Raw genomic sequence first — 57,671 nt, forward strand, 5'->3', positions numbered from 1 at the left:
CCTAGCAATCTTAGAAGTGAGCCAACTCCTCTATTATTACGTGATACAATGAAAGAATGATAAATTAAACAAATAAAATGTTTATAACAATGATATAAATATTAACTCGACTGCAACAAATAATAAAAGGAAGTACTCAAAATGCCCTTAGATGGTCTCTTTACGCACGCGATTGTGCATGAACTAAATGATTTAATTACAGGTGGCCGTATCACCAAGGTGCACCAACCTTATCCAAATGAAATTGTACTCGTAGTTCGTAATAATGGGCAGAATTATCCGCTCCTACTGAGTGCTCACCCCAGCTACGCACGTGCCCAAATCACACGTATTCCCTACGAAAACCCGCAAACTGCACCAAACTTCGTAATGTTTTTACGACGCTATTTAGAGGGGGCTAAATTACAAAAAATTGAGCAAGTTGAAAACGATCGTATTATTAATTTTTACGTTAATGCCCGTAATGAATTAGGGGACATACAAGAAATCCGTTTAACTTTAGAGATGATGGGACGCCACTCAAATCTATTTTTAGTTCGTGAAAGTGGTGCCCACATATTAGAACTAATTAAACATGTTCCTGCTGACCAAAACCGCGTCCGTTCTTTGATTCCTGGTGCGACTTATGTTCTACCCCCCGCTCAGAATTTAAAAAATCCCTTTACTACAGGTCTAGATGGCTTAGCACAAATGATTCTAGATATCCCTTTCGAAGAATGGCCGAAATATATTCAAAAAACATACCAGGGATTTGGAAGAGAATCCGCAGAAGCATTGGCTCGCGCAATTAATCAGACAGGTGATCAATTAGCACATGCTCGTGAATGGTTGGCTCATTTTGACCATCTCGCGCCCACACTTTTCACTTCAAAAGATGGTTCTCTTAGCTATGCTGCCTTTGACTGGTTGCAAGACAGCGTGTCACAGGAATCGTTCCCTACGTTAGGGGAAATGCTCGATGCCTATTACATCGGAAAAGCAGAAAGAGAACGTGTCAACCAACAAGCTGGTACCCTCGTTCGAGTCGTTAAAAACGAATTGAAAAAAAATACAGCTAAGCGAAAAAAATTATTAAAAACACTTGAAGATGCTGAAAATGCTAACGATCTAAAAGTCAAAGGTGATTTGTTAATTACTTATCCGCACCTTGTTCAAAAAGGAATGACAAGTGTATCTATTGAAAATTATTATGATAATAATAATTTACTAGAAATTCCCTTAGATCCAAAACTAAACGGTCTTAAAAATGCTGAAAAATATTTCAACAAATACCGCAAATTACGTACAGCCGTAGATTTTGTTAATGAACAAATTGCATTGACCGATGCAGAAATCGATTACTTTAATAATATTGTCGCACAGTTAGATGTTGCTTCTCCAAAGGACGTAGAAGATATCCGCCTCGAATTAACCGCTGAGGGATATATTCGCGCCAATAAGAAAAATAAACAGAAACCAAAAGTTTCAAAACCTGATAAATTCGAAAGTTCCGATGGCACGTTGATTGAAGTTGGAAAAAACAACTTGCAAAATGAAAGACTTTCATTAAAACAAGCTGATCGTCGAGATATTTGGTTACACGTCCAAAAAATACCTGGATCACACGTTATTATTCATGATTCTAATCCTTCAGATACAACACTTATTGAGGCAGCAAAACTCGCAGCTTATTTCAGCAAGGCACGTGAGTCTGCCAATGTTCCAGTTGATTATTTACCTGCCGGAAAACTGCGCAAACCAAATGGTTCAAAACCGGGGTTTGTCATTTTTGAAGGACAGCAAACCCTATATGTTACACCCGATGCTAATTTAGTTTCAAAACTGAAAGTTAAAAAATAACAGCCTTACGGCTGTTATTTTAATTAGGAATAAACATATTTCCCAAAGTAGCTGCCATGACAGCTTTAATTGTATGAAGCCGGTTTTCTGCTTGCTCAAATTGATGCGCATAAGAAGCATGAAAAACCTCATCAGTAATTTCCATCTCTTTAATACCAAATTTGTCATAAATATCTTGAGCCATTTTAGTATTCAAATCATGAAATGCTGGTAAATCATGTAAAACAATCACCTGATTATTGTTCGTTTTTTTAACTAATGTTGCATTAATTTGATAAGGTGATAATAACTTGATTCTTTCTTCAAACGTATCTTCTTCGCCCATCGAAGCCCACACATCTGTATATAAGACGTCAACACCAGCAACACCAGCATTAATGTCATCTGTAACAAATAATTTTGCCCCTGATTCAGCAGCCTTCTGGTTAGCTATTTTTAGAATGTCTTCACTTGGTTGCAAACTTTTTGGCGCTACAATATGTATATTAACCCCTAATATGGCCCCTGTTACCAACAGAGAATTGGCAACGTTATTTCGACCATCACCCATATAGGCTAAGGTAACACCCGCTATATGACCTAACTGTTCTTTAATTGTAAGAAAATCAGCTAGCATTTGTGTTGGATGCCAATCGTCTGTCAGCCCATTCCATACTGGTACACCGCTATAAGTGGCTAATCCTTCCACTGTAGCTTGTGAAAATCCGCGATATTCGATTGCATCGTACATACGTCCAAAAACTTTTGCCGTATCTTCCAAAGATTCTTTTTTGCCAAATTGAATATCATTTTTACCTAAAAACTCGGGATGAGCGCCTAAGTCATTTGCGGCAACAGTAAATGAAGAACGCGTACGTGTTGAAGTTTTTTCAAACAACAAGGCAATATTTTTCCCCTCAAGGTATTTGTGCGGTATATTATTTTGCTTTAAATATTTAAAGTGAGCCGCCAAATCAATAAGCGTCTCTAGCTCTTTTTTTGTAAAATCAATTTCTTTAAGAAAAGATTTCCCCTGAAAATGTGAATACATTACCTTGCCTCCAAAATGTTCTTATTACGTACAATTTCTTTTTTAACATTTTCCACAGCTGTACCGCCTAACGAAGTACGTCGGTTAACTGCTGTTTCAGATTGTAATTTCTCGTAAATATCTTCATCTATTTGTGGGGCGACAGCTTGCAAATCAGATAGAGACATTTTTTGTAGTGGTGTTTTTAATTGAATGCCTGTCAAAACTAATTGTCCCACAATTGCATGGGCTTCACGGAATGGTACACCTTTAGTGGCCAAGTAATCTGCTAGTTCAGTCGCATTTGAAAAATCATCTTGTGTTGTGGCTAGCATTCGTTCCTTATGAACAGTCAAACCACTTAGCATGCCTGTAAACACCTTAACAGAAGCTAGAACCGTATCCATCATATCAAATACTTGCTCTTTATCCTCTTGCATATCTTTATTGTAAGCTAAGGGTAATGATTTCATTGTTGTCAAGAGACCCATTAATGCACCGTAGCTTCTTCCTGTTTTTCCACGAACTAGTTCAGCAAAATCAGCATTCTTTTTTTGTGGCATAATTGATGAGCCAGTTGAAAAATCATCTGATAGTTCAATATAATTAAATTCGTAAGTTGACCACAAAATTAATTCTTCTGCCATTCTAGACAGATGCATCATTAGTATAGCAGCGTTTGACAAGAATTCTAAAGCAAAATCACGATCTGACACGGCATCTAATGAATTGTGATAGATACTGTCAAAACCCAGTTCTTTAGCAACAAATTCACGATCAATCGGGAAAGTTGTTCCAGCTAAAGCTGCTGCTCCTAGCGGTAAAATATCAGTGTGCTTTTGGTTAAATTCGAAACGTTCATAATCACGTTGAAACATTTCAAAATACGCAAGAAGATAGTGACCATAAGTTATTGGCTGCGCATGTTGCAAATGTGTATATCCAGACATGATAGTGCCTGCATGATCTGTCGCCAAAGTTAATAATTCCTCTTGCAATTCAGTTAGCGATTCTAGCACGTGGGGCAACCGATGCTTGACCCATAAATGAAAATCTGTGGCTACTTGATCATTACGGGAACGAGCCGTATGCAATTTTCCAGCTACAGGGCCTATTTTTTCGGTCAATAATGATTCAATATTCATATGGATATCTTCGTTTTTAACGTCAAACTCAATTTTTCCAGCAATGAGTTCTTTATTAATAATTTTCAAACCAGCAACAATTTGTTCTGATTCTTCCGTACTGATAATGCCTTGTTTGCCAAGCATTTTCGCATGTGCTATCGAACCTTCAATATCTTCAGCCGCCATTTTTTGATCGAAGTGAATTGAAGCACCAAATTCATCTACCCATTCTGCAGCTTTAGCGGTAAAACGACCACCCCATAATTTATCACTCATATTATTCATTACTCCCTTTATTACTATCTATGTACACGAGCTAAGCTCGTTTTGCTTATTTCACTGTGTTCTTTTTCTCTTGTGAGTGGACATGGTTAACTTGTTCATAAACCGTGTTACTTAGTGTCCACAATTTGATAAATCCTACGGCAGATGCCTGATCAAATGATGATGATGAAGTATATGTTGCCAAATCTTCATCATATAGTGAGTTGTGTTCCGATTGACGTGCTACTGCAGTGGCATTCCCCTTAAACAACTTCATCTTAACCACACCATTAACGTTTTGTTGCGTGCTATCGATAAAGGCCATTAAGCTATCAAATAATGGTGATACCCACTTTGCTTCATAAACTAGGTTAGCTAGCTGTTGTTCTACAATTGGCTTGAAATGAGCAACATCGCGTTCTAATGTCAAATCTTCCAAATCCTTATGTGCTGTCATCAAAACAGCTGCAGCTGGTGCTTCATAAATCTCACGTGATTTAATACCAACCAAACGATTTTCAATATGATCGATACGACCAATGCCATGCTTTCCAGCGATTTCATTAACCGTCACAATGAGCTTTTCTAATGACAATACTTCACCATTAAGCGCAACTGGCACACCACCTTCGAAAGTAACATCGATAAATTCTGGTGTATCTGGTGTTTCTTCAATGGCGGTTGTCAAGGCAAATGCATCTTCTGGCGCTTGGTTCCATGGGTTTTCTAATATACCAGCTTCATTGGCACGTCCCCATAAGTTTTCATCGATTGAGTATGGCGAATCCAAATCAATAGGTACCGGAACATCATGTTCTTGTGCGTATTGAATTTCTTCTTCACGTGACCATTGAAAATCACGAATTGGTGCTTCAATCTTCATATCAGGATCCAATGCATGAATCGCAGCTTCGAAACGTACTTGATCATTACCGTGACCCGTTGATCCATGTGCAATCGCAACCGCGTCATTTTCATGTGCGATGTCAACTAATTTTTTGATGATTAATGGACGAGACAAGGCTGATACCATTGGATATTCGCCTTCATACATCATGTTAGCTTTAATAACTGGTGCAACATATTTATCCGCAAATTCAGCTTTTGCATCAATAACGATTGATTGTTTGGCTCCAACTTTTAGTGCCTTTGCTTGAATTTCATTTAAATTCTTACCATGTTGCCCTACATCCAAAACAACTGCGATAATATCGTACCCTTTTTCCTTTAACCAAGGAATGGCTACTGAAGTATCTAAACCACCGGAGTATGCTAATACTAATGTGTCTGTCATAATTTTTCCCTCATCATTTTTTCTTTAGTTATTCGATGATTATATATTAGTCCTCTTTGCGTAAATATGCAACTTTTTTTCGTTTATATACAGTCAAGAAGTGAATATATGCTATTTTATTGTATATTTAGCAAAAAAAGCAGATAAAACGAATTCATTCATCTTATCTGCTTTTTTTAATTGTAATGTTTATTCCCCAAACTGGGTGCAATAAATGTGTCTGTTCCGGCTTAGGGCCAACGGCGAAACTTAATAAATCGACTTCTAATAATTCAGAAATTCTATTCAAATAGTTTTGTGCATTAATTGGTAACTCATCAAACTTCTTGACATCAGTAATATCTTCATCCCAACCAGGCAATGTCTCAAAATTAACATCTAACCCTTGGAACCAAGTATCTGATGCTGGGAAATGATGAATTTCTTCACCTTTATAAGTATATGATGTTGCGATTTTAACTTCTTTTAACCCAGATAAAACATCTAATGAATTAATAGCTAGCTTGGTTAAGCCAGATACTTGCACTGCATGACGCAATGCAACAGCATCTAACCAACCAATTCGACGTGGGCGCTTTGTCACAACACCATATTCATGACCAATTTCACGAATATGATCCGCTGTATCATTAAACAATTCTGTAGGGAATGGTCCTGAACCAACACGTGATGTATAAGCTTTAATAACACCAACAACATCTTGAATTTGCTTTGGTCCTACACCCGCACCATTCATAACGCCACCAGCAGTCGGATTTGAACTAGTCACAAATGGATATGTGCCGTGGTCCACATCTAACATGACCCCTTGGGCTCCTTCGAAAACCACACGTTTGTTTTCTTTCATTTGTTGACCTAGTAAATAAGATGTATCAGTGACATACGGCGCCAATTGGCGGCCATATTCGACATACTTTTCATATATTTCATTATAGTCAAGCGCTTCTTCACCGTATAACTTGGTTAATTGCGCATTCTTGAATGGTAAGTACTCTTTTAATAACTTACCAAAAATTTCAGGATCAATTAAATCAGCGACACGAATACCAACACGTGAAATTTTATCTGTATAAGCTGGGCCGATACCCTTTTTAGTTGTACCAATACGATTATTTGATGCTGTTTCAGATGCTTTGTCTAATGCGATATGATAAGGCATAATCACATGCGCACGATTTGAAATAATCAAATTTTCAACTGTAACACCTTGAGATTCAACTTCTTTTATTTCTGCTAACAGTGCCTCTGGATTAATAACCACACCGTTACCCAAAATAGCAAGTTGCCCTTTTGTGACAATTCCTGATGGCAATGCTGATAACTCAAATTTTGTATCACCATGCCAAATTGTGTGCCCTGCGTTATTACCACCTTGATAACGCACTACTGCGTCCGCATGTTCCGCGAAAAAGTCAACAATCTTTCCTTTTCCTTCATCACCCCATTGCGAACCAACAACAATTACACCAGACATATATTTTTTCTCCTATAACACTAATAGCTGCTTTCAGACGGGATAGGCTTGTCGGAGAAAACTAACTATTACAAAAAATAGTTAATCTGTTTGCACCTATCCGTGAGTGTCCCTCTATTAATGTTGTTTTTTTAGTAAAAAACGAACATTAAATGCGTTAATCGCTTTTTACTTATCCATTTTACCATACTTATAATTTATATTTTGAGAATATTACTAATTATTTCTAACATTTATAGTGTATGGCTTTGTTTATTGCTTTTTTAGTAAAATATAAAAGACAATTATTGTCCCTTTTAAAAAACATGATATAAAAAAATACATCCATAGATGTATTTTCTTAACTAATCAGCAGTTGTGTAAACCGCCAAAACGTCTTCATTGTCTTCTAATTCATCGACTAACTTATCCAACTTCTCACGTTCTTCTTCTGAAATATCCATTGGATTTTGAGCAATCATTGTTACCTCTGCCTCTTCAAAAATATATCCAGATTCTATCAAAGCTGATTCAACAATTTGGAAATCGGCTGGTTCTGTGTAGATTTCAAAAACATCATCAGAAGTTTGTACATCCTCAGCACCTGCTTCCAACGCATCCTCTAGGACTGTGTCTTCGTCTAGAGTGGGAAACGCATTACGATCAATAGCCAAATAACCCTTACGATCAAACTGGAATGCTACTGAGCCCGAAGTTCCTAATGCACCGCCTGCGTGCTTGAATGAGTTACGAACGCTCGATACTGTGCGGTTAATATTATCTGTAGACGCTTCAACAAGAACAGCTACACCAGCTGTACCATAGCCTTCGTAAGTGACTTCTTCAAACTTAGCACCATTTGCGCCAGAGGCCTTATCTAATGCACGTTGTATGTTTTCCTTAGGCATGTTAGCAGCCTTAGCTTTTTCAACAACTAATCGCAATGATGCGTTCATATCTGGATCTGCACCGCCGGCTTTTGCAGCAACATATAAGTCGTGCGCTATCTTTTGAAAAATTTTACCACGCTTAGCATCTTGGGCGTTTTTACGACCTTGAATGTTATGCCATTTACTATGTCCTGACATTGTGTCATCTCCTTGAAATTAATGAATAACGCTTCTATTTTAACAAAAAACAACTGCAATTTCCAGTAAGCTTAGTTCAAATCATTAATATTGATTACCACCCAAAAGCTCCAAATATGACATTGCTGAACTAGCAATCAAAGCTGCCAAAATATCGTCCAAGTAAACATTAATACTATCAGTCTTATCGTTAATTTCTCCAATCAACCCTGGTTTTAAGTCATCTAACAAACCATAATGCACTGTTGCTGCTGCAGAAAATTGTTGCGTAATTGCAATGGCCAAAATTTCATCGACATTATGACCGTTGGCATCGCGCTGCAAACGTGCTTTTAAGGGTTGGTCATCGGACATAACTTCTGCTTGCTCATCAAGATATACTGCAGTCAAAATAATGTCAGCTACTTCATCTTTGTAAAGAACATGTGCAATAGATTTGGCTAATACTTCTTCATTAATGGCATCTTTGTATTTGTCACTCAAAAATGTACGTGTGCCTTCAGCGATATCATTGGTAGTCACACCTCGACGTGCAAGCGTTGTGATTGCTGATTCTTGTAATTCTTTAGTCATTTTGATTTTTCCTTTTTTTATATTCTTGGGTTAACGTAACGGCGAGTTAAGATAACATGTGGAATTTCATCCAGTGCTGTTTTCACCAACTCTTGTTGTTCATCAGTAAAGTCATTAATTGCCACCATAGTGTAAGCATAATTTCCAACAGCACGATTACTTAGCTGTTCAATGTTAATATTATGGTCGCCAAAGAACTTTGAAATTTGTCCCAACATATTCGGTACATTTTCGTGAATAATGCCGACACGATAATTGGTCGTGAAAGGTTCATTAATATCTGGATAATTAACTGAATTGACAATATTTCCTGTTGTTAAATACTCATCCAGTTGATGTGCAGCCATCAAGGCGCTGGTGTCTTCTGCTTCAATAGTTGATCCACCAATGTGTGGGGTAATAATAACCTTAGGATTATCAAACAGAACGCTGTCAGCAAAATCAGTGATATAAACGCGTAACTGATCATTATCTAACGCTGTTTTTGCAGCTTCATCATCAACAATACCGCCTCTTGACAAGTTGAGTAATGCAGCCGTTGGCTTCATTAGATGTAATTTATCCGCATCAATAAAATGACGATTTTTTTCTTCTAGTGGAATATGAATGGTTACATAATCAGCTTGTTCTAATACCTCTTCAACACTTCTAGCATGGACAATATGACGATCAACACGCCAAGCCGTATTAGCATTCAACCCTGGATCATAACCAATAACATCCATATCAAGAGCTAAAGCTGTATTAGCAACTTTTGAGCCAACGTTTCCTAAACCAATAACACCCAGTTTCTTTCCGGATAGCTCTGTGCCACGGTAACCACCTTTATTTGACTCGGTGCGTAAAGACACATCCCCGCCCCGTGTATCATTAGCAAATTGTATAGCACCAACTACTGGTCGTGCTGCTAAAACTAGTGATGCAATTGTTAATTCTTTCACGGCATTTGCGTTCCCACCAGGGGTATTAAAAATAGCAATACCACGTTTTGATAATTCCTCAACAGGAATATTATTAAAACCGGCACCAGCACGAACAATGGCACGAACATTATCATCTATTGGTTCATCATGTAAATTTTGTGAGCGTAATAAGATGCCTTTCGGTGCATCATTACCGTTAATATCGTAATGATGATCTTTTAAATAGTCTAGTCCTTTAGGACTAATAGCATTATAAGTTTTAATATTTGTCATTTGTAATTATTTTCTGCTTTCTTCAAAAATGTAATTAGGGCATCAACAGCTTCAATAGGTTGTGCATTGTATAATGAAGCACGGAAACCACCGACCGACCGATGACCATTTAAATTAAATAAGCCTTCTTTAGTTGCATCTTTGGCTATTGCTTGATCTCGTTCTAAGTCTGCTGTAGTAAAGACAACATTTGTCAGTGAACGTGCTGATTCATCGACTGAGGCATGATAAAATGTTGAGTTATCTAGATAATCATACAATTTTGCAGACTTCTCAATATTTTGCGCGTACATGCTGTCAACGCCTCCCTGCTCTTGTACCCACTCCAGTACTAAGTTGAGCGCATAAATTGAAAATACTGGCGGTGTATTATACATTGAATGCTTGTCTAAATAGTTTTGATAACGCAACATCGAACCAACATTTTCAATATTTTGTTCTTTTAACCAATCTTTTTTAACAATAGCAACCGTAACACCAGCGGGTCCAAGATTCTTTTGCGCCCCCGCAAAAATGGCATCAAAATCACTGACATCATATGGTTCCGCCAAAATATTTGAACTCATATCCGCTGTCAGTCTACCGCTAGTTTTAGGCACAAATGACCGGTGGTAAGTGGCGCCCTCAATTGTATTATTGGTCGTTAGATGTAGGTAATCATACTGATCAGCGTTAAAATCGCTAGATAGCATAGGTAAATGATGATAGTGATCTGCCTTAGAGCTGTCCAAAATTGTTGCTTGTTTGCCTATTGCAATCGCTGCCTGTGCTGCTTTTGAGGCAAAATTACCTGAATCTAACACAGCAATGCTATTCTTATTATTGGCAAAGTTAAGTGGCAACATTTCAAATTGTGTGGATCCCCCACCTTGAATAAATGCAACACCATAATCATCTGATATATTCATCAAATCACGCAAACGTTCTTCAGCGCTGTTAATAATTTCTTCAAATTGGGTAGAGCGATGCGAAATTTCTATGATGGACATATGTGTAAATTCATTTTTGATGAATTCATTTTTAATCTTGGTGAGAACTGGCGTTGGTAGCACACCTGGACCAGCAGAAAAATTATAGTTTGTCATTAAAAATACCTTTCAATATACAAAAAGACAACACAAGTATACACACCCATGTTGTCCGTCATTTCTACGTTATCTGCACGCAAAGAATCCCGATCACATGAGTGGTCGAGTGGAGGATGATGTTTGGTTAAAGAATAATTTGTTCATGGTACATCCCTGTTTCTTTGAGTAATTTAATAGTACTATATTAGAAAAATTTGTCAACCCTTACTTTTTAAGGTATAATAAAAAAGTTGAATTGCGGATATGGCGGAACTGGCAGACGCGTACCGTTCAGGTCGGTATGGTGGCAACACCGTGCAGGTTCGATTCCTGTTATCCGCATAAAAAAACCTAACTTTTAGTTAGGTTTTTTCTATATGTTTACAATGCTTGCGCAGCGGTAATAATAGCTACTTTATAGACATCCTCTTCATTAGCTCCTCGCGATAAATCAGAAACTGGTTTAGCCAACCCTTGTAAGATTGGCCCAATCGCTTCGAATCCGCCCAAACGTTGCGCAATCTTATAGCCAATGTTTCCAGCTTCTAGACTTGGAAAAATAAATGTGTTTGCTTTACCTGCAACTTTTGAATTGGGTGCTTTAGAGGCAGCCACAGACTCAACAAACGCCGCATCAAACTGTAACTCTCCATCAATTGAGCCTGCAAGCTCTGGTGCTAACTTTTTAGCCAATGCAGTGGCCGTTGCTACCTTATCGACCAACGGTGACTTTGCGGAGCCTTTGGTTGAAAATGAAAGCATTGCTACTTTTGGTTCAATATCAAACACTTGAGCTGTATGTGCTGATTGTATTGCAATTTCAGCCATTGTGTCTGAATCAATGTCAATATTAATGGCAGCATCTGCAAATACATAACGCTCTTCACCTTTTTGCATAATGAATGCACCAGAGATACGTGATGAGCCAGGTGCCGTTTTAATAATTTGCAGCGCAGGACGAACTGTATCACCAGTTGGATGTACGGCACCTGATACCATGCCATCAGCTTTACCAGTATAAACTAACATGGTCCCAAAATAATTAACATTTTGTAGCCATTTAGCAGCTGTCTCGGCGTCTGTTTTTCCTTTACGCCTTTCGACAAGTGACGCATTTAATTTAGCTAATTCATTCTTATCGTATGATGCAGGATCTATCGTCTCTATATTCGACAAATCAAAGTTATGCGCTTGGGCTGTTTTTGAAATTTCCTGTGCATTCCCCAATAGTATTGGCTCGATCAAGCTGTCAGCTGCTAATCTGATAGCTGCGCCTTGTATACGAGGATCCTCACCTTCCGGGAATACAATTGTCTTATTTTGACCGGTTATTTTATTTTTTAATTGCTCAAAAAGTTCCATAAATTCCTCCAAATTCGCTGTTACGAATTAATTATTTACAATTTAATTGTAACAGACAAATACACAAAAGTCTGTGTATTGAGCAATATTTGTGAATTTATTCACTCATTTTAACCAATCAATAGGTTGTCGCCCCTTAGCAACTAAAAAGTGATTTGCTTTTGAGAATGGTTGGCTGCCAAAAAAACCACGGTAAGCTGATAGTGGGCTGGGGTGCGCACTCATTAAAACAAGATGCTTAGACTCATCAATAAATTGCCGTTTCGACTGGGCAAACTTTCCCCACAAAATAAAAACTTTCGGTGCATCATCCTCAGAAGCGATTTGGATCAAACTGTCCGTCAGCGGCTCCCAAATTTTCCCTTGATGTCCATTAGCTTGCCCTTCTGGAACTGTTAACACAGCATTTAATAACAGTACCCCCTGTGTGGACCAACTAGTTAAATCATGCGATTGACGAGACCCAATATCTGTCGAAAGCTCTTTTAAAATATTCTGTAAGGAAGGTGGCGCTGGCACGTTTTCAGGAACTGAGAAGCTCAGTCCTTGTGCCTGACCCATATTATGATATGGATCTTGCCCCATGATGACCACTTTTGTCTCGGGTAAAGGTGTTTTCTCAAGAGCAGCAAATATATTTTTTTGTTGTGGAAAAACATGCGTATCTTCCCGATAGGTTGATTGAATAAATCGCGCGACCTGTTTTAAATACTCCGGATTTAACTTGGCTTTAACAGCGGGTGCCCAAGTTGTGTGTGATAATGGCATTTTTTTCTTCTTTCGTGATAAACTTGTATTTGAATACGAGGTTTGCAAATGACAAAATATTATTTACGTCAACGACATAGTGTTAATGATGGCGTCAACATTGTTTTCGACCAAGATTTCAAAGCGTCTTATTTAGTGTCTGGTCGTTCTGGTAAAAAGTCTGACGAAATTCAAGTGCAAGACATGTCTGGTCGCGTTTTGGTACGCATTCGCCAAACATCTTATGGTATTATTCCAAGATTTACCCTCAACTATCGTGGACATATCGTCGGCTCCATTAGTTTTACACTAGGCCATATTAGTGACTTTGTTTATGTTCGACATTTAGGTTGGTTAATATCTGGCAATTTTATTGCAAATCGATACTTCATATACCACAATACCAAAAAATTGCTTAGTGTGAAACCGGAAAGTCGACCAGATGGTCTATATAATCAATTGAATGTCACATTTGATGCGCAAGCTCCTGTTCATATTGCAATTGCAGCTTTACTCGATATTTGGGGCGTAAAGTCAAATCCATTAAAAAATTTTAACTGGCTCAAAGGGCCAAATAACTTATCCTATCGCTCTACATACACAAAATAAAAAAGCATGATGTCTCAATTAGCGACTCATGCTTTTTTATATTAAATCATCTCCAAGTGCAATTGTTGTGGCTTTGCCCAACCCATTTTACGCATGAAACGATAACCAACAAATGAAACAATCACCGGAACACCTACACCGATAATCATGTAAGCAGCAAAGGCAGCAGGGTTTGATCCCGCCAATGCCAACGGAACGATAAACGAATTAAATCCAATACCAGCCATTGAGAAAGGTGCAGTAACATTAAATACAATTGTTGCAATTGGGGCGGCAATTGCTGCGCCAATCATTGGCGGAATAATCAAGGCAGGATTTTCAGTCAAATTTGGAAATTGAATTTTTGGCGTGACGATACCCTGAGCAATTGTTGCACCAATTTTATTTTCGTGAAATGACATTGCAGGAAAACCAACGAATACAGCCGTTGTACCAATTAAGATTGCTCCGGCAGCCTCTGGTGAAGTTACACCAGTTGCACCAATTGCTACAGCTAAAGCCGCTGCAGAAGCTGGCGTCATAGTCATTGCACCAAAAGCCATGGCAACAATGGCTGTACCAATAATTGGGTTCACTGCAACACTTGAAGCAATAAACTTTCCGACTGCAACCAAGGCTGGCGTTGTAACAGCAGCCAAGTAGTATCCAGACACCGTCCCAACAATCGTTGTTGCCGCTGGAACAATAACCATATCTAAGGGCGTCTTGCCACTTAACCACTTACCAAACAATACAGCAATCACACCCGCCATAACAGCTGAAATTGGTTGCCCAGTGGTCATTATAGCTGACCCAGCAGCTTGTGTACCAGCGTATCCAGTTGCTGTCACACCCGCCACCGCTTTATCTGTGAAGAAAACAGCGTTAGCACCAACTGCTGAGGCAGCCATCGCACTAAACATAACCATTGTATTCGTTTTCATTTGTGATGCAATTGCTGCGCCAAATGCTGCTGGCAACATAATTTTAGTAATTGCGCCCATTTGAACCATTGGTGCCCAGTGGATAAATCCCGCAATTGTCTGCAACAATAGTCCCATACCCAAGGTGACTAAAATGGCGTTTGAGACAGCTGCACTGACTTTATAAACAGTATCACGAACTGACTCTTTTTCTTGAGTCATTTTTTCTTTAATTTGATCCGTATCAATTTTATGTTGTGGTGTAATTGCGTTTTGTGCCATGTTATTTCTCCTGTATAATAACTTAATTCCGATATGAGCTACTAACAATCGCTGGCAAAAACAAAACGTCCCAACGATTGCTCGTTAGGACGTTTCCTACCTAACCAGCTACTCTGACTCTTTTAGTAAAAGTCCAGTAGCTGATTATTGCTCAAATAACAACCTACTAGACTCAAATGAGAAGAAGGTTGAGGAGAAGTACGTTATTTTGTTGTGCTTGTATATTTTTAGCCATAATGCGTCTCCATTTTTTGAGCGAATTACTCGCTTATTTCTATGAATATTAATATACTCCAATAACATTTTTATGTCAATACTTTTTTATAAATCTAATAAATCTCTTTAAAACTGTAGTATAATAAACAAGGAGGAAAATATAATGAAACAGATATTTCAATTGATTGGCGCCGTGGTTACAGTGATTATTGGACTGCTAATTTTTATTCCCATCATTCTAACGATTATTGGTGTAGCGGTTCCAGTCGTACTTAGCATTATTGGTATTGCGTTTTTCGTTGTCTTAATTATAGCCGCTGTTGCCGGTATTATTGGATTAATTACATTTTGGCGTTTCAGAAAAAATATTAAGGATAACGAATTTGAGTTTGTTAGAAATGGTAAACATTTCAATATACATATTAGTAAGGACGGTGCCGATGTAAACAATCGGCGTGACGTAACAAATGACGATGCGGATTAAATTAGAACAGTATGCTCGGCAATTTTCCGACAGCCCAGATACGTTGATTAAAATAAATGCAGCGCGCAAGGCATTAGAGTCCCTTTCGCAGCATACTTTACCCACTCATCCCCTACCTCAGCTTAGTTTTTCTAGTCAAAACATTCTATCCGATTTGCGACTAATGCCTCTTGATGATTTATTTTCTGAATTTCGACAAACAATTATTAAGTCTTTTGGCATTTGGCATTTACCCAATCAGCTTTGGTTATCGGACTTAAATCAGGTTATTAATGGTCGACGAGTTTTAGAAATTATGTCAGGAAACGGTGTTATTGCTAGTCAATTGCGAATTCTAGGAAATGATGTCATCGCAACAGATAACTTCGACTGGCATGGCCAAGATATACAGCATCCTGATTTATGGACAGAAGTTATCTGTCTAGATGCATTGGAATCTATAAAAAGAATGTCCTATGATGTGGTTATTCTAAGCTGGGCCCCTGATACAGATGAAACGGACTGGCAAATCCTACAAATCTTACGTGCGCAACACTTTAATGGTGATTTTATTGTTATTGGAGAAAAAGATGGTGCAACCAATTCACAATTATTTTGGCAAAATGCAAAGCTATCACGTCCAAAAAAGTTAAATCAACATCATCAACCATTTGATTTTATTAATGATCAAGTTTGGTTAGTACAATAAAAAAACGATCTGATGATAGAAATTATCATATGATCGTTTTTTATTTGTACTTTTCTTCTAGGCCACTCATCCAATGACCAATCCATACACCGAGAATAAATAAGATAAAGCTTATAAATCCGCTCATCATATTAAAGCCACTATAATCAGCGACTGGTGGAACAACAATTAGAAGCGTCGAAACAAGAACAATACCTAAAATAAAATGATACACTTTAGCATAATAATGATGTAAAAGATAGTTCATTAATTTTGAAAAAAGAATTAATGTCAACATACCACCAAGTGCTATTGGCAGAAATACACTTACATCAGCACGTTTAAATCCGGATAACATTGGATCAAACAATCCCAAGTATAGCAACAGGTTGGATGGACTTAATCCCGGAACAATAACACCTAAAGCGATTAGTGCCCCAGCCAACATCCAAGAAAAGAAATTAATTGGCATCGTCCCAAAAATAGCTGTCATATTATATAGGAATAATCCACCCACAACTATTGTGACGATGAACACTATCCAGTCGCTTAGGCTTCGCCCACGCTTACCACTCTCTTTTGCCAGGGATGGTAAAGTACCAACAATGGCACCAGCAAAGCCCCATAAAATAATTGCTTTATATTCAACAAGCAAAAATTCTAATGGTCGGCTCAATAAAATAATACCAACGATACCACCCAAACCCACTGGTAGAAAAAACCAAAAATCTTTCTTAAAATTCTGCCTCAAATGCGCCATAAAATTCAGCATTCGTTCATATAAACCAAGGATTGCTGCTAATACGCCACCGGATACACCTGGCAGAATAAATCCTAGAGCAATGAATATTCCTTTAAAAAAACGTACAAACCACTCTTTAATGTTACTATTGTTCATCAGTAGCACCTCAATATGATATATGTTATTGTTCTAAGTATTTTACTGTATACTGCCAATTACATTAAGATTAAAAATAATTAGTATTCCATTAAAGCCAGAAATGGCACTTCGCCAGCTTTCATAATTTTTTCACGACCTTGCAAGCTTTCTAGTTCTATAATAAAAGCTACGCCAGCAACAACACCACCAAGTTTTTCAATAATTTCACGTGTAGCATTAATTGTGCCACCTGTTGCTAGCAAATCATCAACAATCAACACTCGTTGTCCTGGCTTAATAGCATCCTTATGAATTTCTAACTCATTAACACCACCATACTCCAATGTATAAGATGCTGATACAGCTTCACGCGGTAATTTACCACCTTTACGAGCTGGGACAAAGCCAATATTCATCGCATATGCCAGCGGAGAACCTACAATAAATCCACGTGATTCAGGACCAGCAATTAAGTCAACGTTTAAGTTTTTAGCAAAATCAGCAATAGCATCTACTGCTTGCTTATAGGCTACACCATCACCCATTAATGGTGAAATATCACGAAAACTAACACCTGGTTCAGGGTAATTTTCAACTGTTGCAACAAAATTATGTAAATCTACTGTCATTCTAAATCTCAGAGCTATCGCTCATACTTTCTTTTTAACGATTTGCCAAATATTTTTGGTATGTTACTGAGGTAGTTAAAGGTTTTTGTGCTGCTCCCGAAATAATTGTAACAAATCCATTGGTAACATGCACGAATCCTAATTCAATAAATACTTGAATCATAATATTTAAATCGTTCTTATTGATATTTAACTGCTCCGCTATTTTATCCAAGTTCTGCGCAAAATTCAAATCCTGATGTGCGTAAATAAATTTATATACTTGAGCAAAAAATTTTTTATGAGCAGCATTTTCAGTAGTCGTCTCTGGCGTGTTAATAGCTGTTAGTAGAAGTTGTACCGTTTTGCGCCCGCGGAAATAATTAATGCCAATAGTGGCAGCAAATGACAACCCTACGGGATTAGCAACCATAGGCACCCAGTCCGGATGGTTAAAGCCAACTGCCTCAACATTATTTTCTAAAACTAACTTAATATGTTGCTTTAAGTTTCCCATCGTTGTTACTTTATTAATTTTTGGTTGTTGCAATCCAAACACTGGTTGCTGATTTCCAGTACCGAAAGGTTCAAGCAGGCGTAATTCTTCATACGTTTCAGCGCTAATCTCATTAACTGACAATTTCGTATTAATAGTAATTGGTTTAGCATGAATTTGTAATTTAGCTGAGTTCAGACGAACTTGCTCTTTCAATACATCCATTTGCTCTGGTGAAATAGATAATCCTAATGCACTGGCATGCCCACCAAATGTATCATACAAATCATGAAAGGCATTCATAAATTGATAGAGATCAAAATCACCAAAAGTTCGCCCAGAACCTTTATACACACCATCTGTTAAACTTAAAACAATTGCCGGCTTTTGTAATAGCTCCACTAATCGACTAGCTACAATACCCAAAATGCCTTGATGCCAATCTTGACCAGCAATAACCAATACTTGATCATTCTTATATTCATCTGATAACGCGAGTTGTTTTGCAGACCCAAATACCTCTTCAACAATTTCTTGACGTTGTGCATTAATTGCCTCAACTTCAGAAGCAATTGCAGTTGATTCTTCTGGATCTTGACTCAATAAAAGTTTTAGAGATAAGCTAGCATCTCCTAATCGACCGACAGCATTTAAGCGCGGAGCAATCTTGAATGAAACAGTTTCTGAAATAACTGGTTCATTATCTTTCTTACCCGCATTTTTTAAAACAGCAGTTAAACCTGGGCGTGGCGAAACATTGATTTGTTTCAGTCCCCATGCGACTAACACTCTGTTTTCGTCGGTCAAAGACACCATATCAGAAATTTCACCTAACGCAACGAGATCTAATAGTTCAGTTGGTAACTCTGTTTGATCTTCAATTGGTTGGCCTTCATTTAATAGCGCTTGAGCAACTTTGAAAGCAACACCAGCACCAGACAAATCACCAAATGGATACTGGCCTTCTGGATGTCTTGGGTGAATAATGGCATAAGCATTTGGCAGTGTGGTAGGCATTTCGTGATGATCGGTGATAATGACATCAATACCTTGACTCATCGCATATTCAACAGCTTCTTGACCACTAACGCCATTATCTACTGTCACAATTAATTGTGCACCGTCAGCAATAAGTTGTTTATACGTATCAATGTTTGGTCCATAACCATCTGAAAAACGATTAGGTATGTAGGGTGTTACATCTGCACCCAACACTTCTAAAGCCTCCACCATAACTGCCGTACTGGTGACACCATCCATATCATAGTCACCGTAGACAACAATCTTTTCACCACCAAAAGCTGCTTCCTGCAGACGCTCAATAGTTCTATCCATATCATGAAGTAACATGGGATCGTGCAATTGTTCTACACTTGGTTGTAAATATTTAAAAGCTGCTTCTGGATCTGTATAGCCTCGTTGAGCCACGATTGTTGCCATAAATTGACTAATATTTAGTTGTGCACTTAACTGTCGAACAACCTTTTCACTTGGTTGTGGCAGAATGTTCCAATTACTTTGATTCATTACTATCTTTCTTAAAAGGAATATCAATAATGTCGAAGTCGCGTGCTACATGTGTGTTAGCAAAGTTGCGACGGACATCGTGTATTAATTCTTTAACCATCGGACCAATATAGCGAGCTGAAAGATGTGTCAATACTAGCTTATTTACATGTGATCGACGAGCCACGCTTGCAGCATTTGCACTTGTTGAATGGGCATGGGCTCTGGCCATTTTTGCCTCTTCTTCGTTTGCGCCATAGGTACTCTCATGGACCAAAACGTCGGCATCCTTTGCTAGCCACTCTACATTATCATTGGGACGGGTGTCTAAAATGAAAGTTATTATACGACCCTTTTGAGCTTTACCAATGAAGTCCTGACCATTCACAATACGCCCATCTGGTAATGTGACTGTTTTTCCTGCTTTAAGTTTGCCATAAATTGGCCCAGAAGGAATATTTTCTTGCTTTAGTTTATCAACTAATAGTTCCCCTGGATGATCTTTCTCTATCACACGAAATCCCCAGGTTTCAATACGATGGCGCATTGGAGCGGCAATCACTTGAAAAGTGTGATCTTCAAAGATAACGCCTTCAGTTAAGTTAACATATTCAATTGGATACGATAGACGTGTTTCGGAAATTCGTAGCGCCGTTTGAACAAATTCTTTAACACCCTTAGGTCCATATATAGTTAAAGGTTCATTCTTATCAGCACCTTGAAAAGATCGTGAGCTTAAGAACCCTGGTAATCCAAATATATGATCACCATGTAAATGTGTAATAAATATTTTTTCAACTTTACGTGGTCGCAAAGTAGTTTTTAAAATTTGATGTTGCGTTGCTTCACCAACATCAAAAAGCCACACAGCATTGCGTTCGTCTAACAGGCGAAGAGCAATGCTTGTAACATTTCTAAATTTAGATGGTTGGCCAGAGCCAGTACCGAGAAATTCAAGTTGCATTCATTTTACCTACTGAGCGCTTTCTTTATAACGTTCATAACTAGTCAATTATAACAAAAAATGAGCGTTCCCGCTCACTTTCATATCATTTAAATTGAATTTATCTTAAAATATACTGGTCGAATTCAATTCCACTTATCAGCTTTAAACTGCAGACGCTGTGCCATTTCTAATGCTTCACGTTTCGGATCTTTCTTATAAAAATCTTGGTGATATTCTTCTGCTTCATAAAATGGTTTGGCGTCTTCAATTTTCGTCACGATGGGTTCATCAAAGCGGTTTGAAGCTACTAATGCGGCTCTAGATTCTTCAGCAATTTCACGTTGTTCGGGACTATTTACAAAAATCACTGGACGGTAATTATCACCACGATCTTGGAATTGTCCCATTGCATCGGTTGGGTCAGTCTGTTCCCAATATATTTCAACTAGTTCACGATAACTTATTTTTTCGGAATCAAACCAAATTTTAACAGCTTCTGTGTGTCCAGTCGAGTGTGTCAGCACTTGTTCATAAGTCGGATTTTCAACATGACCACCTGTATAGCCTGAGCGAACCTTTTCGATACCATTCAAAGAATCAAATGGTTGAACCATACACCAAAAGCAGCCTCCAGCAAATATCGCAGTTTCTGTTGCCATGTTATTTCTCCTTACAAATTAAAAGTAAAAGTCGTCACACTCATTTTACTTTATTTGAGATTAAATTTCAAAAGTTTCCTGTTTTTTAGCTAACTTGGTTCGTTCAATATCTTCTTTGGCATGAATTAATCTGGTTACCAAAGCATTAAAAGGCATATCCACATCACGATCAGATCCTAATTTAGCGAAGTAACCGTTTAAGAAATCGATTTCTGTATGTTTACCAGCTTTAATATCTTGATACATTGATGGATAATGATTCCCAGCATTTTCAGGTCGTATGAGTAAGGATAAATCTTTCATAATCGCGTTTATATCAACGTTAATGCCCTCTAGCTCACCAATTGTTTTGATTTCACTCAGAATATTTAATGATAAATCCATACCATTTCCAGCCGTACCGAATTCCGCAATATTTGCATCTAACAAAACTGTTAACGGATTGAGGACAGAATTAATCCCCGCTTTATGCCAAATTGCTTCAATAACATTTTCCGATAGTGTCACATTAAGACCAGCTTTATTCAGGGCTGATACAACTGGTTTAGCATCAGCCTCACCAATTGCTTGTAATTTGATCGATCCAGTACCTGTCACTCGAATTTCACCAGGATTAATTAATTCTGATGTCCATAAAGTTACCCCCGCCAAAATTTGATCGCGATGAACATGTTTTTCCATAACCTCAATATTACCAAGACCATTAGAAAGAACCAGCAGTTTGGTATGCTTAGTAATAATGTGCTTGATATCTGTTAGCATCGTATCTAATTGAGGCGTCTTCGTTAATAAAATAATAAGGTCAAACTTACCATCAATTTCTTTAGCTGTCATAACAGGAATATAATATTTTTTTGTTGTCCCATCATCTTGATGGACTGTCAATCCATCTGTGCTTATGGCGGCAATATGTGCAGCCCAGCCATCAATTCCTGTCACTTCATGGCCAGCTTGTTGTAGCATCACGCCAACTCGAGCGCCTAAAGCACCAAATCCTGCTATTGCTATTTTCATAATTTTAGAAGCGTGAGCAATCAGATATTAGTTCACAATACCTGAAAAAGCTGAACGCATTTCCTCCATACCTGTTTGCTAGTTCTGTTACTTTTCGCACAAAACCTTTTACTGTTCTTCGCTCTTTATATCATCTAACAAGTCACGCTCTTGTCGCGTTAACTGCCGTTTTTCTAATAAATCAGGTCGACGTAAATAAGTACGACGCAATGATTCCTTTAACCGCCACTCTGCAATTTTGGCATGATTACCACTAGTCAAGACTTCAGGAACCTTCCGCCCCCTAAAATCAGCTGGCCTTGTGTACTGTGGAAATTCTAGCAAACCATCTTCAAAAGAATCCCCTTCAGCACTTGCCGCATTACCCAAAATTTCAGGTAGAAAACGTACTGTGGCATCAATGATAACCATTGCACCGAGTTCTCCGCCTGTCAAAACATAATCACCTAGTGAAATTTCATCATCGACTAGTTCTCGAATACGCTCATCGTATCCTTCGTAATGACCAGCAACAAAAGTCAAATGGTCATAGGAAGCTAATTCTTGAGCCACTTCGTGATTAAACTGTCTACCGGCAGGATCTAGCAGAACCACATGGCCCTTGTCTCCGGCTTCTTTTTCAACAGCGGCCATCGCATCAAATATCGGTTGAGGTGTTAATAGCATACCAGCACCACCACCAAATGGATAATCGTCTACGTTATTATGCTTATTTTCGGTAAAATCGCGAAAATCAGTTACTTGAAAATCTAACGCCCCTTTATCAATCGCTTTGCCTATAATTGATTGACGCATTGGTGCAAACATATCGGGAAATAAGCTTAAAACATCTATTCTCATTAATCTAATAACCCTTCTAAAGCGTCAATTGTAATTAATTTGGCATCAACATCAACTGTTTTAACAACATCATCAATCATAGGAATCAAGGCATCTGCTTGACCGTCACGTTGAACTATCCAAACGTCGTTCGCTCCTGTTTCCATAATTTCCTTGACAACGCCGATTTCGTTACCATCCAAATCAACCACAGTACTATCGATAATTTCGTCGTAATAGTATTGATCGTCTTCTAATTCCGGACGCTCTGTACCTTCTATATATACATCATCACCTTTATACTTTTCAATTTCATTAATGTTGGTTACTCCAACAAACAAAACCAACCACATGTTTTTATGTAGTCGTGATGATTGTACCTTTACAGGGATACGTCCCTGTTTTGTATCAATAAATAAATCAGCTCCCTTTTTGAAGCGATCTTGAGCAAAATCAGTAATCGCCATGATTTTCACTTCACCACGAATACCGTGTGTGTTTACAATTGTGCCAACTTTAAAATAATTTTCTGTATTAGTCATAAGTCTATTGTATCAGGTTTTACAAACGGAAATACAAAAAAAGTACGTTGCAAAATTTTACTGACGCACTGTTTCTCACTTCTATAATAGGTTTTCTAATACTAGTAACTTTCTTTTAATCTCAGTACCGTATCTATACTTGCCTACCCCTCCGCTCTTAGGCAAAATATGATGACAAGCATTAATGATAGGAATAGGGTTTTTACCAACCGCTGTCGCTACAGCACGAATAGCGGTTGGATGATTAATTCTTTTTGCCAACTGTTCATACGTTATTAATTCATGACAAGTATTTAGGGCTTGCCACACCTCTCTTTGAAAGGGGGTGGACTTAAGGTATCCAATCTTGATTCGCGAGAAATCAATTTTTTTACCATCAGCATAAGCTCGAAAAAGGTTTGTTTCTGGCAATAGTTGCTGTTTTAAGTCATATCCTGGAAAGTCATGTAAAAATTCACTAACACCATCATCAGCCAGGCTAATACACACAATTTGATCGCTTTTCTTAAATACTGTCAGTTTGCCGTTTAAAAAAGAAATTGTTTCATATTCAATCATTACTTCACCTTGACATTCTTGTGTATAAACCAATAAGAAAAATTTGCTGTCTATTTTACACCAATTACTCGACCAACATTTAACGCAATTAATTGTGGTTCACCAACCTGATAACCAACATATTCCCGTTGAAGTGCTTGTTGATACAAATGAAGTTGTCCCTTATATCGTTCCTGCAATTTAGCCAAGTCTTCATCTATCTGATTACTTCGAACAAAGTCGGTTTTATAATCAAACAACGTGATTGTTCGTGATGTTTCATCGATAAAATACCCATCAATAATACCATGAATTAAAACTGGCGTTGAATCCTCTAGTGTGTCATAAATATTCTTTGCTGGCATAATCATAGCAAAAGTAGCTTCTCTGTGAAGTGTCTTCTGGTGAGCAATGATTTGTTTGGCAAAGTCAGATTGCAAAAATACAAGAATTTCATCAATTTGAATTAGTGGTGCTACGCTAGGTAAAATCCTTCTATTTTCAACCAATTTATCACGTAATTTTTCTATACTCTGTACTGTGTTAACTTGGGTAAAATCAATCAACTGTAAAATCAAATGTGTTGCCGTTCCTACAGCGGAGCTTGATGGCTTTTGCGAACCGTCATTCATGAAATCTGGTAAAGGTAATTCGTCAACCTTCAAAACATTAGCAGGTTGTAATTGTCCATTTTCAGTAATAATGGTCTTCTGCATTTGAGCAACATCTGGGTCTTCAAAGACTTGTTTGATTTCACTGACAGATTGATACGCAGCCGTTTGCGTTGCTTGCAAGTTAGCATACTGATAGTTCAAAATTTTTTTAGCTCGGTCAAAATCTGATGGTGAGTAAGTTTCGTTCTCAACTAAATCGCTGCTTTCAGTATCAGCTATTGGTGCATGAATTTCGTTTTGATTTGTGAGTTTAACAACCACTTTCCCTGTTAATGGTGTTTCAGAACCTACTAACCGCGGTAATTGACCATCACCAAGCCAATCCTCTAGTACTTTATTTTTTGTACGAGCTAAACTCATAATAGTCCATTTTAAATAGGAGTCGGCTTGTAAACGCAAAAATTCAGGTAAAAACTGCCCATTGGCGTTCTTAGATTCCTGCCACAGAGATTTTAAGGATTGATTTCCAGCTTCTCCCTTGACTTTCACCGAACCAACAATAAATAATTGCTGTTCGGCTCTTGTCAAGGCAACGTATAGCAGGCGCATTTCTTCAGACCAACTCTGTCTTTTTAATGCCTCCTGCACGACAAGTTTTTGCAATGTAGGTATCATGACCAAAGCGTCTGGTTGAATATACTCTAATCCTATGCCTTGATTTTTTTGAATCAATAGGCCACCCTTTAAATCCTGAGTATTAAATGATTTATCGAATTCTGGCAAAAATACAATTGGAAATTCTAATCCTTTTGATGCATGGATGGTCATAATTCTTACAGCTTGAGCATCTGTTTCTTGTGCCGCTTCGCCTAAATCGCTGTCACCAGACTGCAACTGCTCGATATATCTAATAAAACGGAACAAACCGCTATGCGTATTATTTTGATAGGTACGCGCATATTCGTATAACGCATGCAAATTTGCTTGTCTTTGTGCACCGCCCGGCATACCAGCAACGTAATCAAGCCATGCCGTATCATCATAGATAGCCCAGATTAATGCTACTAAGTCATTTTGTGTAGCAACTGCATGCCACTTTTCAATTAAATCAAGAAAGTCTTGCGCTTTTTGATTTTGTTGCGCGTATACTTGCAAAGCTGTCCAGTAATCATGAATCTTATCTGCAATACGAATTGCCGCCAATTCATTCTCATTAAAGTTAAAAATTGGAGAACGTAACACCGCAGCTAATGGAATGTCTTGATGTGGATTATCTATAACGCGTAATACATCTAGCATCAGATAAACCTCCATCGTCTGAAAATAATTACCGACACCTTCCACTTGAACAGGAATCCCAGCCGCACGAAGAGTTGACACAAGGTCAATGTAGCCAGACTTAGCTCGTGTCAAAATGGCAATATCACTATACTGCACTGGGCGAAGACCGGCTGGGTCGCCTTTACGATCAAATATTGAAGTCTCACGTAACTTTAGTATTCTTTCGGCTAGCAAAGCATATTGAGCCTGCCTTTTCTCAAATACTTCCGTATCAGTTTCCAAATCTTTTTCAGTGTCTTCAACAATAATGTCCATATGAAATACAGCAGGTACATCATCTGGATAAGCGGCTTTTGGGACTAGTTTTGCCTCACCCGAGTAAGCAATATCGCCAAGTGCTTCATCCATTATTTGTGTAAAAATCAAATTCGTAATATTCGTGACGTTATTTTGCGATCTAAAATTATCCGCTAAATCAATACGAATACTATCGCTTTCTTTTTTTGCAAACTGTTTATATTTATTTGTGAACAGAGATGGTTCTGCTTGGCGAAAGCCATAGATACTTTGCTTTACATCACCAACCATATACATATTATGACCGTTCGAGACACTAGTTAACAAAGTTTCCTGCAATTGATTAATGTCTTGATATTCATCAACTAAAATTTCATCAAATTGCCCTTGGATTGTTTGTTTGGTGACATCGTCTGATAGTATTGCTAACGCCAAAGTTCCTAAATCGGGGAAATCCAGTAATTTATCTTCGCGCTTGCTTTTTCTAAATGATTCTCGAAATGCTTGCGTGACGATAATTAACGTATCAATTAGTTGATACGATTCTTTTTGTACTAGTTGCCAAGACTTTTCATCAAGTGCAAAATAAGAGGTTGTTAATGAATTTATTTGCGATTTGACACCAACAACCTGCCCTTTAATCTGTCGAGCCATTTCCAGTGTCGCTGACAAATCCGGATCTTCTTTAATCACCTTTGTTTGCGAATTAATTTTACCACTGGGTGTGTCTAAAATAACTTCACGAAGTTCGTCCCAAGGTCCAGACATCGCTTTATCTTGAATTAATAATAAATAATCTTGAAGCTCAAAGAAAGCATCTTGCGTTTTTTTCAGTTCATCAATTCCTGTAATAGTAAGTTGTACTTCTTCGACTTTTTTAATCAAATCCTTGATAGTTTCTAGGATAATTGGGCGAATACTGTCTACATATAAAGCTGTTTCAGTAATCGGTTCGCCTGTTACTTTATAAGGTTCACGCAGTTTCTCTAACCATTCATTTCCGTCAGCGCGAGCTTCTGCAAAATCTGATAATCTCAAAATGATTTTTTGTAACTGATCATCTTGATTTGGGTTACCAAAATTATTTACTAGTGTTAAAAATTGTTCATGATAAGTATTATTTTCATCATAAAAATCAGCTAAAACATCAGTCAACACATCTTGCTGTAATAATTTACGTTCCGCCGTATCTGACAATAATCGAAATTGTGGATCTAACCCAATAACATGGTAATACATTTCAATAATTCGTAAAGCATACGCATCGATGGTCGAAATGTTCGCTGCCGGTAATATCAAAAGTTGCTCTTGTAAAAAACGTTTTTGATTTTCATCAGCTACCTTTAAACGCTTTTCAATAGCTACCTCCAAACGCTCCCGCATTTCTTTTGCTGCAGCATTTGTGAAAGTTACAATTAAAAATCGTTCGACACTAACACCACTTAAAATTTTTTGAATAAGACGCTCAATTAAAACAGTTGTCTTTCCCGAGCCGGCTGACGCGGCAACTAAAATATTATGATTTTTTTCTTCAATTGCACGTTGCTGATTTTGTGTGAATTTGGTTGCCATTAAGCTTGACCACCTTTCAGTAATTTAATGATTGAATTTTTATCAGCTGGAGACTGTACTTTATAAGTATCACCCAAAGCTCGATCAAAACGAATGATATCAAGATAGGGCGAATAAGTTAATCCATCTTCAACCGGCAAAATTGGAAAATACCCAGACAAAATGAGATCGCCCGCAGTAATAATATTTTCACGGTTATGCTGTAGTAATAAAGCAAACTCATCTGGATCAACTGCATCCACACCAATATTTCCTAATGCTCCGCTTTTCAATAATACTACTGGATAGTGAGCCGATTTTTCTTGTGGTTCTAAAGTTGTCAACGCAGAAACATACGCTGGCTCAGAAATAAAAAGACCACGATATTTAAAAGTTTCTGGTATTATTTGACCAGTAAATAGCATATTAAGATCTGTTTTATCCGTTAATCTTGTTTTTTCCGGAGATATTTTGGCAAAAAAGGCGCCTCCAATAGCCGCAACGCCAAGCTTATCTGCGCTTTGTTGAGCAGCATCCCAATAAGTTAACAATTGCATTTGCAACCCATCATAAGCTTGCCCCCAACTAAAGGTTTTCCCATTTGATTTATAATCAATAATTGTACCGAATTCACCTTGCATATCTTGCTTATCAAAACGATCAAGTTTACCACGCACTTGCATATGTGCAAAAGAAAGTGGCGGTAGTGAGTCCTTTGAAAAACCAAATAGTTGCTCAACTGCTTCTGGCTTACTTGTATTTTCACGTGCCGCAGCTTGTAAATTCAGCACTAACATCTCACAAACACGTGTCAAATAGCTTGTAGTTGCTCGCATTTTTCCAGAGTCATTTAATATTTCAAACGCTGGTAACGCTAATTGATTCTGCATATGCTGTCGCACTAAGGCGCGTAGCTCATCCCCAGTGACATCGCGTAAACTTTTATTTTTTACAATTAATTCATGGAGTACATTTTCAAAAATCGCATGATATAGTGTGCCAGTTTGAGCTACGTTCAGTTCGTTCGTTACCCGCTCTTGCAATCTCAAACCGTACTGAAGAAAGTAAGCAAACGGATTACTATAATAACTTTCCAACTGTGATATAGAGACATTTAGTCGTTTACCAAATAAAGCCGAGATGAACTCTGGTTTTAATTTAATAGTATTATTTTGATAATTGGGTGCTGATAAAACACGTTCAAGTCTGTCTTTCATTGTATTGGAAATAACATTTTGCACGGCTTTAAACGCAGCTGTTTGGCCGTAAACAGGTAAAATTTTAACTAAATCAGACAAAGTTGCTCTGGCCGTTCCAACGTATTGCTTTAATAGCGATGCTGCACTACTTGGTATACTACCGATTACTTCTACTTCACTATTAAATGTATCTACTAATCGTTTGAAAAACGGTGACATTTCTGCTAGTTGTCCACTTGGTTCCAAAATTGGGTAAGAAAGTGTTATTGATCCGACGGAGCTCATCAAACTGCCGTAAAAAAGAAGATTTTCTTCTGCCATTTGCTGTTGCGCAGTGTTTTGCAAATAACGCGGATTAGTTCCAGACTGCAAAGCAGGTTGCACAATTGACCGCTCAGCATCATTAATCAACGCTGTAGTTTTTGCTTGTGCAGGTAAATTCTGACGTGTACCACCGATAAAATAAAGGTGTTTATACTGCGTATTTTGAACAATTCCTGCTTCTGAAATCGTTAATTGATCTAAATTATTCGGTATACCAGAGAATTTTGCACCAGACAAGCCAGCTTGTAATGTGGTCACTATATCAGCGAGTGCCACGCTACGCTCACCATCAATTTCAACCATCTCATCTAAAGTTTTGGTCAACATTTGCCAGACTTCTTCACTCTGCTGTGCACGAGATAAATTTCCTGTTGCAATAAACTCATCACGCTGTTCTAAAAGAGCATCGGTTACGTGATATTTTTGTAACCATAACACGAGATGTGTCACCGACTGACGTAAATTTTTAGCCCTCGTAAACCCATTATCCAACTCATCAAAAGCTTCGACAATAAAATGTCGTAGATATTCCAAGCGATTGTTAACCTTTTCGTCTTCTGAAATTTCTGTATCATCGTTATCTCGTGTCACTTGAAAAAGTTTAAATGGCCGTGAAAAATCTCGCCACCTTGATTCATATGGTCGATAAGCATATAGATAGTTATCCATGTACGAAACAACATCAAAAAACTCATCGTGTGAAACAATTTTATTTTCAAAAGTTGGTCGTAATAATCCTGTCTTTAAGATTGCTAACATCGTCTGATATTGGAATTTGTTAGGTGCTAACAAGTTTAATACTAACTCTACCAAGGGATGATTCATCATATTCACATCCATATCTAAAAAATATGGTAATTCAAATTGCGACATGACTGCTTCTATATGTGCTTGGTAGGGCGTTAAATCTCGTGACAAAATAATAATATCGCGTAAATGTAATGTTGGGTCATCAACTAGTGAGCGCCTAATACGTCGCGCTACTTCTTTAATTTCAGTAATTGGGTTTTCGGCCGCAAAAACATTCAATTGTACCTCATCTCGTGAGCCAGTAAAATTACGGTACTCACCCAAATACTCCCAAGCACCTAAAACCTGTTGTGCTGTTCTTGATAATGGTCTCAATTTTGTAGCAGCCGTAATCGTCACATCTTGCTGTGCATTACGTGCTGTTATAGATAGTTGTTCAACCGTTGTCATTGGTTTAAAAAACACATCACCTTCTTGTTGTTGACCAATTTTTTCAGGATCACCGAGTACAGCCATTGTCACAGGATAAGTAGCAATTAATTGATTGACTACCATCATTTCTGCACTTGTAAATCCATTAAACCCATCAAAACAAAATGCAACGTTCGATAGTTTAAGATTAGCTAACTGCTGTGCAAAAGCAATCAGTGTTTCCTGTCCTGTAATTTGATTCTCACCCATGCGAGCATTAAAATCATCAGCCACGATTGCCAAATCATGTAACTTGGCATTCAATGTTTGTCTCAGAAATATATTATCTGCAGAGCTTTCAAGAATTTCTAATAAATTTTCTGGCGTGACATTACTAGCGCGTAACTCGACCAGTTGGGCAACCAATGCAGACACAAAGCCACTTTTTGTCTGCATCCGGGAGAACACTGGTAAATTATCAGATTGTTCACGTAAAATATTTGAAACAATCATAAATAATCCTGTTGGTTCGATGATATCTGGTTGCCGATTTGGTGTGTTTTTCATTAATGCCCAAGCTAAACGTGTTAATGAGTAGACTTGCAGACGACTCTGCGCATACAACTCACTCTCGTCGTTACCATTCATTATTGAAAAACGCTGTAGTACATTGACCTCACTATCAAATTTCACATGATTAGGGACAATATAAAAAACTGTCAGCAACTCATTTTGACGAAACTGCTGTTGAATCATTGTCAGCATTTCTGATCTTAAGTCATGTTGGCCATTACCCATTACAACATTGAGTGACATTAACTCAATCTCTCTTCCTGAACGTAGTTAATTGGCAACCATTCTAACACGCGTTCAATTTGTTTATTCCAATAATACCATTCGTGTGTACCTGGCGCTGTTTCGTATGTAATATCGTAATCTAATTGCTGCAAAGTTGATATGGTCGCATCATTAATAGGCTTCAAAAAATCTTGTTCTCCTATCCACGCATACAGTTTAGGTCGCTGATGACAGGTCTTGGCGAGGGTTAAAATATCATTTTTAGAGCCCTTAAAATCATCAAATTCGCCAAAAATTCCTTGCCAATATGAGAGCTTTCCCATGTTTAAAAAGTCTTCTTTTCTCGGATTGCCTACTAATGCGCCGGAAAGAGACGCAGCATAGCTAAATTGATTTGTTCCTAAGGCCAACTTAAACGCACCGTAACCGCCCATTGACAGTCCGGCTACGAAATTTTTTTCTCTTTTAGTGGATATTTGCGGAAACAAGCTAGCTATTTTTTCAGGTAGCTCACGCGCTAATGCATCAAAGTAGTTTAACCCATAGGTTGTATTCGTATACCAGCCTAAATCAGTGGACGGCATTATAATTGCTACAGGTGTTTGCCTTACTAAACGTTCAATGGATGTCCGACGTTGCCAAATTGTATGGTCACCTGACATACCATGAAGAAGGTACAATACAGGAATATCCTTCAAGGTTTCTGTTGTCCAAGTTGGGTTGTGATCTGATAGTTCAGGTAGAATAACATTCATCACACGATCCATACCAAGTACTTTTGAATAATAATTAACTTCTAAAAAAGCCATATCACACCTCTTTCCATTTGCTATTAATGTTATTTTAACAGAAAAAGCGCACGATTGTTCGTACGCTTTTTCTACTCACCATAACGATTTACTTTAATCCGTCAATCGTTATTTTCTCGATTGTCGCAATCTTCGCATCATCTAACATATTTGCTGTGAAACTGACTTTATCGCCTTCTTTTAAGAACACGACCTTAGGTGCATTATCTGCATCAATTTTAAAGACGGCAGACTGTCCTTCGACCATAAAATTAATAATTGTGTTTTTACCATCATTGATCAATGCAACACGTGTTACATTACCGCTAATCTTTTTATCATACTTTTTATTCGTTGAATGATTGTTTGTGCTATTTGAAGCCAAATCATTACGATAGTCATCAAGTGCTTCTTGGGCGTTATCACTATCAACAACAATGTCGTTATCAATAGCATTAATATATACGTACTTTTTAAAGATTCCCTTACTATCTAATAATGAAACAACCCATGTCGGTGTGCCATCAATATTATATAGTATTGGCATTTGCGCTACCCATTTTTTCTCGGGATATATTTTATCTGCAATACTGATTGCACCATCTGAATCCATTAATCCTGAATGTGTGTCACGATAATAAGTCAATTCACCCGTTCGAGCATTAATTAATGAATAACCAAGTGCAGAATCCTGATTATTATTACCAGATGTGAAATCAGTGAAGTACAACAAGTTTCCCTTTGAATCGATTAATGGTGTGATTTGACCCGAAGCATAAATACCATTATCAGTTGGAATTTTCACATCACGTTTTGCACCAAACGCTGTTTGGTTCCACCAACCTTTTTGATATCGACCATAAAATTCATTCATTTTATTTGCTGCGGAACTTGTAATAGGCGCATCAATAAATTTGGGTGCCTTATTGGCCGCGTAAATTTTAACTTCACCAGTTTGTGCGTTCAACACAGCTGTTTTAAATTCGTTAAATTTCATTCGTCCAGAAACACCATATTCACGGTATAGTGTTTGAATATAATAAGGTGTACCATTTTCATCAATTTCTAAATTCATGTTGCCCATGCTGGCATAAGTTGGTGCTGACGCATATATTTTACGAGCAGCATCATTATTTAGATACGCCGATGGGCTGTACTTTAATCGTTCTTTAATAAATCTTGGTTGTGCATTAACATCAGTGGCACTAATAATAAAATATCCTGGGACTGATTTATTCTTTAACCATTTGAAAAAACCATTAAACTCTACTGTAGCTACATAGACATATTTGCCATTAACTACTTGAGCAGTAATCCCATCCAATTCATACATGTTTGAATTGGGAATAACGCTAAACTTTTGTTGCATTTTCCTTTTGGCAGTATCAGGCGCTAGCGCAATTGGCATATCCTTAGCGGATGTCAGCAACTCGGAAGAACCCTCTGTTTTAGCCGGTATTGAACTGTAAACATTGTTAATGCTCGTTAGCTTTGTAACAAAAGATACGGCTCCTACTGCTATCCACAACACTAGTGGTGCTATTGCAACAAAAATATAGCGTCGAAAAAAATATGTTTTTGTACGATCACTCACATCTTTAGCGTGATTTTGACTTCCCCAATCACGAATTTTATCAAAAGAAGCTATTCCAGCATAGACAATTAAATTAATAATTGCTGCAACAAATGCAAACAAAATATTGATGTTGATTAGCGTTGTCATATTCTTTGGTGGCAATTGAATATACAGCACAACATAAGCCAAAGTAAATTCAATCAAGGTACTAAAAATGAACCATTTTACTCTACGATTTAACGCCACTGCGATGATATTAACAAGTAATGTTCCAATCAAAAATACCAATGTAACATTTACAAAACTTAGTAACATATTTATTCTCCCTTAGTACTGATACGATTATCGACAAACGGTATTCGATAAATAAAAACAGTCGCTTCAAATTATAGAAGCGACTGTTTCGTCAGTTATATTAAACAAGTGCTAATAAATCAGCCTTCTTAGCAGATGAAGTATATGCAGTGCCTTGGGCATCTAAATATGCTTTGATTTCTGCAACAGTATTCTTATCTGTAGGCTTCTTAGCTGAAGCTTCCTTAGTTGTTGCTTTCTTAGCTGGCTTCTTACCTGACTTTGATTCGTTGTACTTTGCTAAAATACCAGCATTGCTCAACAAGTTACGAACTGTGTCAGATGGTTGTGCACCATTACCCAACCATGACAAAATCTTTTCTTCATCCAACTTAATTTCTGCTGGTTGTGAGATTGGGTTGTATGTACCGACTGTTTCGATAAAACGACCATCACGTGGTGAACGTGAATCAGCAATAACGACACGGTAGAATGGACGCTTCTTTGCACCCATACGCTTCAAACGAATTTTAACTGCCATTGTGGTAGTCCTCCAATTTTCTTTTGTGCTTTTTACACTTTTAATTTACTATATAATTATGCCATATACCCATATATATGTCAAGTAACACACCTTGACATATATATGGGTAATCAAAAGATTATTATTTCAGAGTTACTCTTCATTATTGCTATGACGGGCTTTATTAATTTCTTCGCTCAAAATAATTAAATTATCTAGTGCTCGACGCGCCATCATTGAATCGTGCTTACGATTTGCTGGGTTCGTAATGCCACCAAGTGTATGTGGTGTGTTTAAATCGTTAATAATTTTTATCAATTCATCTTGCCAAATTTTAAGTTGATCTTTTTCGCCCATAAGCCCTACTCCTATAAACACTTTATCCATTATTTTATCAAAATTACAACTAAATAACAAATCAATTACTAAAAACTCACCTTCATTAAACAAACGATCGCTCAAAAAAAACATTACACATGAATAAAAGTGTAATGTTTTTAATTTACTCCAAACCTTCTGTTACAGCTTCTGGGTAAAACTCACGTATGATTTCAGCTTCATGTTTTGATAATTCTGGGAAAGCTGGATCGGCACCTAAGTCCTCATGGAACATACGATCTCTTAGAGAAACACCGCCTGTTGCATGAGCCACTGCTAACTGCCAGTCATCATAATCTTTAGCATTCTCAGCTTCTTGAACATCTTGAACATGCAATTGCGATACCATTAGAAGTAAACGTACATCGGCATGCAATTCTGCCAACCAGTTTTGTTGTTCAGCCGTCAAGTACATTGTCAAAGCCGCCTCAGCATTTTTACCAATCAAATCTGCTTCACGTGCTTCCTCTAATGCTTTGTTAACTGCATCGCGTAGCTTCATAAATACTGACCACTGATCAAACAACGCCGTCGTGTCACCCAAATCCTCTACCTCTGGCATATCTGTCAAGTAAGCAAATTCAGCTGTTTCATGTGGCAAATACTCCCAAACTTCTTCAGCCGTATGTGGTAATACTGGCAATAATAATCGTACAAGATCAGTTAATGTTTTATAAAATACGGTTTGCATAGAGCGTCGAGCATGACTTGTAGGGGCTTCAACATACACGACATCTTTAGCAATATCCAAATAAAAGGCTGATAAATCAACATTGACAAAATTAATAACACGCTTGAAAATATCATTTAATTGATAGTTATCATAGTCTTTGCGAATATCTGCAACAAAATTATTTTCTAAAGCGTAGAAATACTGATCATGTGCAGATAAATCACTGTAAGCAATTGCATCTTTTTTCGGATCAAAATCAGCTGTATTGGCCATCAAGAAACGTAATGTATTACGTAACTTACGATAATTTTCTGAAACCTGTTTCAAAATTTCATTTGATACAGGCATATCTTGCGATGTGTCAACAGAAATTGTCCACAACCTTAAAATTTCAACACCAAGTTTGTTGGCTACTTCAATAGGAGAAATCGTATTGCCCAATGACTTTGACATCTTATTGCCTTTACCATCAAGAGTAAATCCTTGTGATAAAATGGCCTTGTATGGTGCTATACCATTAACAGCAACTGATGTTATTAATGAAGAATTAAACCAACCACGATATTGATCAGATCCTTCTAGATACATATCAGCTGGATAGTCTAACTGTGGACGTGTGTTCAATACGCCATTCCATGAAGAACCAGAATCAAACCACACATCCATGATATCTTCTTCTTTAGTAAATTCGCCATTTGGAGAATGTTCATTAGTATAGCCTTCAGGCAATAAATCCTTCGCTTCATGTTCAAACCAGTAATTCGAACCATGTTCTGCAAATAAATCGGCAACATGGTTAATGATTGCTTCATCTAAGATAGCTGTCCCATCTTCTGCATAAAAAATTGGTAATGGTACACCCCAAACACGTTGACGTGAGATTACCCAATCACCACGATCACGAATCATATTATGAAGACGCACCTTACCCCATTCTGGGAAATAAGTAACTTTATCTAATTCTGATAAAATTTCACTACGGAATTTTTCAACAGATGCAAACCATTGTGGCACAGCTCGCCAAATGATAGGTTTTTTTGTACGCCAGTCAAATGGATATGAGTGTGTAATTTTCTCTTTTGCCAAGAATAAGCGCGCATCAGTTAACTTATTAATCACTGTACCAACAACATCATCATAAAACTTACCTTCAAAATCAGGACCAGCATCAGACGTCATAAATCCTTTGGCATCAACAGTAACATCAGCAGGCAAACCATATTTTTTACCAACATTATAATCATCTTCACCAAAACCAGGAGCTGTGTGGACCAATCCCGTTCCAGAATCCAACGTAACATGATCGGCATTCATAACTAATTCTTCTTGGTCACTATCCCATGGATGGTATGCAGTCATCTTATCAAGTTCTTGTCCCTTGTAAGTAGCTACAGTTTCCCATGATTCCCAGCCAAACTTTGGTGCCACTGTTTCCAGCAATTCTGTGGCCACGACGAATTTGCGGTCATCCCCAGCTGGCTTCACCACTGAATAATCAAAATCGGGACCTAAGGTAATTCCCCGAGAAGCAGTTACTGTAAAAGGTGTCGTCGTCCAAACCACAAAGTACGTATTCTCATCCAAGAGATCATGGCCATCTTTGACTTTGTTTGCATAAAACAAAGACGTTGAATCAATATCATGATATTCAATTTCAGCTTCAGCTAAAGCAGATTCAGAAGACCATGACCAATAAACTGGCTTTGCACCTTTAAAGATATAGCCTTTAGAAACCATAGTACCAAAAACTCGAACTTGTGCTGCTTCAAATTCAGGTTGTAACGTTATGTATGGATTATCCCAGTCACCTAATACACCAAGTCGCTTAAAGTCAGCACGTTGTGTATCAACTTGTTTTAGAGCAAAATCTTTAGCCAAATTACGCCATTCATGCTTTGGCATACTTTTGCGATCGTGCCCTAGCTTTGTCAATTGTTGCTCAATTGGTAAACCATGTGTATCCCATCCTGGGACATATGGTGCATGAAAACCAGCCATATTCTTATAACGGATAATAATATCCTTAGTAATTTTATTCAACGCATGACCAATATGAATATTTCCATTCGCATATGGTGGTCCATCGTGCAAATTAAAATGTGGTTTCAATTCATTTTGAGATAATCTTTTCTGGTATAGATTCTGTGCATACCATTTTGCTTGACGTTCGGGTTCAGTTTTAGGAAGCGAACCACGCATTGGAAACCCTGTTTTCCCAAGATTTAATGTATCTTTATATTTCATTGATAAATTCTCCTTTTTATCATTTTAAACAAATTTATTTAAACCATAATAAATATAAAAAATCCCTATGCTTAAAAGCATAGGGACGCAATAGCGTGGTACCACCCAATGTTTAGCAGTACAAAATACTGCCCTTCACAGAGTTTTAACGATCCTCACCGGCTTAGCTTACTAGATATTTATATTCAGCTAAACAAAATAGTAACTGATCTAGTCAACATCAGGGACGATCATCTCTAACCACCATGACTCGCTGCACGTATGAATGCTAACCTTACTGTGTTACGCTTTTTATAATTATTTATCGTCTTCGTCTTGTTCCGATCCCGGAAACACTACCACAGGGCCTTGCTCTTCGCTTGACACCGCATCGTTTTGTTCTTTATCAGGTTCAGGGATAACAACTGGCTCAGCCTTTGCAACTTCGCCAACACGATGGGCAGTTACTTGTCCCATCGGTAACCGATGAACCGCTTCTGCTAACTCATCGCTTTCTAATAGTTTACGCTGAGATTCCAACAATTGCAAGAATGAATTTTTAAAATCTTCAACTTCAGTACGCAATTGATTTTGTTCATTCGTTAATTCAGCATTTTCTTGGGCCAAACGAACAGCATCTGCATCTGCCTTTGCTCGAGCATCATTAATAATTTTTGTTGCTGCTTCTTGGGCATGAGTTAACTGTTTTTTCACTTCTACATCCGCATCTTGCTTCAAGCGGTCAGCTGCTTCTTGGGCAACAAAGATTGATTGATTCACTTGATCACGTTTTGATTCAAGCTCTTCAATTTTAGCTTGAGCTAGCTCATTTTGACGCTTTAATTCATCGCGTTCTGCAATCAATGCTTCATAATCACCATTAATTTGATCTAAAAAGGCATCGACATCTGTAGCAATGTAAGCTTTACTGCCTTTTTTTGTAAATTCATGATTTAAAATTTCATCGGGTGTTAACGCCATTATTTTTCTCCTTTAAAATGGTTTGTGTATGCTCAACTCCAGGTGTTTCATAGTGGTTCACTATCTCCGGATAATATTGACAATAGCTTTTATCTTGCCTTTTTTGCTTATTCCGTCAAGCAGTTTAATCTGAACTCGACCATGCTTTCTGACTGAAATAACATCACCAATTGCTAATTCTACATCTGGTTTAGCTATTTCGCTCCAATTTACGCGCACCTGATTTTCTTCAATTAGATTTTTAGCATCAGAACGCGATAGGTCAAATCCAGCTGAAATTACCGTGTCAAGTCGTAAAGAAGATAACAACAAAAATTTTTCTTCCCAGTCACTTATATGAGGGAGTACGTTGTGAAAATCACATTCTACTAGAGACACTTGTACATGACCAATTTTGGTAACTATCTGTTGCATGTAACGTTGCATCTTTGAGTCAATGACGATTTGCCACCGACTGTGTGTTTGATTATATAAAATATCACCGAAAACACTTCTACTAATGCCACTATGCATCATTGATCCTAAAATAGTTGAGTGATGCAGATTATCAAATTTAGTAGGATACTTTATCTCAAGTAATGCTATCTCAAATGCCAAATCATCTTGAGGATATTCTTTGGGCATAAGGATAGCACGTTGGCTCTCCGCACCTTGGACACCACCATTAAAGTAAACAGCTAAATCAGTAGCTTGATTTACTAAAACATTTAAAATGTATTGTTCCCGTGGATTAAGAAATCGCGTTAAAATACTCCGGTACTCATTTCTTGATTGTTGAATCCAACCATCAACTTGCTTTATAAACGATTGTTCATTTAAACGAAAATGTTGACTGATTGTTGATACCTTGCTCGTCATAGGAACAAATTAACCAAATGGAATAAACCATTACGAGCAAAATTCAAAGCAATTATGGCAACAATTGGCGAGAAATCAATCATCGCTATAGGTGGAATAAAACGAAACATACTTAAGTAAGGTTCAACAATTTTTCCAAGGAAACGCCCTAAGCCAGATTCACGTGCGCCAGGAAGCCAAGACATCAAAATATAAATGACGATGGCATATTCATAATATTGAATTAGGTTAAAAACCCATCTAATAATTTCTATTATCATGTGTATTAGTACCGACTGTTTGGTTCAAGGTTATCCGTCAATGTACCAGAAATTTCAAACGTATTTGGCGTTACCAAAAAAATCGATTGCCCGATACGTTCAATTTCCCCATTAACAGCGTATATTGTACCACCCAAGAAATCTAAAATACGTTTGGCTTGTGCTTCATCAATTTGAGTAAAATTAACGATTGCAGCTTCACCGCCAAGTATTTGCGACGCAATTGAACGGGAATCTGAATACACTTTAGGTTCAAATAAGGCAATTTTACTGTTAGCGCTGTTTAATCCTGCAGGAGTTTGTGACTGACTAGTTTGCCTAACAAATCGTGGTTGTGAAGAAGTTTGTTGTGTCGCCTGTTGCTCTTGCTGTTGACTTTGTTCATACCCATCTTCTTCGTAATAGTCGTCTTCTTCATTGCTGAAAAGGCGTTTAATTGTATCACCTAATGCCATAAGTTCTCCTTAACGCTTCTTGAAAAATGGTGGTTGATCATTATCATCATCATTTGACAAATCAACAGATGCACTTGAAGTTGGTGTATTAAACACATCAAAAGACTGCTTTTGAACATCGTCAAAGCGCTTTTCCTCAGAGAATACATCTTTTGTATCATTCGTAATATTCCAGTCTGCAAATGGATCATTTTGTGCCATTGTAGGCTTGGAGGTAACATTTGACGGTGCTGGCTTTTCAAATACAGAATTATTGTTTACTGGTGCTTCATTTGTTGTACTACTTGTACTGACATTAGAACCAAAAACATTTGCAGCTGAGGTTGCCGTGTTTTCCGTCATCTTAGGTTTTTCAGTCACATTTTGTAAGCCAGTAGCAATCACTGTAACTCGAATTGAATCTTCCAAATTTTCATCAATTGAAGTACCAAAAATAACATTGACATCGTGACCAGCTTCTTGGCTAATCACTTCTGATGCCGTTTGCGCCTCAAACAATGACATATCAAGACCACCTGTGATGTTTAGCAGAACATCTTCAGCTCCTGCCATGTCAACTTCCAACAATGGAGAAGAAATAGCTTGCTTGGTTGCATCAGCTGCACGCGTTTCACCACTGGCTTGCCCAACACCCATCAAAGCAGGCCCGGCATCTTGCATAACTGTTTTAACATCAGCAAAATCCAAATTAATAAAGCCTGGGTTGGTAATCAATTCTGAAATACCACGAACACCCTGTGCCACTACTTCATCAACTACTTTGAAAGCTTCTGACAATGGTGTGCGCAAATCAATACGATCTTTCAAACGTTCGTTTGTAATAACAATCAAAGAATCGACAGATTCTGAGAGTGCTTGAAGACCTTCAGCAGCATAACGACCACGCTTTGGACCTTCCCACTTAAATGGACGAGTAACCACTGCAACGGTTAGAGCGCCTTGTTCCTTGGCAATTCGTGCTACAACTGGAGCAGCGCCATTACCAGTTCCACCACCCATTCCAGCTGTAATAACTACCATATCAGCCCCTGTCATTGCAGAAGCAATTGCTTCTGATGATTCTTCAGCGGCTTTGGTTCCCCTTTCAGGGTTAGAACCTGCGCCCAATCCGCCAGTCAATTTAGGACCAATTTGAATTTTTGTATCTGCTTTTGATTTGTCTAGTGCTTGTACATCAGTGTTGGCAACGATAAATTCGACACCGCTAACACCTTCTTCTATCATATGATTAACAGCATTGGAACCACCGCCTCCAACACCGATAACCTTAATGATTGCGCCTGCTTGTTGCGCGTCATCAATTGAAAAATCCATGAGTTGTCTCCTTAAATGTTCGATTATTCTTCATTAAATAAATTGCTAAGTTTTTGGCGCATTTTACCAAACCAGCTTTGTTGGGGATCATTTACAATTTCACCATTATACTGAAAACCTTCTACAGGCTGTTGCACAACTTCATCCGCATACTCTTCTGGTAGCATGGACGGTTGCTGTGCAACTACATGACGTTGCATAATAGTTTGCTTGATTACTTGTTGTGTCATACTTTCACGAGAAGCAAACATCGCATACGATAGTGAACGAGAATAGGCCGGATGCCGTAAACCAATTTGATCTGGTACAAATAGGCGGACATTATCACCCAAGACTCGCTTTGCAAAGTCTACCATTTTTGGTAAGGCGGCGTTACCACCAGTTAGAACAAAACCACCTGGTAGATTCAACGCACCAATTTGCTTTAACTGCGCAAACAACCGCGTATACATCTGTTCCAAACGTGCAGCGATAATCTCTGAAAGATACTGTTCATCAAATTGCTTAGTAAATTCTTCGCCGATAACTTCTACTGGAAATTCGTTAGATGACAAAGTTTGTGTGGGGTCTGCATATCCATAGTCTCGCTTGATTTTCTCAGCGTTAATATATGATGTTCCTAAAACAGTTGATATATCTTTAGTTATATTGTCTCCGCCTTCTATGTCGACAAAGGTGAATTTGAGCTTTCGATCATGAATAACTGAAGTACTCGTTTGCCCACCACCAAGATCTATAAGAACAGTTCCAAAATCCTGCTGTCCATCATTTAAAATGATAGATCCCATGGCTAATGGCGCTAATACAAATTCTCGTAAAGTTAAGCCTGCTTTTTGAATAGCCATCTGTGTGTTATCTAAAACTTTTTCCGGTCCAACATAAGCAATTCCATGCATCTCTAATCGAACACCAATCATTTCATGTGGATCTTTGATGCCATCAAAGCCGTCGACTACAAATTCCTCGGCGACCAATTCAATTACATCATGGCCAGCTGGCAATCCACTGGACAAGGCCTGTGCTGCAACATTTTGTACATCTTGATACGTAATTCTTTTATTCTGATTAGCAATCGATACTAAACCATCGACATTAATAATTTTAATTTGATTAGCTGGAATACCAACTACAACTTCACTGATTTGAATATTTGCTTTTTCTTGTGCTTGGTCAATCGCTTCACGAATTGCACTTGCAGTCGCATCAATGTCAACAATGACTCCACGTCTTAAGCCCCGTGATGGGGCATTTCCTGCACCAATTACATTGAACTGATTACCAGTCATTTGTGTAATGACAACCTTGATTGAAGTAGTTCCGATGTCTAATCCAACCGTCACGCCTGAATTATTCATGCGTTGTGCCCCTTTATAAATTATTTTTTAAAATATACCTAATACTAATGGTACCATACAAATGAGGTGTTTTACCACTCATTTGCCGTTCTATTTAGAACCATATCCGTAGGAATATGCGCCATATTGTAAATCGATTATTCCCTTAGTTTGCATTTGCGCTGCAATGCCTGGATAATAAATCATTTTTTTTCCAAATGTTTTCAGTGTAGCCAAAACTGTATTGCCATCAGTCATAATAATCTTCAAACGATTATCGTTATCCTTGGTTGGCGAATATATGATTTGACTTATATTCTGCCTTAGGGATAATTCAAATTGTGAGAAGGCTTGGGCTGTGTTACTCAGTTGCTCACTATTTTTGAAATTACTATACACCGGCGCATTTCCATTAGGACTATTAACTTTTTTTGTTTTTCCTTGACGGTTAAGCGCATACCATTGACCATTTTTTTTCACAAATCCGGCATTAATATTTTCAACAACTTTAATCGAAACGACATTGCGGTCTAAATCAATATCAGCAGAATAAATTTTGGCATCTTTTTTTATTAATTCATGTGCGATGAAAGACGTTTGTCCAAGAACACGCCAGCGTGGCGTTTTATCGTTAAGACCCACATATTTTTCAACTTGTTGCTTGGTTAACATATTCGAATCAATATTGACTGAACTAATTGTACGCCATGGTTGTAAACTCAAGATTAAACCGACAATTAAAACAACAAAAGCCGCCAAACTAAGCCAAAGTTTTAGCGGTCGTCGCTTCATAAATTGTGATTTGATTTTCTCCATTATTCACCGATTGCATCTAATATTAACGCGTATAAACGATCTCCAGCATCTCTGATACCAACATTTTTGGCTTGTTCTGTCATTGTTTTGCTAACAGATTGATTTAATAACAGTGAATCCGCTGCTAACAATAACGCTTTTCCTGACAAAGCTGGTTCAGTAATCATTAATGCGGCACCTGCATCAACTAGACTTTGTGCATTTTTTGTTTGATGATCACCAGTAACATAAGGGCTTGGCACTAGAATTGATGGGATACCCAGTGCAGTAATTTCCGCAATAGACGTTGCACCAGCTCGTGATACAATAGCTGACGTTTTTGCTAATACCTCTGGCATATTGTCAATGTAAGGTAATATTCGAATATTATCTGCTGGCTGTGTAGTCAAACGATTTAAAACATTGTCATATCGCTTTGGACCAGTCACAATAACAACTTGATAGTTTCTTTTATTGAACTCCTGCATAGCTTCAATCACAGCTAGATTGATTGGCGGTGCTCCTTGTGAGCCACCAAATATCAATAGTGATGGCTTTTCATCACTCAATCCAATTTGTTGCCACGAAAAACTAGACTTAATAGATGCCACTTGTTGTGCACGAGGATTTCCTACAACAAACACTTTGTCTTTGGGAAACTGCGACAGGGCAGCATCAAAAGCGACACCTATCTTAGTCGCACCGCGTGACAAAAACTTATTTGTAACGCCAGCCACTGAATTTTGCTCATGTATAACAGTTGGGATGTGCAACCTTTGGGCAGCATAGACAACAGCGCCACTAACATATCCACCTGTTCCAACTACCACATCAGGATTAAAATCCTTAATAATCTTTTTAGCCTCTTTAACCGCTTTTAAGAATAGTGATACTGTTTTGATGTTTTCTAATGAAAAAGATCTTTTAAAGCCTTGAACAGTTAATTTTTCAAAAGGCATGCCTGTGGCCGGCACAATGTTTGATTCTACACCACGTTCTGAACCAACATACAAAAATTCTGTGTCCGGCTCATGTCTATGAATGACTTCAGCTAATGCTAATGCTGGGTAAATATGACCACCAGTACCACCACCCGATAGAATTATTTTCATTTTAATCCTCTCATGAATTCAATGTTTCTTTTAGTGACGCAACAAAATTATCACCACGCTCTTCAAAGCTACTATATTGATCCCAACTTGCTTGTGCCGGAGAAAGCAATACTACATCTCCTGGTGAAGCTAATTGAACAGCCACCGGCGCAGCATGTTCGACATCAGTCACAGCAATCACTGGTTTTCCAGCCTCACGAGCAAGTGTTACAATTTTTTGTTGCGTCTCTCCAACAGCAATAACTGCCTTCACATTTTTTAGGTTTGGTAGCAAACGTTCCAACTCATCCCCACGCTCTAAACCGCCACCAATCCATATCGTTGGACAATCAAAACTATCCAAAGCGGTTTGAGTAGCTTCAATATCTGTTGCTTTAGAATCGTTGTAGTATTTAACATCACCAACTGTAAACAGATATTGCAGTCGATGCGCTACACCACTAAACGTTTTTAAAACTTCTCGAATAGCTGGTTTAGACACACCGGCTAAGTTAGCTACTGTTACAGCAGCTAAAATATTTTCCTGGTTGTGTGGCCCGACTAACTTAATATCTTTAGTCGGCATCAAAATTTCATCTGTCATTGTCAAATTACCATTCGAAAATGCAACTGGAAAATGATTTTTTGTTCTAGAAAATTCTAAAATTTGGGCTTCAGTTTCGTTTTTAAACTTTTCTGTGTCTCGCCCATCAGCATTTAAAACCAAGTATTGGTTAGCATTTTGATTACGTGTAATCTGGAATTTAGCAGCAACGTAGTTTTCACGTGTCTTATGATAATCTAAATGATTTGCAAAAATATTAGTAACCAACGCAATATCTGGTTGGATATCAGGTAACCCTAATAATTGGAAGCTAGATAATTCCAATAATAAAGTATCCTCTCGAGTCAAATTATAAACCACCTCACTAACTGGAACACCAATATTTCCCGCAGTTATTACATTTTGACCATCAGCCTTCAACATATCACGAATTAGTGATGTAGTTGTTGTTTTTCCGTTCGAACCAGTTACTGCTATCAAACGACCATTGAAAGTGCTCAAGGCAACCTCGACTTCTGACAGTATAGGAATATTAAGTTTTTCAGCTTTTTGTACTAAAGGGTGATCATAATTAATACCAGGATTTTTAATCAGGTAATCATATGTATCATCAAGCGTTTCGGAATTGTCCGTACCAACTAATGCTACATCGACAGCTAATAAAGATTGATAAATAGCATCTTGCGTATCAAATTCACTACCATTGACTACTGTAACTTTGCTACCTAGTTTTGTTAATAGTTGTGCTGCCGCTTTTCCTGAGCGTGCCCAACCAAATACCATTACTTTTTTGTTTTTAAAATCTGTTGCTTGCATAACTAACCTGATTTCTATATTAATATGTACGCGGTCATAACCGCTTTAACTCATATACAAAATGCCGATAATGCCGATAATTGCCGTTACAATCCAGAATAATGCATCAATTTGCCATTCATTCCAGCCAAACTTTTCAAATGAGTGATGTATTGGTGCCATGGGGAAAATTCGCTTTTTCCAGAAATGGTAGCCGGTTGTTTGAATCACGACTGACAAGGTCTCGATAACAAAAACCAACCCAAACCATAGCAATGAAAATGGTATACCCAATACAATAGACTCAATAGCTAAACCTGCGCCCAATGCCAGAGAGCCTGTATCACCCATGAAAATTTTAGCTTTTGGTTTGTTAAATAACAAAAATCCGGCCAATGCCCCTATAATTGAGGCGTTAAAAATCACAATGATATGATTATGAACGTCTAAAGCAATCCACGTATATACGAGATAGACAATAAGGCTTGTGCCAGTTAATAGCCCATCTAAGCCATCTGTTAGGTTTGTCGCATTTGACCAACCCACAAGCCAAAACCATAGAAAAATAAAGTAAAAGATTCCTAAATTAAAAACACCAATAAAAGGTATATTTAAGACGAGTGGTATGTGCATGAACCACATAATAAGCATGATAGCACCTGCACAAAGAGTTTGTGCCAGAAGCTTTGGAAGAAAACGGAAACCATCATCCGCATGATGAATCATTTTTAGCGCATCGTCAATACCACCAATGACTGCATAGGCAGCTACTGCCAAAATAGGTATAAGCGCCATAATAAACCCAAGTCTACCTGCATAGGCAACACTCCCAATCAACGCACTTAATACTGCTGCTAGGATAAACAATGCCCCACCCATACTTGGCGTACCAGCTTTAGATTGATGATCTGGCCCTAATTTACGAATTACCGCCTGTTCTTTAGATTGTTTTAAAAATTTAATCACCGCTGGCATGAATATTACAGTAACAATAAACGCACGGGTGAATGCCCAAAAATACTCTGTCATTTTCTCCCATTACTCCTTCTCTTTTAAAGCAATTGACACAACACTACTTTTTACAATCAGTTGGTTCTCAGCTATACTTTGGCCTGAAATAAATCCAGAACCTTTCCACGTTAATTTGAAACCTATTTTATTAGCAAATGTTTGTGCATCAACCAAACTCCAACCAATCATATTTGGCATATATGTATTTCCTTTTGCAGTCAAAATGACCAATTGATTTGTCAATGACTTTTGATTAGCTAACAATGACTGGCCAGTAACTTTGCCCTTTGAACCAACAACTGCAACTCTAAATCCTGCCTCAGCCATTGTAGACTTTGCGCTGGAAATGGATTGTCCAACTACATTAGGAACCGTTTGTTTAGTTGTCTTTGATTTTACAGCACTATCACTGTCATTTAAAGCTTGTAGCATTAAAGGTTTAAATATTTTACTCAGTGTTGGTTGAATATCCCCATCTGGTAATTGTGATGGTTGCTTGACGGCCATATAGTATATATATTTAGGATTTTTTTCTGGCGCTAAAGCTATCACTGAGTGAATCGCATTCTTATAGGTTTGTGAATACTGCCCGTTCTCGCTAATTTGGGCTGTACCTGTCTTTGCGGCGACCTGGTAACCATCATCACTAAGATCAAATTCTTTAGCAGTTCCATCTGACTTATTCACAACATCTATCATATACTTTCTAACTTGCTTTGCTGTACTAGCTTTTATGGGATACCCAACTGTCTTTGTTTTACCTTGTTTAACTATTTCACCAGTTGATGAATTAACAATTTTATCAATGAAATAGGGTCTAATTTCCTGTCCATTATTTGCAATTGCTGAATATGCCTGTATCATCTGTAGCGGTGTGACACGAATAGCCTGTCCAAATGCTGTATTAGCTTGATCAATCGCATATGAAAATGCAAATGACCCTGCTTCTTCACCGTTGAGGCCTGACTGTGTTGACTGTAAAAATTTGAATTTTTCTAAATAGTTTTTCCATGTTTGAGAGCCAAGTTTTTGTTCTGTTTTTGCAAAAGCAACGTTCGATGAACGCCAGAACCCCTCTCGATATGTCATTTGCCCCTGATCATTACCAAAGGAATCTGTTACTTCCTTTCCGTCGATCAGATACGTTCCTGACTGAAATGTTGCATTAGGCTGCCATTTATCAGTATCAATCGCAGCAGCCATCGTTATGCCTTTCATCGTAGAACCAGGTTCAAAAGCACCTTGATTTAACAAATTAGACCAAACCGTTGGTGGCTTTGCCTTATTGTTCGGATTAAAATTAGGTCGTTGTGTTGCTGCGACAATACGACCTGTTTTAGCTTCCATTAACACGGCAACTGCTGATGTTGGCTTAGTAGCTTTCACGAATGTGTCCATTCGTGTTTCTAAGGTTGTTTGTAGCGAGGAATCTAATGTTAGATATACGTCATCTCCATTTTTAACACTTTTACTGCTATCGGTTTTTTGCCCCTGGTAACTCTTGATGCCATTTTTACCTGATAACAGCGTATTCTCTGCTGCTTCAATGCCCATTATGCCAGATATAGTTGACTGACCACTGCTACCTTCAACCATATTCACATTTCCAATTAGGTGAGAAGCCATTTGATCATTAGGATATGTTCGAGCTTGATGTGAAGTAAATGCAATGCCTGAGAGTTTCATTTTCTCAATTTTATTATGCTGCGCAATCGTCAAGTTTTTACCCGCAGTACCAAATTCGACTTGAAATTGTTTACTGGACAAACGTTTATAGATTTCTTTCTCTTTTAGATTGATTACCTTACTTAATTCCCGAGCGACTTTAGCTTTGTCCGTAATATACAATGGCTTACCATCAGTGTCTTTTTGATTTTTATTCAATATCGCGTACATGTTATAGACCGTGGTATTTTCTGCCAACACTTGTCCGTCCGAGTCGAATATTTTACCACGAGAGGCAATAATGTTTTGCTCTCCCACAAAAGCTTCACGTGTGGCTTTTGTAAGATTATGACCATCTACCGATTTATTACCCGCGATAATAAAAAGACGTACACCAAGTCCTAAAATCACGATAATCGTTGCGATAAGCAGCAGAACACCAAAAGTCTTGGCATTTTCCGTGATTTTTTTTTGTGGTATCCGTCTCACTTTATTTTTCATAATTATTGATTAATATTGCGTACACTGCTGTCAGACAGTGTCATGCCATATTTTTTTGCAACCTTATCTAGATTTTTTTTACTCATGGCTGTTTGTACCTGTGTACGTAAATCATCATTATTTTGCTTAGTTTCATCAATTTTAGTTTGAACTGCGTTGACATTAGCTGTTGTTTTGGTTGTCTGCATGCTCGTGTAAACAACACCAACCATCAATGCTAAAACAATAATGGCAACAATTGCCACCATTATTCGCTCCTTTCTTGTCCAGGCAGCGACTTTGTATTTGGTACGACTATGAGTACGCGGCTGAGATGCTGTTATAGGTCCTCGCTGTGCTGAAGGTGTATATTGATATGCATTTTGTGCCATGTAATATTCTCCAATTTATTTATCATTGCTGATTTCATGTAAGACCACAGCATCTAGTCTACTTTTTTCTTATACCACGTAGTTTTGCCGATTCTGCACGATGATTGATGGCCATCTCTTCTATGCTAGGTAAAATTGGTTTGCGCGTTAATAACTCATAATCTGCTTCAAACTGCCCCGGTAGAACCGGCAAACCAACTGGTAATTCTGGTGCAGAAGATTTTTCACGAAACATTTGCTTTACTAAGCGATCTTCTAATGACTGAAAAGTAATGACACTAATTTTGCCATCAGTTGCTAACAAATCGAGTGCTTGAGTTAATGAATCTTCTAAGGCACCTAATTCGTCATTGACAGCAATACGAAATGCTTGAAATGAACGTTTTGCAGGATGTCCACCCTTTCGGCGAGCGGGTGCTGGAATAGCTTCCTTAATAATGTCAACCAACTCAAAGGTCGTATTAATCGGTGCATTTTCACGATGTTGTTCAATCTTTCGAGCAATTTGCTTAGGAAATCGGTCTTCCCCATAACGGCTCAAAATGCGCATTAATTCATTAAACGGCCACTCATTAACAATTGTTTTAGCTGTTAATGCTTGTCGTTGATCCATACGCATATCAAGTTCAGCATCATATTTATAACTGAACCCTCGCTGTCCATCATCGAATTGCACAGAACTAACGCCTAAATCGTAAACAATACCATCAACTGCTGTCACACCATAATCTGATAGTGCGGAAGTTAACGTGCGAAAGTTTTTATGGATTAGAACTAATTTACCAGCATTGATTTCATCTGCGTATTGTTCAGTATTATATTGGATAGCTGTATCATCTTGGTCAAAACTATAAAGTGTACCGGTTGTAAGTTTCTTTAAAATTTCGCCAGTATGCCCACCGCCACCTAATGTAGCATCGACATAAATGCCTTCTGGTTTAATGTTTAATAGAGCAATAGCCTCATGTAAGAGTACTGTTACATGTTCGAATGGCATAGTAGCCCTCTTTCTTAAAACTGTATTATTAATTCGTTCAAAGGTCGAAGTCTACCAACCCTTCAGCAATATTATCAAAATTATCCGCAGTTTCAGCCGTATATGCTGACCAATTCTCTGCACTCCATATTTCGAATGAATCACCAACACCGGTAACTACAACACTTTTTTCTAGTGACGCGTATTCTCTTAAATTACTAGGAACAACAATTCGTCCCTGTTTATCAAACTCGGTTTCTAATGCACCAGCCATAACAAATCGTTTAAAAGCACGTGCATCTTTCTTACCTAATGGCAATTGATTTAACTGCTCTTGCAATTTTTCCCAAACTGCCATTGGCATCGCACGAAGTGATTTCTCCATCCATTTTGTAATAATGAATTGATCACCGAGTTGATTGCGAAATTTTGCCGGAATGATTAAGCGACTCTTTGTATCAAGCGTATGTGAGTATTCACCCATGAACATAGAGTCACCCCCATTAAAATTTCTATACTATTAATTTACCACATTTCCCCACTTCGCTCCACCCAAATTAATGTTTTGTCACAAACTAGTAAATTTTCATCACAAAAAAAAGCGTAGCTATACAGAATAACTACGCTTGAAGGATGTGGGGATTAGTGGAAAATCAACCCAATAATTGTTATCAAAATGGTCACTATTGCAGCTAATAAACCACTCCATTGCCAGTACTTTCGCCAAAAAGTGTGCCATCGCCAGTTATTTTGCAATAAAAACCAAGCTAAAACCATGCCCACAATCAGCCATATGAGTAAAAACCAAGGGACAAAGCTAATACCAAATAGATACCCCATCGTTTGATGTAAGACTATCCAATTAGGAATTGTAATAATATCTAATGTTTTAATTGATAATTGTTTTAAAGCTGTCCATTTCTTAAATATAACGACAACTGTCCAAAAAATAAAACCACTAAGTGGCCAAATCCACCATTGCATTTTCATTACCTCGTATCTAACTTTAACGAATTCGCTTAGAAATTTCAATTATTTTATAAGATATGATAGACTAGAAAGTAATATATTAGAGGTGATATCAATGACTGACGAACAAAACCACCAACCAGTTAACACAAAGTTACAAGCTGAAATAGAATCAAAGTTAAACCAACATAAGGTACCAAAAATTGATAAAAAACCACGGACACGTCTCGAAAAAATGACGTTAGTTATGTCATGGTTTATGGTTATCTTAATGGCTGGATCTGTAATATACGCTGCCATTAGTGCATTAGGTTGGCTATAAATAAAAAGATGTCAATTCAGTACGACACTGAATTGACGTCTTTTTATTATTCAACTGATATGAAGAATGGATACAACGGTTGTCCACCATCGTGAACTTCGACTTCTAGATCGTCATCTAGTTCTTCCACAAATGCTTTTAACTTTTGCGCAACTTTAGCTTTTGTACCTTCACCAAAAATGATTGTCACAATTTCCGAATCCTCATCAATCATTTTTTGAATAGATTCTTGTGCAGCCGATTCAACATTCTGAGTTACGACTTCAATGTCACCATCGATAATCCCCATCCAGTCACCATGATGAATTTCGTGACCATTAAATTTAGTTTCACGAACTGCCTGCGTAATTTGTGCCGACTTTACATCAGCCATCATTTCTGACATTTCTGTAGCATTTTGTTCCAAATCGGCATCAGGGTTATAGCCCATCATCGCTGTTAGCCCTTGCTGAATTGTACGTGTTTTAACAACTTTTACTGGGATTTCTGCTAATGTTATCGCCTGTTCTGCTGCCATGAAAATATTACTATTATTCGGTAAAATAATAATCTTTTTTGCACCGCTCTCTTCAATAACTTTCATAATATCAGCAGTTGATGGATTCATTGTCTGACCGCCAGAAATCACAGTATGAACGCCCAGACTTTTGAAAAGTTCTGCAATACCATCACCAGCGGCAATGGCAATTACCGCTGTATCAGATACTGGAACCTGCATATTAGCAATTTTTTCAATACGTGCTTCTTCTGCGCGTTGCGCATCAATAACTGTTTGCTGTTGATCACGCATATTGTCAACTTTCACTTTAACTAGTGAACCAAAATGCGTTCCCCAACTAATTACTTTACCAGGATTTTCAGTATGCACGTGTACTTTAACAATTTCATCATCGTTGATAACTAATAAAGAATCACCTAATTCTGCTAAATAATCGTAAAACTTTTGGTAGTCAAAATCATGATCATATGTTGTCCCTTTACCGATCTGAACCATAATTTCAGTACAGTAACCATACTGAATATCTGCCGGATCCAAGCTGTTACTAGCTTGCGCTCCCGCATGAAGTTCTTTAACCATTTGATCAAGCTCAGCATTATCAGGTGCTTTAATATCTTCTTCATTAAAATCACCACTGATCACTTGATAGAAGGCTTGCAACACGAAAACAAGTCCTTGCCCACCAGAATCAACAACACCCACTTCTTTTAAGACCGGTAACAAGTCAGGCGTTGAATCCAGCGCTACTTGTGCCGCTTCCTGCACAGCAGCCATCAGTTCGACAATATCGTCTGTTTGATCTGCTATCTTGTTCGCTTTAGCTGCCGCCTCACGAATAACCGTCAAGATTGTGCCCTCAGTAGGCTTCATCACTGACTTATATGCTACTTGTGCCCCACTCATTAATGCATCAGCTAAATCCCGTGCTGATAGTGTTTCTTTTCCAGCCATGCTATTAGAAAAGCCACGGAAAATTTGTGATAATATTACGCCTGAGTTACCACGCGCCCCCATTAACAGGCCTTTGGAAGTTGCTTTGGCCAAAGCACCAATTTCTGTTTCTAGTGAGTCACGTTCATATTGCGCACCGCTCGCCATTGAAAGGCTCATGTTTGTTCCTGTGTCGCCATCAGGAACCGGAAATACGTTTAATTTATTGATTTTATCTGCATTAGCAGCAAGCACAGCTGCTGCAGCGTTAATCATCTTACCAAATTCAATATTGGTAATCTTTGTTAGTGAATTAACTGACATAATCTCTCCTAGTCACTGACACGAACACCCTGGACAATCACGTTAACCTCAGAAACGTGAATACCCAAAAACGCGTCAAGATTATACTTTACTTTACCTTGAACTGATTTTGAAATCTCGGACAATTTGGTACCGTACTGTGCAACTAAGTAGACATCAACCGCAACACCACTATCTTTTTGATGAACTACAACGCCTTTAGCGTAGTTTTCTCGATTCAGAATTTGGTTAACCCCATCGCGAAAAGTTGCTTTAGATGCCATCCCAACAATTCCTGGGTTTTCAATTGCAGATCCACCAACGATTGTAGCAATAACATCATTTTCAAGGCTAATATCACCATTGTTTGTTTTAATTATAATTGCCATAAAATTTAAGAACATTTATTGTTGTGGTTTAGGATAGCTTGTCTCAACATCCTTAAAGTATCACAATAAATGCATTTCCTCCTCACAAAGAGTTTACTAAGTACATTTTACCATACATAAATTGAGTTGCATTGAGAGGTGTTCTATCTATTAATAAAAAAGACCACCTTATGGTGGTCTTACGACGTTAGCAAGCTAACGAAATGCTAGCTTAAACGCGTTCGATAGAACCGTTCTTCAATCCAGCCTTCAAAGTACGTGCTGTCAAGTAAACTTTCTTTGGTGCAGCACCATTAATTTTAACCGTAACTTTTTGCAAGTTTGGCTTCCAGCTACGACGACTTGAGTTCAACGCGTGTGAACGTTGGTTACCAAAGCGTGTACGCGCACCAGTAATAGCATCTTTTGCCATGTTTAACCCTCCTTCTTCGAGCTGTTTATTTTTTAAAAGCTCTTTCTACAACAATATTAAATTTTACCAGAAACTCAACCCTTTGACAAGTTAATTTGTATATTTCGCTAAAATCTTTGCTAATTGTTCTTTATTATGAAAACCTGTCAAGCGATCCATCACTTTCCCATCTTTTTTAATTAGTAGTGTGGGAATAGCACGAATACCAAATTCGGCCGGTGTTTCAGGATTAGCATCAACGTCCATTTTAACAAATTTTACATTATCAATTTCATCTGACAAAGCATCTAAAACTGGTGATTGCATACGACATGGACCACACCAAGTAGCCCAGAAATCCGTAATACTGACACCAGTATTTGTTTCTTCAACAAAAGTTGCATCTTCTACTGTTTTAACTGACATATTATTCATCTCCATCTACTGACTGTGTAATCATTATGATTCCTGTATCAAAGGATATGTGAACAGAATCCGAAACAAATTCATTTGATGACCACATTTTATACTTATTTTTCGTTAGTGTCAATGGGTACTTAGCATCTCTTATTTTGAAGTTCTCAACATTATTAAGTGGCATAAATCCTAAGTACTTTGCGTTAGAATACTTTACAATCTCACTTAAACCTGGTGTAGCATAGCTTACGCTGTTTGTATTATCAATAAAACTCGTTTTTTCAACAATATTTTCAAATTTCTCATCCGCCATTAACCACAAATTACTTAACATGTGATCAATTCTCGCACCAGTAGCGCCAAATATTTTAATAATGTCTGGGTCTTTTTTTTGAGCGTACATTAAGGCTAATTCGGTGTCTGTTTCATCCTTTTCAGCCTTGACATGAATAACTTTCTGCTTGGCTAAATGGTTTTGAATTGTGGTTAATTCAAAATCTGTCAAGGAATCAAAATCACCAACCGCCATGATCATTGGTATATTTTTTTGGTATAAATACCAAGCACCTCTATCAGCACCAATCCACACCCCTTGTTCTTGAAATAAGTTTTTGGGCCATAATTCCGTTGGTCCACCAGCTAAGATATTAATCTGCATTATTTGATCAAATCTTTCAAAATACTGATTTTTGCAGCAGGATCTACTTTATCGTAGACATACGATCCAGCCACGAAAACGTTTGCACCAGCATCATATGCCGACTTAATCGTCTCATTATTTACGCCACCATCAATTTCAATGTCGAAGTCAAAGCCACGTTCCTCACGAAATGTTTGTAGTTGCTCAATTTTTTGCAATGTTGATGGCAAGAACTTTTGTCCACCAAATCCTGGATTCACAGTCATAACAAGTACTTGATCAACCATATCCAGTACCGCTTCAATTGCAGATACTGGTGTTCCAGGATTGATAACAACTTCTGCTTTGACACCTTTATTCTTAATCATTTGTAACACACGATGAATGTGCGGCGTTGCTTCGACATGTACACCAATAATGTCTGCTCCAGCATCTGCAAATTCTTCAACAAAACGTTCTGGATTTTGAATCATTAAGTGAACGTCTAACACTAAATCAGTTTCTGGACGTAATTGCTTAACCCAATTTGGTCCATAAGATATAGCGGGTACAAAATTACCATCCATAACATCGATGTGCAAATATTCTGCACCAGCAGCTTCAACAAGCTTGACGTCACGTTCCAAATTTGTATAATCTGCGCTCAAAATTGATGGTGCAATGATTCCTGACATGATATACCTCTTTTTAATTGTCTGTTTTATACTTTGGTTTTTGCGCTTTAATCAATTCATAAAACGCCTTATAACTATTATACCTTGACTGTGTGATTGTGCCAACTGCTACCGCTTCTTTGACAGCACATCCTGGTTCATTAAGATGTAAACATCCACGGAAGCGACAATCTTGCCGATTTTCCACAAACTCTGGAAAATAATCATCTAATTCTTCAACAGAAAAATCAAACACCTCATACGAAGAAAATCCTGGTGTGTCAGCAATCAAAGCCTCATCTACCTCAATCAACGTCACTTGTCGTGTTGTATGTTTTCCTCGACTCAACGCCTTCGAAACTTCGCCTGTTTCAAGTCCAAGTTGTGGCGATAGGTGATTCAGTAATGTTGATTTACCAGCACCTGTTTGCCCCATAAAAACCGAAACATGACTTTTTAGCACCTTTTTAAGCGTTTCGAAAGCATTATCTGAATCTGAAACAATAACATCATAACCAATACTTTGATAATCACTAGCGATGCAATTTATTTTTTCGTGTTCAGATTTTTCCAGTAAATCCATTTTAGAAAAATAGATTAGTGGTCTTACGTTTGCAGCTTCAAGTGCCACTAGCTGACGATCTAATAAGTTTGGTGCAAAATCAGGTTCCTTGGCAGCTGTTACAATAACGGCAATATCAATATTTGCTATTGGTGGGCGAACTAAAACGTTCTCTCGTTCATGGATTGACCAAATAAAGCCCTCGTCATTTTCACTCTCAAAATCCACAAAATCACCAACTAACGGTTTTTGCTTAGACTTCCGAAATTCACCGCGAGCTCGCGTTCGTTGAATGTTACCACTGGGTAACTGTATATCGTAATAACCGCTGAGCGATCTAATAATTCGTCCTGTTTTCATACCATTAATCATAACAAAAAAAGCCGATAATATCGACTTTTAAACACGTTATTCTTGACTCGAAGAGCTTTCAGATGTGGAGCTGTCTGATGATGTAGTACTGGAATTCTCACTACTTGTTGAACTGCTTGAGGAACTGCTACTAGAGCTAGAAGACGATGAACTACTACTCGAGCTCGATTGTTCTGGTCCCTGTGAAATCGTTATTAACAAGGTATTATCTTTTGTAATCTTTGATCCACCACGAATTGATTGACTAATTACGTGGTCTTTCTTGACAGAATTGGAATAAGTTGTATTAAAATTAACAGTGACATCGTTTTGTGATGCCCAATTTTGAACATCACTTTGTGTGCTACTTTTAGTGAAGTCAGGAACATTAATCTTAACCGGCCCTG

Annotated in this window: 55 protein-coding genes and 1 tRNA gene (1 of these 56 running past the window's edge); 6 read left to right on the plus strand and 50 right to left on the minus strand. The window is 37.9% G+C overall.

All coding sequences use genetic code 11. The features are described 5' to 3' along the window. Nucleotides 1-141: 141 nt before the first annotated feature. Nucleotides 142-1,839 carry a DUF814 domain-containing protein gene (locus GJV51_00005; GenBank protein QGM24462.1) on the plus strand — a complete coding sequence of 566 codons (1,698 nt, stop codon included), beginning with the start codon at nucleotides 142-144 and terminating at the stop codon, nucleotides 1,837-1,839. Between the two features lie 19 nt (nucleotides 1,840-1,858). Here GJV51_00005 and argF read toward each other — a convergent pair whose 3' ends face one another. From argF to serC, 8 genes are all read right to left on the minus strand, one after another. Continuing rightward, nucleotides 1,859-2,869, minus strand: a complete 1,011-nt coding sequence (argF, locus tag GJV51_00010; protein QGM24463.1) for an ornithine carbamoyltransferase — start codon at nucleotides 2,867-2,869, stop codon at nucleotides 1,859-1,861. After that, complete coding sequence (gene argH / locus GJV51_00015; GenBank protein QGM24464.1) at nucleotides 2,869-4,251, minus strand: argininosuccinate lyase; 1,383 nt, start codon at nucleotides 4,249-4,251, stop codon at nucleotides 2,869-2,871. Before argH ends, argF begins: the two co-directional genes overlap by 1 nt. A gap of 55 nt (nucleotides 4,252-4,306) precedes the next feature. Further along, nucleotides 4,307-5,533 (minus strand): argininosuccinate synthase, encoded by a 1,227-nt coding sequence (locus GJV51_00020; GenBank protein ID QGM24465.1) that lies wholly within the window; start codon nucleotides 5,531-5,533, stop codon nucleotides 4,307-4,309. A gap of 163 nt (nucleotides 5,534-5,696) precedes the next feature. After that, a complete protein-coding gene (locus GJV51_00025) occupies nucleotides 5,697-7,007 on the minus strand; it encodes an adenylosuccinate synthase (protein QGM24466.1) in 1,311 nt (436 codons plus the stop codon). Between the two features lie 344 nt (nucleotides 7,008-7,351). Further along, nucleotides 7,352-8,074, minus strand: coding sequence for a YebC/PmpR family DNA-binding transcriptional regulator (locus GJV51_00030; GenBank protein ID QGM24467.1), 723 nt, complete (start codon nucleotides 8,072-8,074; stop codon nucleotides 7,352-7,354). Nucleotides 8,075-8,158: 84 nt separating this feature from the next. Further along, nucleotides 8,159-8,647, minus strand: coding sequence for a phosphatidylglycerophosphatase A (locus GJV51_00035; protein QGM24468.1), 489 nt, complete (start codon nucleotides 8,645-8,647; stop codon nucleotides 8,159-8,161). Between the two features lie 17 nt (nucleotides 8,648-8,664). After that, nucleotides 8,665-9,843 (minus strand): 3-phosphoglycerate dehydrogenase, encoded by a 1,179-nt coding sequence (locus GJV51_00040; protein QGM24469.1) that lies wholly within the window; start codon nucleotides 9,841-9,843, stop codon nucleotides 8,665-8,667. Beyond that, a complete protein-coding gene (gene serC / locus GJV51_00045) occupies nucleotides 9,840-10,928 on the minus strand; it encodes a 3-phosphoserine/phosphohydroxythreonine transaminase (GenBank protein QGM24470.1) in 1,089 nt (362 codons plus the stop codon). Before serC ends, GJV51_00040 begins: the two co-directional genes overlap by 4 nt. 240 nt (nucleotides 10,929-11,168) lie before the next feature. Between serC and GJV51_00050 the strand changes: the two genes are divergently transcribed. Next, nucleotides 11,169-11,252 (plus strand) — tRNA-Leu (locus GJV51_00050). A 39-nt stretch (nucleotides 11,253-11,291) separates the two neighbouring features. Here the strand turns inward: GJV51_00050 and pta are convergent. Together pta and GJV51_00060 are read right to left on the minus strand one after the other, a co-directional pair. After that, on the minus strand, nucleotides 11,292-12,272 hold the full coding sequence (gene pta, locus GJV51_00055; GenBank protein QGM24471.1) for a phosphate acetyltransferase: 981 nt from the start codon (nucleotides 12,270-12,272) through the stop codon (nucleotides 11,292-11,294). Between the two features lie 105 nt (nucleotides 12,273-12,377). After that, nucleotides 12,378-13,040 (minus strand): uracil-DNA glycosylase, encoded by a 663-nt coding sequence (locus tag GJV51_00060; GenBank protein QGM24472.1) that lies wholly within the window; start codon nucleotides 13,038-13,040, stop codon nucleotides 12,378-12,380. 48 nt (nucleotides 13,041-13,088) lie between these two features. Between GJV51_00060 and GJV51_00065 the strand changes: the two genes are divergently transcribed. Next, nucleotides 13,089-13,628 carry a hypothetical protein gene (locus GJV51_00065; GenBank protein ID QGM24473.1) on the plus strand — a complete coding sequence of 180 codons (540 nt, stop codon included), beginning with the start codon at nucleotides 13,089-13,091 and terminating at the stop codon, nucleotides 13,626-13,628. A 41-nt stretch (nucleotides 13,629-13,669) separates the two neighbouring features. On the opposite strand, the gene GJV51_00070 is transcribed toward GJV51_00065, so the two are convergent. Then, nucleotides 13,670-14,812: a PTS sugar transporter subunit IIC gene (locus GJV51_00070; GenBank protein QGM24474.1), complete on the minus strand. Its 1,143-nt coding sequence runs from the start codon at nucleotides 14,810-14,812 to the stop codon at nucleotides 13,670-13,672. A 379-nt stretch (nucleotides 14,813-15,191) separates the two neighbouring features. Here GJV51_00070 and GJV51_00075 point away from each other — a divergent pair, with 379 nt between their 5' ends. Next, complete coding sequence (locus tag GJV51_00075; GenBank protein ID QGM24475.1) at nucleotides 15,192-15,512, plus strand: hypothetical protein; 321 nt, start codon at nucleotides 15,192-15,194, stop codon at nucleotides 15,510-15,512. After that, nucleotides 15,496-16,200, plus strand: coding sequence for an SAM-dependent methyltransferase (locus GJV51_00080; protein QGM24476.1), 705 nt, complete (start codon nucleotides 15,496-15,498; stop codon nucleotides 16,198-16,200). The genes GJV51_00075 and GJV51_00080 overlap by 17 nt, the downstream gene beginning before the upstream one ends. 40 nt (nucleotides 16,201-16,240) lie before the next feature. Here the strand turns inward: GJV51_00080 and GJV51_00085 are convergent, their stop codons facing one another. From GJV51_00085 to GJV51_00235, 31 genes are all read right to left on the minus strand, one after another. Then, nucleotides 16,241-17,077, minus strand: coding sequence for a DUF368 domain-containing protein (locus GJV51_00085; GenBank protein ID QGM24477.1), 837 nt, complete (start codon nucleotides 17,075-17,077; stop codon nucleotides 16,241-16,243). An 80-nt stretch (nucleotides 17,078-17,157) separates the two neighbouring features. After that, entirely contained in the window at nucleotides 17,158-17,688 is a 531-nt protein-coding gene (locus tag GJV51_00090; GenBank protein QGM24478.1) for an adenine phosphoribosyltransferase, read from the minus strand. Between the two features lie 34 nt (nucleotides 17,689-17,722). Next, nucleotides 17,723-19,690: a single-stranded-DNA-specific exonuclease RecJ gene (gene recJ, locus GJV51_00095; GenBank protein ID QGM24479.1), complete on the minus strand. Its 1,968-nt coding sequence runs from the start codon at nucleotides 19,688-19,690 to the stop codon at nucleotides 17,723-17,725. Beyond that, nucleotides 19,677-20,633 carry a ribonuclease Z gene (gene rnz, locus GJV51_00100; protein ID QGM24480.1) on the minus strand — a complete coding sequence of 319 codons (957 nt, stop codon included), beginning with the start codon at nucleotides 20,631-20,633 and terminating at the stop codon, nucleotides 19,677-19,679. Before rnz ends, recJ begins: the two co-directional genes overlap by 14 nt. Before the next feature lie 125 nt (nucleotides 20,634-20,758). Beyond that, nucleotides 20,759-21,274, minus strand: a complete 516-nt coding sequence (gene msrA / locus GJV51_00105) for a peptide-methionine (S)-S-oxide reductase MsrA (protein ID QGM24481.1) — start codon at nucleotides 21,272-21,274, stop codon at nucleotides 20,759-20,761. A 60-nt stretch (nucleotides 21,275-21,334) separates the two neighbouring features. After that, nucleotides 21,335-22,288: a 2-dehydropantoate 2-reductase gene (locus GJV51_00110; protein QGM24482.1), complete on the minus strand. Its 954-nt coding sequence runs from the start codon at nucleotides 22,286-22,288 to the stop codon at nucleotides 21,335-21,337. Nucleotides 22,289-22,396: 108 nt separating this feature from the next. Continuing rightward, the gene (gene trmD, locus GJV51_00115; GenBank protein ID QGM24483.1) at nucleotides 22,397-23,128 is read right to left on the minus strand and encodes a tRNA (guanosine(37)-N1)-methyltransferase TrmD; all 732 of its coding nucleotides are present in this window, start codon (nucleotides 23,126-23,128) and stop codon (nucleotides 22,397-22,399) included. Then, complete coding sequence (gene rimM / locus GJV51_00120; protein QGM24484.1) at nucleotides 23,128-23,649, minus strand: ribosome maturation factor RimM; 522 nt, start codon at nucleotides 23,647-23,649, stop codon at nucleotides 23,128-23,130. Before rimM ends, trmD begins: the two co-directional genes overlap by 1 nt. Nucleotides 23,650-23,730: 81 nt before the next feature. Beyond that, the gene (locus GJV51_00125; protein QGM24485.1) at nucleotides 23,731-24,207 is read right to left on the minus strand and encodes a methylated-DNA--[protein]-cysteine S-methyltransferase; all 477 of its coding nucleotides are present in this window, start codon (nucleotides 24,205-24,207) and stop codon (nucleotides 23,731-23,733) included. Between the two features lie 50 nt (nucleotides 24,208-24,257). Then, a complete protein-coding gene (gene addA / locus GJV51_00130; GenBank protein QGM24486.1) occupies nucleotides 24,258-27,950 on the minus strand; it encodes a helicase-exonuclease AddAB subunit AddA in 3,693 nt (1,230 codons plus the stop codon). Next, a complete protein-coding gene (locus tag GJV51_00135) occupies nucleotides 27,950-31,429 on the minus strand; it encodes an ATP-dependent helicase (GenBank protein ID QGM24487.1) in 3,480 nt (1,159 codons plus the stop codon). Before GJV51_00135 ends, addA begins: the two co-directional genes overlap by 1 nt. Next, nucleotides 31,429-32,220: an esterase family protein gene (locus GJV51_00140; GenBank protein QGM24488.1), complete on the minus strand. Its 792-nt coding sequence runs from the start codon at nucleotides 32,218-32,220 to the stop codon at nucleotides 31,429-31,431. The genes GJV51_00135 and GJV51_00140 overlap by 1 nt, the downstream gene beginning before the upstream one ends. 88 nt (nucleotides 32,221-32,308) lie before the next feature. Beyond that, the gene (locus GJV51_00145) at nucleotides 32,309-34,090 is read right to left on the minus strand and encodes a DNA-binding protein (protein QGM24489.1); all 1,782 of its coding nucleotides are present in this window, start codon (nucleotides 34,088-34,090) and stop codon (nucleotides 32,309-32,311) included. A 100-nt stretch (nucleotides 34,091-34,190) separates the two neighbouring features. Next, a complete protein-coding gene (gene rpsP, locus GJV51_00150) occupies nucleotides 34,191-34,610 on the minus strand; it encodes a 30S ribosomal protein S16 (GenBank protein QGM24490.1) in 420 nt (139 codons plus the stop codon). A gap of 135 nt (nucleotides 34,611-34,745) precedes the next feature. Beyond that, nucleotides 34,746-34,949, minus strand: coding sequence for a hypothetical protein (locus GJV51_00155; protein QGM24491.1), 204 nt, complete (start codon nucleotides 34,947-34,949; stop codon nucleotides 34,746-34,748). 145 nt (nucleotides 34,950-35,094) lie between these two features. Next, on the minus strand, nucleotides 35,095-37,887 hold the full coding sequence (locus GJV51_00160) for an isoleucine--tRNA ligase (GenBank protein QGM24492.1): 2,793 nt from the start codon (nucleotides 37,885-37,887) through the stop codon (nucleotides 35,095-35,097). 297 nt (nucleotides 37,888-38,184) lie between these two features. Beyond that, nucleotides 38,185-38,847 carry a DivIVA domain-containing protein gene (locus GJV51_00165; protein ID QGM24493.1) on the minus strand — a complete coding sequence of 221 codons (663 nt, stop codon included), beginning with the start codon at nucleotides 38,845-38,847 and terminating at the stop codon, nucleotides 38,185-38,187. Nucleotides 38,848-38,907: 60 nt separating this feature from the next. Further along, nucleotides 38,908-39,705 (minus strand): cell division protein, encoded by a 798-nt coding sequence (locus GJV51_00170; protein QGM24494.1) that lies wholly within the window; start codon nucleotides 39,703-39,705, stop codon nucleotides 38,908-38,910. Then, nucleotides 39,702-39,965, minus strand: coding sequence for a YggT family protein (locus GJV51_00175; protein ID QGM24495.1), 264 nt, complete (start codon nucleotides 39,963-39,965; stop codon nucleotides 39,702-39,704). Before GJV51_00175 ends, GJV51_00170 begins: the two co-directional genes overlap by 4 nt. A gap of 5 nt (nucleotides 39,966-39,970) precedes the next feature. After that, entirely contained in the window at nucleotides 39,971-40,420 is a 450-nt protein-coding gene (locus GJV51_00180; protein QGM24496.1) for a DUF552 domain-containing protein, read from the minus strand. Nucleotides 40,421-40,429: 9 nt separating this feature from the next. Then, nucleotides 40,430-41,734 carry a cell division protein FtsZ gene (ftsZ, locus tag GJV51_00185; protein QGM24497.1) on the minus strand — a complete coding sequence of 435 codons (1,305 nt, stop codon included), beginning with the start codon at nucleotides 41,732-41,734 and terminating at the stop codon, nucleotides 40,430-40,432. 23 nt (nucleotides 41,735-41,757) lie between these two features. Then, on the minus strand, nucleotides 41,758-43,089 hold the full coding sequence (ftsA, locus tag GJV51_00190; protein ID QGM24498.1) for a cell division protein FtsA: 1,332 nt from the start codon (nucleotides 43,087-43,089) through the stop codon (nucleotides 41,758-41,760). 90 nt (nucleotides 43,090-43,179) lie between these two features. Beyond that, on the minus strand, nucleotides 43,180-43,884 hold the full coding sequence (locus tag GJV51_00195) for a cell division protein FtsQ (protein ID QGM24499.1): 705 nt from the start codon (nucleotides 43,882-43,884) through the stop codon (nucleotides 43,180-43,182). Beyond that, nucleotides 43,884-44,975 carry an undecaprenyldiphospho-muramoylpentapeptide beta-N-acetylglucosaminyltransferase gene (murG, locus tag GJV51_00200; GenBank protein QGM24500.1) on the minus strand — a complete coding sequence of 364 codons (1,092 nt, stop codon included), beginning with the start codon at nucleotides 44,973-44,975 and terminating at the stop codon, nucleotides 43,884-43,886. Before murG ends, GJV51_00195 begins: the two co-directional genes overlap by 1 nt. Before the next feature lie 10 nt (nucleotides 44,976-44,985). After that, nucleotides 44,986-46,335, minus strand: a complete 1,350-nt coding sequence (locus tag GJV51_00205; GenBank protein QGM24501.1) for a UDP-N-acetylmuramoyl-L-alanine--D-glutamate ligase — start codon at nucleotides 46,333-46,335, stop codon at nucleotides 44,986-44,988. Between the two features lie 45 nt (nucleotides 46,336-46,380). Further along, nucleotides 46,381-47,343 (minus strand): phospho-N-acetylmuramoyl-pentapeptide-transferase, encoded by a 963-nt coding sequence (locus GJV51_00210; protein ID QGM24502.1) that lies wholly within the window; start codon nucleotides 47,341-47,343, stop codon nucleotides 46,381-46,383. A 9-nt stretch (nucleotides 47,344-47,352) separates the two neighbouring features. Next, the gene (locus GJV51_00215; protein ID QGM24503.1) at nucleotides 47,353-49,479 is read right to left on the minus strand and encodes a PASTA domain-containing protein; all 2,127 of its coding nucleotides are present in this window, start codon (nucleotides 49,477-49,479) and stop codon (nucleotides 47,353-47,355) included. 14 nt (nucleotides 49,480-49,493) lie between these two features. Continuing rightward, complete coding sequence (gene ftsL / locus GJV51_00220; protein ID QGM24504.1) at nucleotides 49,494-49,862, minus strand: cell division protein FtsL; 369 nt, start codon at nucleotides 49,860-49,862, stop codon at nucleotides 49,494-49,496. Between the two features lie 58 nt (nucleotides 49,863-49,920). After that, nucleotides 49,921-50,859: a 16S rRNA (cytosine(1402)-N(4))-methyltransferase RsmH gene (gene rsmH / locus GJV51_00225; GenBank protein QGM24505.1), complete on the minus strand. Its 939-nt coding sequence runs from the start codon at nucleotides 50,857-50,859 to the stop codon at nucleotides 49,921-49,923. Nucleotides 50,860-50,896: 37 nt separating this feature from the next. Further along, nucleotides 50,897-51,328 carry a division/cell wall cluster transcriptional repressor MraZ gene (gene mraZ / locus GJV51_00230; GenBank protein ID QGM24506.1) on the minus strand — a complete coding sequence of 144 codons (432 nt, stop codon included), beginning with the start codon at nucleotides 51,326-51,328 and terminating at the stop codon, nucleotides 50,897-50,899. A 152-nt stretch (nucleotides 51,329-51,480) separates the two neighbouring features. Next, on the minus strand, nucleotides 51,481-51,822 hold the full coding sequence (locus GJV51_00235) for a DUF3397 family protein (GenBank protein QGM24507.1): 342 nt from the start codon (nucleotides 51,820-51,822) through the stop codon (nucleotides 51,481-51,483). Nucleotides 51,823-51,922: 100 nt separating this feature from the next. Between GJV51_00235 and GJV51_00240 the strand changes: the two genes are divergently transcribed. Beyond that, the gene (locus GJV51_00240; protein QGM24508.1) at nucleotides 51,923-52,129 is read left to right on the plus strand and encodes a DUF4044 domain-containing protein; all 207 of its coding nucleotides are present in this window, start codon (nucleotides 51,923-51,925) and stop codon (nucleotides 52,127-52,129) included. 46 nt (nucleotides 52,130-52,175) lie between these two features. On the opposite strand, the gene GJV51_00245 is transcribed toward GJV51_00240, so the two are convergent. The 8 genes from GJV51_00245 to pknB form a co-directional block, all read right to left on the minus strand. Continuing rightward, nucleotides 52,176-53,882 (minus strand): DAK2 domain-containing protein, encoded by a 1,707-nt coding sequence (locus GJV51_00245; GenBank protein ID QGM24509.1) that lies wholly within the window; start codon nucleotides 53,880-53,882, stop codon nucleotides 52,176-52,178. 8 nt (nucleotides 53,883-53,890) lie between these two features. Then, on the minus strand, nucleotides 53,891-54,250 hold the full coding sequence (locus tag GJV51_00250; protein QGM24510.1) for an Asp23/Gls24 family envelope stress response protein: 360 nt from the start codon (nucleotides 54,248-54,250) through the stop codon (nucleotides 53,891-53,893). Nucleotides 54,251-54,461: 211 nt separating this feature from the next. Next, on the minus strand, nucleotides 54,462-54,662 hold the full coding sequence (locus tag GJV51_00255) for a 50S ribosomal protein L28 (GenBank protein QGM24511.1): 201 nt from the start codon (nucleotides 54,660-54,662) through the stop codon (nucleotides 54,462-54,464). A gap of 90 nt (nucleotides 54,663-54,752) precedes the next feature. Continuing rightward, nucleotides 54,753-55,067 (minus strand): thioredoxin, encoded by a 315-nt coding sequence (trxA, locus tag GJV51_00260; protein ID QGM24512.1) that lies wholly within the window; start codon nucleotides 55,065-55,067, stop codon nucleotides 54,753-54,755. 1 nt (nucleotide 55,068) lies between these two features. Then, a complete protein-coding gene (locus tag GJV51_00265; protein ID QGM24513.1) occupies nucleotides 55,069-55,716 on the minus strand; it encodes a thiamine diphosphokinase in 648 nt (215 codons plus the stop codon). Continuing rightward, on the minus strand, nucleotides 55,716-56,372 hold the full coding sequence (locus tag GJV51_00270; protein ID QGM24514.1) for a ribulose-phosphate 3-epimerase: 657 nt from the start codon (nucleotides 56,370-56,372) through the stop codon (nucleotides 55,716-55,718). The genes GJV51_00265 and GJV51_00270 overlap by 1 nt, the downstream gene beginning before the upstream one ends. Nucleotides 56,373-56,385: 13 nt before the next feature. Beyond that, nucleotides 56,386-57,273, minus strand: a complete 888-nt coding sequence (gene rsgA, locus GJV51_00275; protein QGM24515.1) for a ribosome small subunit-dependent GTPase A — start codon at nucleotides 57,271-57,273, stop codon at nucleotides 56,386-56,388. 48 nt (nucleotides 57,274-57,321) lie between these two features. Then, a protein-coding gene (pknB, locus tag GJV51_00280; protein QGM24516.1) for a Stk1 family PASTA domain-containing Ser/Thr kinase crosses the window boundary here: on the minus strand, nucleotides 57,322-57,671 show its end. The gene runs 1,576 nt beyond the window's last position; the window shows 350 of its 1,926 coding nt (coding positions 1,577-1,926); the start codon falls outside the window, past its right edge — the gene reads right to left on this strand; its stop codon occupies nucleotides 57,322-57,324.

The sequence above is a fragment of the Leuconostoc mesenteroides subsp. mesenteroides genome (assembly GCA_009676745.1).
GTDB classification, from domain to species: domain Bacteria; phylum Bacillota; class Bacilli; order Lactobacillales; family Lactobacillaceae; genus Leuconostoc; species Leuconostoc koreense.

Excerpts from the sequence above, each read along its gene's own strand:
- GJV51_00270 (QGM24514.1), bottom strand. The coding sequence starts at position 56,372 with ATGTCAGGAATCATTGCACCATCAATTTTGAGCGCAGATTATACAAAT.
- GJV51_00080 (QGM24476.1), top strand. The coding sequence starts at position 15,496 with ATGACGATGCGGATTAAATTAGAACAGTATGCTCGGCAATTTTCCGAC.
- GJV51_00145 (QGM24489.1), bottom strand. The coding sequence starts at position 34,090 with ATGTTACTAAGTTTTGTAAATGTTACATTGGTATTTTTGATTGGAACA.
- GJV51_00205 (QGM24501.1), bottom strand. The coding sequence starts at position 46,335 with ATGCAAGCAACAGATTTTAAAAACAAAAAAGTAATGGTATTTGGTTGG.
- GJV51_00180 (QGM24496.1), bottom strand. The coding sequence starts at position 40,420 with ATGGCATTAGGTGATACAATTAAACGCCTTTTCAGCAATGAAGAAGAC.
- GJV51_00065 (QGM24473.1), top strand. The coding sequence starts at position 13,089 with ATGACAAAATATTATTTACGTCAACGACATAGTGTTAATGATGGCGTC.
- GJV51_00245 (QGM24509.1), bottom strand. The coding sequence starts at position 53,882 with ATGTCAGTTAATTCACTAACAAAGATTACCAATATTGAATTTGGTAAG.
- ftsA (QGM24498.1), bottom strand. The coding sequence starts at position 43,089 with ATGAATAATTCAGGCGTGACGGTTGGATTAGACATCGGAACTACTTCA.
- GJV51_00175 (QGM24495.1), bottom strand. The coding sequence starts at position 39,965 with ATGATAATAGAAATTATTAGATGGGTTTTTAACCTAATTCAATATTAT.
- rsmH (QGM24505.1), bottom strand. The coding sequence starts at position 50,859 with ATGCCATTCGAACATGTAACAGTACTCTTACATGAGGCTATTGCTCTA.
- mraZ (QGM24506.1), bottom strand. The coding sequence starts at position 51,328 with ATGTTCATGGGTGAATACTCACATACGCTTGATACAAAGAGTCGCTTA.
- rpsP (QGM24490.1), bottom strand. The coding sequence starts at position 34,610 with ATGGCAGTTAAAATTCGTTTGAAGCGTATGGGTGCAAAGAAGCGTCCA.
- GJV51_00170 (QGM24494.1), bottom strand. The coding sequence starts at position 39,705 with ATGACGAGCAAGGTATCAACAATCAGTCAACATTTTCGTTTAAATGAA.
- GJV51_00110 (QGM24482.1), bottom strand. The coding sequence starts at position 22,288 with ATGAAAATAGCAATAGCAGGATTTGGTGCTTTAGGCGCTCGAGTTGGC.
- GJV51_00020 (QGM24465.1), bottom strand. The coding sequence starts at position 5,533 with ATGACAGACACATTAGTATTAGCATACTCCGGTGGTTTAGATACTTCA.
- addA (QGM24486.1), bottom strand. The coding sequence starts at position 27,950 with ATGGCAACCAAATTCACACAAAATCAGCAACGTGCAATTGAAGAAAAA.
- GJV51_00060 (QGM24472.1), bottom strand. The coding sequence starts at position 13,040 with ATGCCATTATCACACACAACTTGGGCACCCGCTGTTAAAGCCAAGTTA.
- GJV51_00085 (QGM24477.1), bottom strand. The coding sequence starts at position 17,077 with ATGAACAATAGTAACATTAAAGAGTGGTTTGTACGTTTTTTTAAAGGA.
- ftsZ (QGM24497.1), bottom strand. The coding sequence starts at position 41,734 with ATGGATTTTTCAATTGATGACGCGCAACAAGCAGGCGCAATCATTAAG.
- GJV51_00265 (QGM24513.1), bottom strand. The coding sequence starts at position 55,716 with ATGCAGATTAATATCTTAGCTGGTGGACCAACGGAATTATGGCCCAAA.
- GJV51_00040 (QGM24469.1), bottom strand. The coding sequence starts at position 9,843 with ATGACAAATATTAAAACTTATAATGCTATTAGTCCTAAAGGACTAGAC.
- GJV51_00005 (QGM24462.1), top strand. The coding sequence starts at position 142 with ATGCCCTTAGATGGTCTCTTTACGCACGCGATTGTGCATGAACTAAAT.
- trxA (QGM24512.1), bottom strand. The coding sequence starts at position 55,067 with ATGTCAGTTAAAACAGTAGAAGATGCAACTTTTGTTGAAGAAACAAAT.
- GJV51_00155 (QGM24491.1), bottom strand. The coding sequence starts at position 34,949 with ATGGGCGAAAAAGATCAACTTAAAATTTGGCAAGATGAATTGATAAAA.
- ftsL (QGM24504.1), bottom strand. The coding sequence starts at position 49,862 with ATGGCACAAAATGCATATCAATATACACCTTCAGCACAGCGAGGACCT.
- argF (QGM24463.1), bottom strand. The coding sequence starts at position 2,869 with ATGTATTCACATTTTCAGGGGAAATCTTTTCTTAAAGAAATTGATTTT.
- GJV51_00250 (QGM24510.1), bottom strand. The coding sequence starts at position 54,250 with ATGGCAATTATAATTAAAACAAACAATGGTGATATTAGCCTTGAAAAT.
- GJV51_00255 (QGM24511.1), bottom strand. The coding sequence starts at position 54,662 with ATGGCAAAAGATGCTATTACTGGTGCGCGTACACGCTTTGGTAACCAA.
- murG (QGM24500.1), bottom strand. The coding sequence starts at position 44,975 with ATGAAAATAATTCTATCGGGTGGTGGTACTGGTGGTCATATTTACCCA.
- GJV51_00030 (QGM24467.1), bottom strand. The coding sequence starts at position 8,074 with ATGTCAGGACATAGTAAATGGCATAACATTCAAGGTCGTAAAAACGCC.
- rnz (QGM24480.1), bottom strand. The coding sequence starts at position 20,633 with ATGCAACTTGAATTTCTCGGTACTGGCTCTGGCCAACCATCTAAATTT.
- GJV51_00210 (QGM24502.1), bottom strand. The coding sequence starts at position 47,343 with ATGACAGAGTATTTTTGGGCATTCACCCGTGCGTTTATTGTTACTGTA.
- GJV51_00125 (QGM24485.1), bottom strand. The coding sequence starts at position 24,207 with ATGATTGAATATGAAACAATTTCTTTTTTAAACGGCAAACTGACAGTA.
- GJV51_00025 (QGM24466.1), bottom strand. The coding sequence starts at position 7,007 with ATGTCTGGTGTAATTGTTGTTGGTTCGCAATGGGGTGATGAAGGAAAA.
- GJV51_00240 (QGM24508.1), top strand. The coding sequence starts at position 51,923 with ATGACTGACGAACAAAACCACCAACCAGTTAACACAAAGTTACAAGCT.
- GJV51_00165 (QGM24493.1), bottom strand. The coding sequence starts at position 38,847 with ATGGCGTTAACACCCGATGAAATTTTAAATCATGAATTTACAAAAAAA.
- GJV51_00035 (QGM24468.1), bottom strand. The coding sequence starts at position 8,647 with ATGACTAAAGAATTACAAGAATCAGCAATCACAACGCTTGCACGTCGA.
- GJV51_00235 (QGM24507.1), bottom strand. The coding sequence starts at position 51,822 with ATGCAATGGTGGATTTGGCCACTTAGTGGTTTTATTTTTTGGACAGTT.
- trmD (QGM24483.1), bottom strand. The coding sequence starts at position 23,128 with ATGAGAATAGATGTTTTAAGCTTATTTCCCGATATGTTTGCACCAATG.
- rimM (QGM24484.1), bottom strand. The coding sequence starts at position 23,649 with ATGACTAATACAGAAAATTATTTTAAAGTTGGCACAATTGTAAACACA.
- GJV51_00140 (QGM24488.1), bottom strand. The coding sequence starts at position 32,220 with ATGGCTTTTTTAGAAGTTAATTATTATTCAAAAGTACTTGGTATGGAT.
- argH (QGM24464.1), bottom strand. The coding sequence starts at position 4,251 with ATGAGTGATAAATTATGGGGTGGTCGTTTTACCGCTAAAGCTGCAGAA.
- rsgA (QGM24515.1), bottom strand. The coding sequence starts at position 57,273 with ATGAAAACAGGACGAATTATTAGATCGCTCAGCGGTTATTACGATATA.
- pta (QGM24471.1), bottom strand. The coding sequence starts at position 12,272 with ATGGAACTTTTTGAGCAATTAAAAAATAAAATAACCGGTCAAAATAAG.
- GJV51_00075 (QGM24475.1), top strand. The coding sequence starts at position 15,192 with ATGAAACAGATATTTCAATTGATTGGCGCCGTGGTTACAGTGATTATT.
- msrA (QGM24481.1), bottom strand. The coding sequence starts at position 21,274 with ATGGCAACAGAAACTGCGATATTTGCTGGAGGCTGCTTTTGGTGTATG.
- GJV51_00090 (QGM24478.1), bottom strand. The coding sequence starts at position 17,688 with ATGACAGTAGATTTACATAATTTTGTTGCAACAGTTGAAAATTACCCT.
- GJV51_00160 (QGM24492.1), bottom strand. The coding sequence starts at position 37,887 with ATGAAATATAAAGATACATTAAATCTTGGGAAAACAGGGTTTCCAATG.
- GJV51_00135 (QGM24487.1), bottom strand. The coding sequence starts at position 31,429 with ATGTCACTCAATGTTGTAATGGGTAATGGCCAACATGACTTAAGATCA.
- GJV51_00070 (QGM24474.1), bottom strand. The coding sequence starts at position 14,812 with ATGGCACAAAACGCAATTACACCACAACATAAAATTGATACGGATCAA.
- serC (QGM24470.1), bottom strand. The coding sequence starts at position 10,928 with ATGACAAACTATAATTTTTCTGCTGGTCCAGGTGTGCTACCAACGCCA.
- recJ (QGM24479.1), bottom strand. The coding sequence starts at position 19,690 with ATGAATCAAAGTAATTGGAACATTCTGCCACAACCAAGTGAAAAGGTT.
- GJV51_00195 (QGM24499.1), bottom strand. The coding sequence starts at position 43,884 with ATGGAGAAAATCAAATCACAATTTATGAAGCGACGACCGCTAAAACTT.